51 protein-coding genes and 1 pseudogene (2 of these 52 running past the window's edge) are annotated in these 56,616 nt (G+C 72.0%); 22 read left to right on the top strand and 30 right to left on the bottom strand.

The genetic code is table 11. The features are described 5' to 3' along the window. Nucleotides 1-575, bottom strand: partial view of a VWA domain-containing protein gene (locus tag OG912_RS17745; protein ID WP_327710199.1) — the beginning only. The gene continues 838 nt to the left of window position 1, outside the view; 575 of the gene's 1,413 nt are visible here — the first part of the coding sequence; it begins with the start codon at nucleotides 573-575; its stop codon lies beyond the left edge, outside the window. Nucleotides 576-851: 276 nt separating this feature from the next. Between OG912_RS17745 and OG912_RS17750 the strand changes: the two genes are divergently transcribed. Continuing rightward, the gene (locus OG912_RS17750; protein WP_326737289.1) at nucleotides 852-1,259 is read left to right on the top strand and encodes an RNA-binding S4 domain-containing protein; all 408 of its coding nucleotides are present in this window, start codon (nucleotides 852-854) and stop codon (nucleotides 1,257-1,259) included. 43 nt (nucleotides 1,260-1,302) lie between these two features. Here the strand turns inward: OG912_RS17750 and OG912_RS17755 are convergent, their stop codons facing one another. The 4 genes from OG912_RS17755 to OG912_RS17770 all read right to left on the bottom strand — a co-directional run bounded on the left by OG912_RS17755 (nucleotide 1,303) and on the right by OG912_RS17770 (nucleotide 6,500). Then, nucleotides 1,303-3,219 (bottom strand): FUSC family protein, encoded by a 1,917-nt coding sequence (locus OG912_RS17755; protein ID WP_327713463.1) that lies wholly within the window; start codon nucleotides 3,217-3,219, stop codon nucleotides 1,303-1,305. 263 nt (nucleotides 3,220-3,482) lie between these two features. Then, the gene (locus tag OG912_RS17760; protein WP_327713464.1) at nucleotides 3,483-4,445 is read right to left on the bottom strand and encodes an NADP-dependent oxidoreductase; all 963 of its coding nucleotides are present in this window, start codon (nucleotides 4,443-4,445) and stop codon (nucleotides 3,483-3,485) included. Nucleotides 4,446-4,537: 92 nt separating this feature from the next. Continuing rightward, entirely contained in the window at nucleotides 4,538-5,488 is a 951-nt protein-coding gene (locus OG912_RS17765) for an endonuclease/exonuclease/phosphatase family protein (protein WP_327710200.1), read from the bottom strand. A 118-nt stretch (nucleotides 5,489-5,606) separates the two neighbouring features. Next, nucleotides 5,607-6,500: a hypothetical protein gene (locus OG912_RS17770; RefSeq protein ID WP_327710201.1), complete on the bottom strand. Its 894-nt coding sequence runs from the start codon at nucleotides 6,498-6,500 to the stop codon at nucleotides 5,607-5,609. A 120-nt stretch (nucleotides 6,501-6,620) separates the two neighbouring features. On the opposite strand from OG912_RS17770, the gene OG912_RS17775 reads away from it, so the two are divergent. Further along, a complete protein-coding gene (locus OG912_RS17775; RefSeq protein ID WP_327710202.1) occupies nucleotides 6,621-7,019 on the top strand; it encodes a hypothetical protein in 399 nt (132 codons plus the stop codon). A gap of 99 nt (nucleotides 7,020-7,118) precedes the next feature. On the opposite strand, the gene OG912_RS17780 is transcribed toward OG912_RS17775, so the two are convergent. The 5 genes from OG912_RS17780 to OG912_RS17800 all read right to left on the bottom strand — a co-directional run bounded on the left by OG912_RS17780 (nucleotide 7,119) and on the right by OG912_RS17800 (nucleotide 13,037). Beyond that, nucleotides 7,119-7,541, bottom strand: a complete 423-nt coding sequence (locus tag OG912_RS17780; RefSeq protein ID WP_326737285.1) for a universal stress protein — start codon at nucleotides 7,539-7,541, stop codon at nucleotides 7,119-7,121. Nucleotides 7,542-7,657: 116 nt separating this feature from the next. Further along, complete coding sequence (locus OG912_RS17785; RefSeq protein ID WP_327710204.1) at nucleotides 7,658-8,311, bottom strand: FMN reductase; 654 nt, start codon at nucleotides 8,309-8,311, stop codon at nucleotides 7,658-7,660. Nucleotides 8,312-8,315: 4 nt separating this feature from the next. Continuing rightward, entirely contained in the window at nucleotides 8,316-9,407 is a 1,092-nt protein-coding gene (locus tag OG912_RS17790) for an LLM class flavin-dependent oxidoreductase (protein ID WP_327710205.1), read from the bottom strand. Between the two features lie 103 nt (nucleotides 9,408-9,510). Then, nucleotides 9,511-11,205, bottom strand: a complete 1,695-nt coding sequence (locus tag OG912_RS17795) for a SulP family inorganic anion transporter (RefSeq protein ID WP_327710206.1) — start codon at nucleotides 11,203-11,205, stop codon at nucleotides 9,511-9,513. 8 nt (nucleotides 11,206-11,213) lie between these two features. Next, nucleotides 11,214-13,037 (bottom strand): alkyl/aryl-sulfatase, encoded by a 1,824-nt coding sequence (locus OG912_RS17800; RefSeq protein WP_327710207.1) that lies wholly within the window; start codon nucleotides 13,035-13,037, stop codon nucleotides 11,214-11,216. A gap of 164 nt (nucleotides 13,038-13,201) precedes the next feature. Here OG912_RS17800 and OG912_RS17805 point away from each other — a divergent pair. The 4 genes and pseudogenes from OG912_RS17805 to trpS all read left to right on the top strand — a co-directional run. Continuing rightward, nucleotides 13,202-13,324, top strand: a pseudogene (locus OG912_RS17805) (DUF6126 family protein); the annotation flags it as partial. Between the two features lie 144 nt (nucleotides 13,325-13,468). Further along, nucleotides 13,469-14,671 (top strand): RNA-guided endonuclease InsQ/TnpB family protein, encoded by a 1,203-nt coding sequence (locus OG912_RS17810; protein ID WP_327710208.1) that lies wholly within the window; start codon nucleotides 13,469-13,471, stop codon nucleotides 14,669-14,671. A 168-nt stretch (nucleotides 14,672-14,839) separates the two neighbouring features. After that, nucleotides 14,840-15,979 (top strand): Fic family protein, encoded by a 1,140-nt coding sequence (locus tag OG912_RS17815; protein ID WP_327710209.1) that lies wholly within the window; start codon nucleotides 14,840-14,842, stop codon nucleotides 15,977-15,979. A gap of 223 nt (nucleotides 15,980-16,202) precedes the next feature. Then, on the top strand, nucleotides 16,203-17,240 hold the full coding sequence (gene trpS, locus OG912_RS17820; RefSeq protein WP_327710210.1) for a tryptophan--tRNA ligase: 1,038 nt from the start codon (nucleotides 16,203-16,205) through the stop codon (nucleotides 17,238-17,240). Nucleotides 17,241-17,301: 61 nt separating this feature from the next. Here trpS and OG912_RS17825 read toward each other — a convergent pair whose 3' ends face one another. From OG912_RS17825 to OG912_RS17840, 4 genes are all read right to left on the bottom strand, one after another. Then, the gene (locus OG912_RS17825) at nucleotides 17,302-19,305 is read right to left on the bottom strand and encodes a potassium channel family protein (RefSeq protein ID WP_327710211.1); all 2,004 of its coding nucleotides are present in this window, start codon (nucleotides 19,303-19,305) and stop codon (nucleotides 17,302-17,304) included. 29 nt (nucleotides 19,306-19,334) lie between these two features. Beyond that, complete coding sequence (locus tag OG912_RS17830) at nucleotides 19,335-24,323, bottom strand: DNA repair ATPase (RefSeq protein WP_327710212.1); 4,989 nt, start codon at nucleotides 24,321-24,323, stop codon at nucleotides 19,335-19,337. A 663-nt stretch (nucleotides 24,324-24,986) separates the two neighbouring features. After that, complete coding sequence (locus tag OG912_RS17835; protein ID WP_327710213.1) at nucleotides 24,987-27,113, bottom strand: flotillin family protein; 2,127 nt, start codon at nucleotides 27,111-27,113, stop codon at nucleotides 24,987-24,989. A 131-nt stretch (nucleotides 27,114-27,244) separates the two neighbouring features. After that, entirely contained in the window at nucleotides 27,245-27,928 is a 684-nt protein-coding gene (locus OG912_RS17840) for a hypothetical protein (RefSeq protein ID WP_327710215.1), read from the bottom strand. A 304-nt stretch (nucleotides 27,929-28,232) separates the two neighbouring features. Here OG912_RS17840 and OG912_RS17845 point away from each other — a divergent pair, with 304 nt between their 5' ends. Both OG912_RS17845 and OG912_RS17850 read left to right on the top strand, forming a co-directional pair. Then, complete coding sequence (locus OG912_RS17845; protein ID WP_327710216.1) at nucleotides 28,233-29,318, top strand: PucR family transcriptional regulator; 1,086 nt, start codon at nucleotides 28,233-28,235, stop codon at nucleotides 29,316-29,318. Between the two features lie 437 nt (nucleotides 29,319-29,755). Further along, nucleotides 29,756-31,147: an MFS transporter gene (locus OG912_RS17850; protein WP_443061095.1), complete on the top strand. Its 1,392-nt coding sequence runs from the start codon at nucleotides 29,756-29,758 to the stop codon at nucleotides 31,145-31,147. Between the two features lie 19 nt (nucleotides 31,148-31,166). Here the strand turns inward: OG912_RS17850 and OG912_RS17855 are convergent, their stop codons facing one another. After that, nucleotides 31,167-31,682 carry a nitroreductase family deazaflavin-dependent oxidoreductase gene (locus tag OG912_RS17855; protein WP_327710220.1) on the bottom strand — a complete coding sequence of 172 codons (516 nt, stop codon included), beginning with the start codon at nucleotides 31,680-31,682 and terminating at the stop codon, nucleotides 31,167-31,169. Between the two features lie 133 nt (nucleotides 31,683-31,815). Here OG912_RS17855 and OG912_RS17860 point away from each other — a divergent pair, with 133 nt between their 5' ends. Beyond that, nucleotides 31,816-32,370 (top strand): MarR family winged helix-turn-helix transcriptional regulator, encoded by a 555-nt coding sequence (locus OG912_RS17860; RefSeq protein ID WP_327710221.1) that lies wholly within the window; start codon nucleotides 31,816-31,818, stop codon nucleotides 32,368-32,370. On the opposite strand, the gene OG912_RS17865 is transcribed toward OG912_RS17860, so the two are convergent. The 5 genes from OG912_RS17865 to OG912_RS17885 form a co-directional block, all read right to left on the bottom strand. Further along, nucleotides 32,367-33,629 carry a cation:proton antiporter gene (locus OG912_RS17865; RefSeq protein ID WP_327710222.1) on the bottom strand — a complete coding sequence of 421 codons (1,263 nt, stop codon included), beginning with the start codon at nucleotides 33,627-33,629 and terminating at the stop codon, nucleotides 32,367-32,369. The two genes, OG912_RS17860 and OG912_RS17865, sit on opposite strands and share 4 nt — an antisense overlap. 2 nt (nucleotides 33,630-33,631) lie before the next feature. Next, nucleotides 33,632-34,102: a cation:proton antiporter regulatory subunit gene (locus tag OG912_RS17870; RefSeq protein WP_326737269.1), complete on the bottom strand. Its 471-nt coding sequence runs from the start codon at nucleotides 34,100-34,102 to the stop codon at nucleotides 33,632-33,634. A 176-nt stretch (nucleotides 34,103-34,278) separates the two neighbouring features. Next, the gene (locus OG912_RS17875; RefSeq protein ID WP_327710223.1) at nucleotides 34,279-35,718 is read right to left on the bottom strand and encodes a flotillin family protein; all 1,440 of its coding nucleotides are present in this window, start codon (nucleotides 35,716-35,718) and stop codon (nucleotides 34,279-34,281) included. A 77-nt stretch (nucleotides 35,719-35,795) separates the two neighbouring features. Then, on the bottom strand, nucleotides 35,796-36,305 hold the full coding sequence (locus OG912_RS17880) for a hypothetical protein (protein ID WP_326737267.1): 510 nt from the start codon (nucleotides 36,303-36,305) through the stop codon (nucleotides 35,796-35,798). A 105-nt stretch (nucleotides 36,306-36,410) separates the two neighbouring features. Continuing rightward, a complete protein-coding gene (locus tag OG912_RS17885; protein WP_327710226.1) occupies nucleotides 36,411-36,896 on the bottom strand; it encodes a peroxiredoxin family protein in 486 nt (161 codons plus the stop codon). 96 nt (nucleotides 36,897-36,992) lie between these two features. Between OG912_RS17885 and OG912_RS17890 the strand changes: the two genes are divergently transcribed. After that, nucleotides 36,993-37,721 carry an alpha/beta hydrolase gene (locus OG912_RS17890; RefSeq protein ID WP_327710227.1) on the top strand — a complete coding sequence of 243 codons (729 nt, stop codon included), beginning with the start codon at nucleotides 36,993-36,995 and terminating at the stop codon, nucleotides 37,719-37,721. Here OG912_RS17890 and OG912_RS17895 read toward each other — a convergent pair. After that, complete coding sequence (locus OG912_RS17895) at nucleotides 37,691-38,236, bottom strand: TetR/AcrR family transcriptional regulator (protein ID WP_327710228.1); 546 nt, start codon at nucleotides 38,234-38,236, stop codon at nucleotides 37,691-37,693. The genes OG912_RS17890 and OG912_RS17895 overlap by 31 nt on opposite strands. Here OG912_RS17895 and OG912_RS17900 point away from each other — a divergent pair. Both OG912_RS17900 and OG912_RS17905 read left to right on the top strand, forming a co-directional pair. Further along, nucleotides 38,223-39,272 (top strand): MFS transporter, encoded by a 1,050-nt coding sequence (locus OG912_RS17900; protein WP_327713465.1) that lies wholly within the window; start codon nucleotides 38,223-38,225, stop codon nucleotides 39,270-39,272. The genes OG912_RS17895 and OG912_RS17900 overlap by 14 nt on opposite strands. A gap of 137 nt (nucleotides 39,273-39,409) precedes the next feature. Next, nucleotides 39,410-41,134, top strand: coding sequence for a SpoIIE family protein phosphatase (locus OG912_RS17905; RefSeq protein WP_327710229.1), 1,725 nt, complete (start codon nucleotides 39,410-39,412; stop codon nucleotides 41,132-41,134). A gap of 23 nt (nucleotides 41,135-41,157) precedes the next feature. Here the strand turns inward: OG912_RS17905 and OG912_RS17910 are convergent, their stop codons facing one another. Genes OG912_RS17910 through OG912_RS17930 form a run of 5 tightly spaced genes read right to left on the bottom strand, consistent with a single transcriptional unit; the run spans nucleotide 41,158 to nucleotide 44,989 of the window. Then, complete coding sequence (locus tag OG912_RS17910) at nucleotides 41,158-42,006, bottom strand: GNAT family N-acetyltransferase (RefSeq protein WP_327710230.1); 849 nt, start codon at nucleotides 42,004-42,006, stop codon at nucleotides 41,158-41,160. 51 nt (nucleotides 42,007-42,057) lie between these two features. Further along, complete coding sequence (locus OG912_RS17915) at nucleotides 42,058-42,654, bottom strand: hypothetical protein (RefSeq protein WP_327710231.1); 597 nt, start codon at nucleotides 42,652-42,654, stop codon at nucleotides 42,058-42,060. Next, the gene (locus tag OG912_RS17920) at nucleotides 42,651-43,928 is read right to left on the bottom strand and encodes an MAB_1171c family putative transporter (RefSeq protein ID WP_327710232.1); all 1,278 of its coding nucleotides are present in this window, start codon (nucleotides 43,926-43,928) and stop codon (nucleotides 42,651-42,653) included. The genes OG912_RS17915 and OG912_RS17920 overlap by 4 nt, the downstream gene beginning before the upstream one ends. A gap of 49 nt (nucleotides 43,929-43,977) precedes the next feature. Beyond that, on the bottom strand, nucleotides 43,978-44,538 hold the full coding sequence (locus OG912_RS17925; protein WP_326737259.1) for a toxin: 561 nt from the start codon (nucleotides 44,536-44,538) through the stop codon (nucleotides 43,978-43,980). A gap of 4 nt (nucleotides 44,539-44,542) precedes the next feature. After that, entirely contained in the window at nucleotides 44,543-44,989 is a 447-nt protein-coding gene (locus tag OG912_RS17930) for a hypothetical protein (RefSeq protein ID WP_326737258.1), read from the bottom strand. Between the two features lie 651 nt (nucleotides 44,990-45,640). Here OG912_RS17930 and OG912_RS17935 point away from each other — a divergent pair. From OG912_RS17935 to OG912_RS17950, 4 genes are all read left to right on the top strand, one after another. Beyond that, nucleotides 45,641-45,979, top strand: a complete 339-nt coding sequence (locus OG912_RS17935; protein ID WP_327710233.1) for a MerR family transcriptional regulator — start codon at nucleotides 45,641-45,643, stop codon at nucleotides 45,977-45,979. Between the two features lie 429 nt (nucleotides 45,980-46,408). Further along, nucleotides 46,409-46,612: a cold-shock protein gene (locus OG912_RS17940; protein WP_015609674.1), complete on the top strand. Its 204-nt coding sequence runs from the start codon at nucleotides 46,409-46,411 to the stop codon at nucleotides 46,610-46,612. A gap of 423 nt (nucleotides 46,613-47,035) precedes the next feature. After that, nucleotides 47,036-48,634: a DEAD/DEAH box helicase gene (locus OG912_RS17945; RefSeq protein ID WP_327710234.1), complete on the top strand. Its 1,599-nt coding sequence runs from the start codon at nucleotides 47,036-47,038 to the stop codon at nucleotides 48,632-48,634. A gap of 50 nt (nucleotides 48,635-48,684) precedes the next feature. Beyond that, nucleotides 48,685-48,996, top strand: a complete 312-nt coding sequence (locus tag OG912_RS17950; protein ID WP_326737255.1) for an SCO5918 family protein — start codon at nucleotides 48,685-48,687, stop codon at nucleotides 48,994-48,996. Between the two features lie 92 nt (nucleotides 48,997-49,088). Here the strand turns inward: OG912_RS17950 and crcB (OG912_RS17955) are convergent, their stop codons facing one another. Then, complete coding sequence (gene crcB / locus OG912_RS17955; protein WP_327710235.1) at nucleotides 49,089-49,463, bottom strand: fluoride efflux transporter CrcB; 375 nt, start codon at nucleotides 49,461-49,463, stop codon at nucleotides 49,089-49,091. Continuing rightward, nucleotides 49,460-49,900, bottom strand: coding sequence for a fluoride efflux transporter CrcB (crcB, locus tag OG912_RS17960; RefSeq protein ID WP_326737253.1), 441 nt, complete (start codon nucleotides 49,898-49,900; stop codon nucleotides 49,460-49,462). The genes crcB (OG912_RS17955) and crcB (OG912_RS17960) overlap by 4 nt, the downstream gene beginning before the upstream one ends. Before the next feature lie 216 nt (nucleotides 49,901-50,116). On the opposite strand from crcB (OG912_RS17960), the gene OG912_RS17965 reads away from it, so the two are divergent. The 4 genes from OG912_RS17965 (at nucleotide 50,117) to OG912_RS17980 (ending at nucleotide 53,942) form a co-directional block, all read left to right on the top strand. After that, nucleotides 50,117-51,664, top strand: coding sequence for a hypothetical protein (locus tag OG912_RS17965; RefSeq protein WP_327710236.1), 1,548 nt, complete (start codon nucleotides 50,117-50,119; stop codon nucleotides 51,662-51,664). Between the two features lie 158 nt (nucleotides 51,665-51,822). Next, nucleotides 51,823-52,587 (top strand): peptidoglycan recognition protein family protein, encoded by a 765-nt coding sequence (locus tag OG912_RS17970; RefSeq protein WP_327710238.1) that lies wholly within the window; start codon nucleotides 51,823-51,825, stop codon nucleotides 52,585-52,587. Nucleotides 52,588-52,645: 58 nt separating this feature from the next. Further along, nucleotides 52,646-53,230 carry a GNAT family N-acetyltransferase gene (locus OG912_RS17975; RefSeq protein ID WP_327710240.1) on the top strand — a complete coding sequence of 195 codons (585 nt, stop codon included), beginning with the start codon at nucleotides 52,646-52,648 and terminating at the stop codon, nucleotides 53,228-53,230. Nucleotides 53,231-53,264: 34 nt separating this feature from the next. Next, nucleotides 53,265-53,942, top strand: coding sequence for an SGNH/GDSL hydrolase family protein (locus OG912_RS17980; protein ID WP_327710241.1), 678 nt, complete (start codon nucleotides 53,265-53,267; stop codon nucleotides 53,940-53,942). A gap of 7 nt (nucleotides 53,943-53,949) precedes the next feature. On the opposite strand, the gene OG912_RS17985 is transcribed toward OG912_RS17980, so the two are convergent. Together OG912_RS17985 and OG912_RS17990 are read right to left on the bottom strand one after the other, a co-directional pair. After that, a complete protein-coding gene (locus tag OG912_RS17985) occupies nucleotides 53,950-54,288 on the bottom strand; it encodes a P-II family nitrogen regulator (protein ID WP_327710242.1) in 339 nt (112 codons plus the stop codon). Next, nucleotides 54,285-55,610: an ammonium transporter gene (locus OG912_RS17990; RefSeq protein WP_326737243.1), complete on the bottom strand. Its 1,326-nt coding sequence runs from the start codon at nucleotides 55,608-55,610 to the stop codon at nucleotides 54,285-54,287. The genes OG912_RS17985 and OG912_RS17990 overlap by 4 nt, the downstream gene beginning before the upstream one ends. Before the next feature lie 185 nt (nucleotides 55,611-55,795). Here OG912_RS17990 and OG912_RS17995 point away from each other — a divergent pair, with 185 nt between their 5' ends. Both OG912_RS17995 and OG912_RS18000 read left to right on the top strand, forming a co-directional pair. Continuing rightward, entirely contained in the window at nucleotides 55,796-56,209 is a 414-nt protein-coding gene (locus tag OG912_RS17995) for a PadR family transcriptional regulator (RefSeq protein WP_327710243.1), read from the top strand. Continuing rightward, nucleotides 56,196-56,616, top strand: partial view of an HAAS signaling domain-containing protein gene (locus OG912_RS18000; RefSeq protein ID WP_327710245.1) — the 5' portion only. Its footprint extends 167 nt past the window's final position; the window shows 421 of its 588 coding nt (coding positions 1-421); its start codon is at nucleotides 56,196-56,198; the stop codon falls past the right edge of the window. The genes OG912_RS17995 and OG912_RS18000 overlap by 14 nt, the downstream gene beginning before the upstream one ends.

The following is a 56,616-nucleotide window of genomic DNA, read 5'->3' on the forward strand; positions in this document are numbered from 1 at the left end:
TCCATGTCGATCGTGATCGGCGTGGGCTCGGCGGCGGCTGCGACGGGCTCGGGCTCGGCGGCGGGGGCTTCCGCCTCGACCTCCGGCGCAAGCGCCTCCACCGGCTCCGCGGGTGCCACGGTCTCGGCGACCTCAGCGACCTCAACGGTCTCAGCGACCTCGGCGGGCTTCGCGACCTCGGCGGGCTCCGCGACCTCCGCCGGCTCCACGGCCTCCGCGGGCTTCGTCCGGGACCCCGACCCCTGCGACGGAACCGTGGGAGTGGTCTTGGGGGCGGGTGCGGCGGCCTTGTCGAAGGCCGCGGCCACCAGGTCCGCCGCCGCTCCGCCGTCGTCCGTGCTGGACCGGGACGCGGGGGTCAGGACCGACTCCGAGGAGGCCGGGGCCGGTACCGACGCCTTGACGGCCGGAGCGGGTTCGGCCGCCGGCACGGTCTCGGCGACCGGCTCGTCCACCGCCACCGACTCCGTGGCCAGGGTGCGCTCGCCCTGAGGCGGCACCGTGGCCGTCGTCGGCTCGTCCTGCTCCGTGCGGTCACGGCCGAACACCTTGCGCAGCAAGCTCCGAATGCCCATGGGCGAGGCCTTTCGCATGAGTTGGGTGCGATGAATGTCCGTACTGCGGGAATTGATCCCTGGCCAGGGCGGATACGTAAGGTTAGCGGCCGGATCCGGCCCTTCGGTGGCACGGCCCGCCTGTGGGGCAACTGAGCTGCAACCGATCCCGGACCGAGTCCTGGGCGACTGCTGTGGCGGACCGGTGCCGGTTCCTCACCTGCACCTGTCACCTCTCCCTGCGCGATGACGACTTGTGCCGATCCTGTGCGCGTCCACCGCACTAGAGTCGGACCCATGGTTTCCGGTGAGGCGCCGCAGGCGGCAGGCAGCGTTCGGGTTGATGTCTGGATCTGGTCGGTCCGGCTCACGAAGACCCGTGCGCAGGCGGCTGCCGCCTGCCGCGCGGGTCATGTGAAGGTCGCGGGTGAGCGCGCCAAGCCCGCCCAGGCGTTGCGCGTCGGCGACGAGGTGCGGTTGCGGCACGACGGCCGGGACCGGGTCGTCGTCGTGTCGAAGATCGTGAAGAAGCGGGTCGGGGCACCGGTGGCCGCGGAGTGCTTCGTCGACAACAGCCCGCCCCCGCCGCCGCGCGAGACCGCGATCCAGGTTCCGGTACGGGACCGGGGCGCGGGCCGGCCGACGAAGCGGGACCGGCGCGAGATGGACCGGCTGCGCGGTGCGGGGCCCGAGCCCTCGGAGTGATGGTCGCCGGGCCCTCGGAGTTGACGGGGCGCGGGGCGAGGTCCTACGGCCGGGGTGAGGCGATGGCCCGTGCCGCCGCCACCTCTTGGCGCAGCGGGGCGAGTACGCCCTCGTCGTCGCCCGGAAGTTCGGCGCGCACCTCCACCAGGACCTCGCTGGCCCGCAGCCCATCCGCCAGTTCGACCAGTTGACGCCGCACCACGGCCACTTCCGCCGGTTCCGGTTCCGGGGCCCCGTGGTTGACGCGGACCCGGGCCGCCGTCGTGGCGTCGACGATGCGTTCCACGGCGACGACCAGCGGCCACCAGGCGGCGGCGCGGGTGCCGGTGGGGGGCGGTTCGGTCAGGGCGCGCTGGAACTCGGAGCGTACGGAGGACAGATCGCGGTAGATGCGGCGGCGGACCCGGACCCGCTCCGCCCGGTCGCCGTCGCCGCCCGGCTCGAACGCGTACGCCACATAGTCCGCGATGTCCGTGACCGCGTCGGCCAGCCGGTGGCCGATCCGGGTGTGCCAGCTCTCCGGCCACAGCAGATAACCGGCCACCAGCACGATGGCGCAGCCGATCAGGCTGTCCAGGAAGCGCGGCCAGACCAGGTGCACGCCCTGGTGGTTCAGCAGGTCGGACAGCAGCAGGATGACCGGGGTGACGGCCGCGGTCTGGAAGGCGTACCCCTTCGCCGTGAGCGCCGGGATCAGCGCGGCGAGCAGCACCATCACCGGCACGTCCCACCAGCCGATCGGCACCTCAGCCAGCACCGGCGCCGCGATGACGAGTCCCGCGGCCGTGCCCACGGAACGCAGCACGGCGCGGGAGAACACCGAGCCGAAGTCGGGCTTGAGGACGAAGGTGACGGTCAGCGCCACCCAGTAGGAGCGCGGCACGTCGACCAGTGAGGTCAGCGCCTGGGCCAGCCCGATACAGAGCGCGAGGCGAAGCCCGTACCGCCACGAGGGGCCGGACAGCAGGACGTTGCGGGTGGCGCGGCGGACGCGTACGCCGAGCGCGGCGGGCCGGCCCAGCCGGTCGTCGACGTTGTACGGATCCGGTTCGGCCTTGTGGACGACCGCGAAGGCATGGCGCAGCGCGCTGTCGACCGCCCGGGTGGCGGGCGAGTCCGGGGCGGGCAGGGCGGGTTCGGCGCCGCCGGTGCGGGTCTCGGCCACGTCTGCGGCCAGGTCCCGCACCGCTTCCGGGATCGCGTCGGGCAGCCGGATCCGCCGCACGTGGACGGCGGGCGCGGCCTCGACCAGCGGGATGACGACGTTCAGCTGGGACAGCATCCGCACCATCGCGCCGCTGCGGCCGTGGTAGCGGGCGCGGCGCGCGAGGATCAGGTCGTAGGAGGTGTTGAGGGACTCCGTGACGGCCTGACGCTTCTCCTCGTACGCCTCGGTGCCCGCGGCGGCGAGCAGATCGGCGACCGCGAGATAGGTGCCGGTGACCGCGACCCGTTCCGGCAGTTTCCGCCGCAACGGCCAGGCCAGCAGGGTCAGGGCGAGGACGAACAGACCGCCCAGCGTCAGCAGGAGCGGTGCCACCCACCACGGGTCCGGCATCGGAAGACCGGCGCCGACCACGGAGTTGAGCAGGAGCAGCAGCCCCGAGACGGAGGCGACGGCGCCGATCGTCGACATCATCCCGGAGACGAGGCCGATGAGGGTGAGCACGGCGACGGCCGACCAGCCGGTCCCGTACACGAGCGTGCCGGCCATGATGCCGAGGGCGCCGAACAGCTGCGGCACGGCGATGTTGAGGATGCGCATCCGGTACGCGTCGGCGGTGTCACCGATGACGCCGGAGAGTGCGCCCATGGAGGCCAGCGCCCCGTACACCGGCCGGTCGGCGGCGAATCCGACGGCGAGCGGTGCGGCGAGCGCCACTGAGGCGCGGGCGACGGCGGCCCAGGGGATGGGGGTCGGCTGGGGGCGCAGGCCGTAGCGGAGCCAGACGGGCGGCATGGCCCGCCGCTGGGCCGGGGTGGGGCGGACGGTGGAGCCGGCGGCCGCCACCGCTTCGGTGCCGTCGCCTCCGCCCGCGTGGTCGCCCTTCGCGCCCGCGTCGGATCCGCTGCCTTTCAACGCGCCCCCTTCACCGTTCGGCGGTCAGCTTCGGTACCGGCCGATTCCGGTCTCCACGGTACGCAGTCGCGCCTGCTCATCGGCGGTGAGGCGGGCCTCCCGGTCGGCGGCGGTCGCGCGGCCGTCCGTCACGGCGCGTTCCCTCAACGGTGTCCGTGGTCCCGCAGCACGATGACGGTCTTGCCGCGCGCACCGCCGGTCCGGTTGCGGTCCAGGGCCTGCGGGGCCTTCTCCAGGGGGAGTTCGATGTCGATGGGGACGCGCAGGACGCCTTCCGCGGCGCCCGCGGCCAGCACGTCGAGCAGGACCGGGCTCGGGTCGAGGCGGAAGTCGACACCCCGCACCCGGTCGGGGAGCGGCGCCCCGGCCGCGACGGAGCGGGTGGAGAGCGCGATGCCGCCCGGCCGGAGCGCTTCGGCGTGTGCGGCGAACGCCTCGGGGGTCGCGGAGGCCAGGTCGGCCAGCGCGTCGACGCCGTCCGGGCAGGCGGCCCGTATCGCCTCGGCCGCCGGACCCTCCGTGACGTCGATCGTGGCGGCGGCGCCCAAGGACCCCATCCTGGACCGTTCGTCACCGCGCACCGCCGCGATCACGCGAACGTCCCGGGCCTTGGCGAGCTGCGTCAGACAGCTGCCGACGCCGCCCGCCGCGCCGACGACCAGCAGGCTCTCGTGGCCGCGCAGCGCCACCGCCTCCAGGATCTGGGCGGCGGCCATCCCGGCGGACGGCAGCGCGGCCGCGACCCGGGATTCGAGGCCGCGCGGGACGAGGGCGATGGCGGAGTCCTGCGGTACGCAGACGTAGTCGCAGTACGTCCCCGCACCGGCCGCCGGACCGCCGGACCGGCCGAAGACGTGGTCGCCGACCCGGAAGGGGTTGTCGCCGCTGCCGATCATGTCCACCCGGCCCGCGTAGTCCACGCCGACGACCAGCGGGAAGACCTGGGGGGCGAGGCCGTCAAGGGCGCCGTCCGCGAACTGCCAGTCGTGCGGGTTGACCGAGGCGTACTCGACCCTGACCCGTACCTCGCCCGGTCCCGGATCCGGCTTGGGGACCTCGACCGGGGTGGGATCGGACCGGAACGTGCTGATGGCGATGGCGCGCATACGGAAGACCTCCCAGTAGCCCCCGGCAGTCACCCCCTCCACTCTTCCCCGGCCCGCCGGAGCCCGCACCTCGGCGTGTGCGGGCCGGGATCTCAGCCGCCTCCGTGCAGTTCCAGGGCGACGAGGAGCGCGCGGTGGTCGGTGCCGGCGAGGCCCAGGAAGCGGGCCGAGCGTACCGAGAACTCCTCGCTGACCAGCACATGGTCGATCTGGGTGCGCAGCGGTGTGGTGCGGTCGGCGGGCCAGGAGTACGTACGCGAGGAGCCGGCGAGCCGGGCGCTGTCGTGGAGGCCGCCCGCGTCCAGGACGGCCCGGAAAGCGGCGTGGTCCTGGGAGGCGTTGAAGTCGCCCGCCACGACGGCGGGCCGCGCCCGGACGGTGGCGGCGAGGTCGCGGATCCGGCCGAGTTCGCGGCGCCAGACGGACACCCCGCCGGGGACCGGCGGCATGGGGTGCGCGAGCTGGAGCCTCACGTCCCGGCCCGCGACGACGGCGACCGCTCCCGGCATCGCCATCGCGCCCTCGACCCGGCCCGCCGGCCGCAGCGGGAACCTGCTGAGGATCGCCGAGCCGAGCGAACCGTCGAGCCGGACGACGTCGCGGTACGGGTACGAGGCGGCCGGGACGCGGGCGGCGAGGGCGTCGGCGCACGCGAAGTCGCACTCCTGGACGAAGACCACATCGGGCCCCTCGCGGCGGACCGTCGCGATCAGCGCGTCCGTCGCGTCACCGAACTCCACATTGGAGGTGAGGACGTCCAGCCGGGCCACCACCGGACCGTGGGCGCCCGTGCTGCCGGGGCCGTAAGGGCGCACGAACCACACGGTCAGCGCGAGCGCCACCGCCGCCCACACCAGGCCGCCGCGCCACCGGGCCAGTGCGGCAAGCCCGAGACCGGCGGCGCCGGGCAGCAGGAGCCAGGGGAGGAAGGCCAGGGCCTGCGGGACGGGGGTCGGGCCGTCGGCGCCGGCGGCCCGGAAGCCGGTCACGAGGCTCACGGCGGCGAGGAGGAGCGCGGCCCCGCAGAGCGAGGCGTTCCTCACGACCGCGGCCCCCTCGTGCCCCTGCCGATACCAGTCATGCACCGGACGGAACCGGTCGTGCCCCTGCCGGTGCCGGTCATGCACCGGACGGAACCGGTCGTGCCCCTGCCGGTACCGGTCATGGCCCGGACGGTACCGGCAGCACCCGCTGGGCCCAGATCCGCGCCGCCACCGCGCACACGGCCACCGCGAGCCCCGTACCGAAGACGATCCACACCGTGGTGCGCAACGACCCCGTCAGCGCGTCGTACACCGCCGCCGCTCCGTCGGTGTCGCTGCCGGGCACCTCGGCCAGCACCCGGTTGCGGGCCAGTGCGAGTGCCCCGCGCAGCACCAGGGCGCCGAGGGCGAAGCCGGCCCCGGCGACGGCGGTGGCGGCGAGTGCGGCCAGGGCGGAGCCCCGTCGGCAGGGACCACCGCGCACCCAGGCCAGGACGACGGCCAGCAGCGCGAACACCAGCGTGCCGATCGCCGGCCACACACTGGCGGCCCGCAGCCACCGGAAGCTCTGGCGCATCTGGTCCGCGCGGTCGGCGGAGATGATCTGGATGTCGGTGTGCTGGACGGGGATCTGGTCGGCGAACGGCACCCCGTTGTCCACCAGGTTCTGCTTCACCTTCTCCGTCACGGGCGCCAGATCGATGGTGACGCTCTCGCCGCTGTCGCCGTCCAGCGCCGCCGTGACGGCCTCGTGGGCGGTGCGGTTGGCGGCGTTCCACGCGGCCTGGAAGGCGTCGGTGGTGGTGAAGGACTGCACGGCCTGGTGGAGGAAGTCGCGGACGGTGTCCTGGAGCGGGCCGACGTCGATCTGCTTCATCGCCTCGTCGGTGATCAGGTCGGCCACGGTGTTCTGCACATCGGGGTCGGAGGCGAGCGGCGCCACCGCGGCCACGTAACGGTCCGTGTCGTCGATCTCCAGATCGACCCAGGCGGAGAGCGCGCTCAGCGGCACCAGGACGGCGAGCAGCACCAGGAATGCCACCGAGAGAGCCGCCGAGATGTAGGTCCGCACCTCACCAGGGAATCCCGGATGGCGGCGGTGCGCCCCGGGCGGTAGCCCATCCGAGTTGCCGGGCCGCCCCGCCGGGTGTGCCCTGGAGGAAAGCGGGGGTGACGGAAGGAGCTCGCTGCCATGGCCGCACACGCTTCGGTGCAGGCACGCGGAACACGCGCGCGTGTCCAGCGCCCCTCCACGCTCAGCTGGGCCGTGCCCGTCACGCTCGGCGTGATCCTCGGCTGTTACGCCACATCCATCGCCCGCGACGGCGGAGTGCTCACCGGCACCCGGCTCGCGCTCGGCCTGATCTCCGGCGCGGTGCTCGCGGCGCTCTGCTTCGGTCTGGGCCGGGTGCAGAAGCGCCTGCCGGCCGAGCTCGCGGCGGCCGCGTACGGTGCGCTGTTCGGCGGTTCGATCGGCTTTCTCTACAGCCTGTCCGGCAAGAGCGTGCTGGCCGCGTCGGTGCTGGGCCTGCTGACCGGTACGGGCATGCTGCTGGCCGCGTTCTACGCCTTCTACACCCGGAAGAACTGAGCCCCGCACGGTTCGCGGAGCCACTGAGCCCCGCACATTTCACGCCGGACGGGCCCGCGCCTCAGCTGCGCGGGCCCGTCCGGCGGTTCGGAGCCGTGGTCAGTTGCGGACCACGGTCACCGGGCACGGTGCGTGCTGGGTGACGTGCAGGCTGACGGAGCCGAGCAGGGTGGCCTTGAGGGCGCTGCGCCCGCGCGCTCCGACGACCAGCAGATTTGCGCCCTCGGACCGGTCGAGCAGGGCCTGAGCCGGATTGCCGATCACCACGACCTTGCTGATCTCGGCCGCGCGCGCACCGCCGACGGCCTCCTCCAGCGCCTCGGTGAGCGACACGGTGGCCAGCGCCTGCGGGTCGAAGTCCTCCGGCATGCCCGGCATCATCGACGCCCAGCTGGTCGCGGGGTACTCCCAGCTGTTGACGGCCTCCACCGTGTCACCGGTCAGGTCCGCCTGGCGTACGGCCCAGTGCAGTGCCTTGATCGACGACTCGGAGCCGTCAACGCCCACCACGATCCTGCCCATATCTGCCTCCAGCTCGGTTCCGTTTGGTCATGCGGACGCGTCGTACGGAATGCCGCACGACGCGCCTTCTTCCGCAACTGTAGTCAAACCGGACGAAAGGGAAGTCCCGGGGGTGGTCAGTCCAGGCGGAGATCGGCCAGCTGCCGCTCGAAGGGGACCACCTCGTCGTCCAGGCCGAGGGACCTGGAGGCCCCGGAGACCGCCCGGCCGCCCGTGATCGCCTGCGCCAGCTCGCCGCCCGCACGCCGGATCCGGGCCGGCAGGCCGTCGGTGTACTCGTCGCCCGACGAACCCCAGTCCTCCGACGCCGCGTACACCGATGTCGGCAGGGTGACGGCCCGCAGATAGGCGAAGAGCGGGCGCATCGCGTGCTCCAGCACCAGCGAGTGCCGGGCGGTGCCGCCGGTCGCCGCGACGACGACGGGCTTGCCGGTCAGCGCCGTGTTCTCGACCAGGTCGAAGAACGACTTGAACAGGCCGCTGTACGAGGCGGTGAAGACGGGGGTGACGGCGATCAGTCCGTCGGCCCCCGTCACCGCGCCGATGGCCTCCTCCAGCCCGGCCGACGGGAATCCGGACACCAGGTTGCCCGCGATGTCGACGGCCAGGTCGCGCAGTTCGATCACCCGGACCTCGACCGGGCGGTCCTGCTCGGTCTCCAGCCGTTCCCGGGTGGCCGCGGCCAGCCGGTCGGCCAGCAGCCTGGTCGACGAGGGGCTGCTCAGCCCGGCCGAGACGGCGACGATCCTCAGCGGTTCGGTGGCGAACACGGTGTCAGCTCTCCTTCGCGACAGTGGTGGCGGCGGTGACGGCCGGGTGCAGGGGTGCGGACTCGGGCACCCCGGCGGGCCGCAGCCGGGCGAACTCCTTGCGCAGCACGGGGACGACCTCCTCGCCGAGGATGTCGAGCTGCTCCAGGACCGTCTTGAGCGGCAGTCCCGCGTGGTCCATCAGGAACAGCTGGCGCTGGTAGTCGCCCACGGCGTCCCGGAAGGACAGCGTCCGCTCGATGACCTCCTGCGGGGAGCCGACGGTCAGCGGCGTCTGCTGGGTGAAGTCCTCCATCGAGGGCCCGTGCCCGTAGACCGGCGCGTTGTCGAAGTACGGACGGAACTCCCGTACCGCGTCCTGCGAGTTCTTCCGCATGAACACCTGGCCGCCGAGACCCACGATGGCCTGCTCGGCGGTGCCGTGGCCGTAGTGGGCGTAGCGCTGCCGGTAGAGGTTCACCATCTTCTTCGTGTGCTCGATGGGCCAGAAGATGTTGTTGTGGAAGAAGCCGTCGCCGTAGTACGCGGCCTGCTCGGCGATCTCCGGGGAGCGGATGGACCCGTGCCAGACGAAGGGCGGTACGCCGTCCAGCGGGCGCGGGGTCGCGGTGAAGGACTGCAGCGGCGTACGGAACTTCCCCTCCCAGTCCACGACGTCCTCGCGCCACAGCCGGTGCAGCAGGGCGTAGTTCTCGATGGCGAGCGGGATGCCCTGGCGGATGTCCTTGCCGAACCAGGGGTAGACCGGGCCGGTGTTGCCGCGGCCCATCATCAGGTCGACGCGGCCGTCGGCGAGGTGCTGGAGCGTGGCGTAGTCCTCGGCGATCTTCACCGGGTCGTTGGTGGTGATCAGGGTCGTCGACGTGGACAGGATGATGCGCTCGGTGCGGGCGGCGATGTAGCCGAGGGTGGTCGTCGGGGAGGACGGGACGAACGGCGGGTTGTGGTGCTCGCCGGTCGCGAACACGTCGAGGCCGACCTCCTCGGCCTTCCGCGCGATGGCGACGGTGGCCTTGATCCGCTCGTGCTCGCTCGGCGTCGTGCCGGTCGTCGGGTCGGTGGTGAGGTCCCCGACGGTGAAGATCCCGAACTGCATGGCGCCCGCCTCCAGGTGATCGCTTCAGGTGCTGCTTCAGATATCGCAGGTGGTTGAACATTGAACTAACTGAACACACCCTACAACGGAGCACCCCGTCTCCCTATTCCTTCGCCGCCGCACCCTTCCCGCGCTGCTCCTCCACCCACCGCGTGGCCCGGTCGATCGCCTCGTGCTGGGCCCCGAAGACCTCCTCGCGGGCGGGCACCACCCGGTCGCCGCCGAGCTCCGCGGTGAGACCGGTGCGGTGCAGCACCGCCAGCAGCCTCGGCTGGACCCCGGCCAGATAGAGCCGGCCGCCGTGCGCGTCCAGCTCCGCCGCGTACCGGCTGAGCAGCTTGACCACCGCGGAGGAGGGGACCTCGGGTGTGGTGCGCAGCGCCAGCACCAGGGCCGAGCCGCGCGCCTGCGAGACGTCGGGCCACTGGGCGTCGATCCGGGGCGCCTCGGCGAACAGACTGGTTCCGGCATAGAAGAGGACGGCCACCTCGCCGGGCCCGATCCGCTCCGGCGGCTCGGTGAACCGCCAGCTCCCGGGGTCGGCGCCGCGTTCGAGCCCGCGCAGTCCGCTCTGCCGGGCCGCCTGGACGCAGTACAGCAGCAGCGAGAGCAGCGCCCCGATCACGATGGCCTGCTGGAGGGGCAGCTGGGTGGTGGCGACGAAGGTGACGAGCATCGCGGCGGCGGACAGCCAGGACGTGCGCAGCACCAGCAGGATGTCCTTGCGGCGCCCCCAGATCAGCTCGCAGCCGATCACGATGATCAGTCCGCCGATGACCGGCATCGGGATCTGCTCGGCCAGCGAGCCGAGCGTCAGGATCAGCAGCCCCAGCCACAACCCGGCGAAGATGCCCGTCCACCGGGTGCGCGCGCCCGCGCTGACGGCGATCCCGGTCCGGGACATGGAACCGCCGGCCGGCAGCGCGCCGAACAGCCCGCCGCCGATGTTGCCGATCCCCTGGGCGACGAAGTCGCCGTCGACGGAGGACTTGGAGCCGTCGGGGTTGCGGACGGTCGGGCCGATCGACGCCGCCTGGGCCAGCGCGACCATCGCGACGGCGAAGGCGCCGGGCAGCAGTGAACCGACGGCGGTCAGGTCCGGGGCGGTGAAGTGCGGCAGCGCCGCCGGGATGTGTGCGATGTCCCGGGCCAGCTCCACGTCGACGCCCAGCAGCCCGACACCCAGGCTGACGGCGACCAGGGCGACCAGGATCGACACCGGTTCCAGCCGCTTGACCAGCCGGACGAGTGCCCACACGGCGACCGTGGTGAGCGCGGTCAGGGCGGTCGCGAGCTTCCAGTCGCCGATGTGGACCACCCAGCTCACCAGCTGGGCGAGGCGGTTGTGGCCGTCGGGTTTGTATCCGGTGGCATCGTCGAACGAGCCGGTGATGATCTGGAGGGCGATCCCGGTCGAGAACCCGGTCATCACGGCGTTGGAGACGAAACTCATCACCGCGCCGAGCTTCAGCAGACCGAGCACCACCATGATCAGCCCGGCGAGCACGGCGACCGTGGCGATGTTCCCCGCGTCCTGGGGGTCCAGATGCGCCCCGGACAGCACGCTCTGCGAGGTCAGGGCGATGGCGGAGGTGAGGGTCGTGACCATCAGGACCGTACGGGCGAAGAACGATCCCAGGATGGTGGGGACGACGCCCGCGTAGATGCCCGTGACCGGATTGAAGCCGCCGATCGACGCGTAGGCCATGCCCTCGGGGAGGGAGAAGAGACCGGTCACCAGACCGGCCGACACATCGGAAGGTGTCGGCCGGCCCAGCTTCGGCTTCTTGACGCGCAAGGCGGTGCCTACGGGGTGACGATCGGGAACGAGGTGTCGGCCTCGGCCAGCAGCGAGAACAGCGTGGCGAGCACCTGCGGATCGCCCTTCGTGCCGACGCCGTCGAGCCCGCGCCCGGCGAACACGCCGAGCAGCTGCGGCTTGGTCAGCGTGAGGGTGAGGCCGGCCGGGGTCCGGGGCGGGGAGGCGTCCGTGGTGGCGCGCCGGGTCAGGGCCCCGTTGTGCAGGGTGAGGCGGTGGCGGCTGCGCTCGTCGGTCAGGTCCAGGTCGATGACCAGGTCCTTGTCCCAGGCGCGCGGCCCGTCGACCCGGACGGCGATCGAGTCGACGAGCTGCTCGACGGTGAGGGCCATCGCCACCTCGGGGTTGGCGGGGTCCAGGAGGTTGGTGTCCGGGCCGTTCTCCAGCTCCATCGCGCCCATCAGGTAGAAGTTGCGCCAGGTGCCGTTCTCCGAGCCGTGCCCGAGCCTGCGGTAGACGGCCGCCAGATCGGAGCGGGCCTGCCGGTCGGAGGCGTCGGCGAAGACCACGTGGTTCAGGAGCGTCGCCGCGAACCGCAGATCGCCCTGTTCCGCGTACTTCGCGGCCTTGCCGACCACCTCGTCGGCGCCGCCCATGCACTCCACGTACCGGGTCGCCGCCGCGACCGGCGGGTGCTCCCAGAGGTGGGCCGGGTTGCCGTCGAACCAGCCGAGGTAGCGCTGGTAGATCGCCTTCACGTTGTGGCTGAGCGAGCCGTAGTAACCGCGTGCGTGCCAGGAGTTCTCCAGCGCGGGCGGCAGCTTGATCTCCTCCGCGATCTCGGGACCCGTCAGACCGGCGTTGAGCAGCCGCAGCGTCTGGTCGTGCATGTAGGCGTAGAGATCGCGCTGGACGGCCAGGAACTCCACCACGTTCTCGGCGCCCCAGGTAGGCCAGTGGTGCGAGGCGAAGGCGACGTCCATCGTGTCGCCGAAGAGCTCGATCGCCTCGTCCAGGTAGTGCGACCAGATCCGCGAGTCGCGGACGACCGCGCCGCGCAGCGTCAGGATGTTGTGCATGTTGTGGGTGGCGTTCTCGGCCAGGCACAGCGCGCGGCGGTCCGGGAAGAGGAAGTTCATCTCGGCCGGGGCCTCGGTGCCGGGCGTGATCTGGAAGACGATCCGTACGCCGTCGACCGTCTCCTCCTGGCCCGTACGGGTGATGTCCACGGTCGGCGGGATCAGCGTGATCGTCCCGGTGGAGGTGGTCATGCCGAGCCCGGCGCCGAGCTGCCCGTCCGGCGCCTTGTCGATCCGGTCGCCGTACATGTACACCGCACGCCGGGTCATGGCGTTTCCGGCGTACACGTTCTCGCTGACCGCGTGCTCCAGGAACCCGACGGGCGCCAGGATCGGCACCCCGTCCTCCTCGCCCTCGGCCAGCACCCCGCGCGAGCCGCCGAAGTGGTCGGCGTGCGAGTGCGTGTAGATCAGCCCGGTGACGCGGCGGTCCCCGCGTTCGCGCCGGTACAGGGCGAGTGCCGCGGCGGCGGTCTCGGCGGACAGCAGCGGATCGATGACGATCACACCGGTGTCCCCCTCCACCAGCGTCATGTTCGACAGATCGAGCCCGCGCACCTGGTAGATGCCCTCGGCCACCTCGTACAGCCCTTGACGGGAACAGAGTTGGGCCTGCCGCCAGAGGCTGGGGTGCGCGGTGTCCGGGCAGTCGCCGTCCAGGAACGCGTACGCGTCGTTGTCCCAGACGACGCGGCCGTCGTCGCTCTTCACCACAGCGGGCTGGAGCGCGGCGACGAAGCCGCGGTCGGCGTTCTCGAAATCGGTCGTGTCCTGGAACGGAAGGTCGCTCATGACAACTCAGTAGAACCCAGTCGGGTTATTTATGCACTTCATCCCATTTGTTGGAAATGCCGTGCCGGCCGATGCGTACGCTGAACCGGTACGGAGGCCGCCCGAGCCCCGGGCGGATGGAGGCGGACGTGAGTGGGACCGGAACGGGGAACGGCGGCGGGCCGCTGCCGGAGCACGCGGACGACCCGGAGCGCGGGGGCGGGAGCGAGAGCTGGAAGGAGCGCGGCGTCGCGCTGCGCGTCTTCGTCTACGTCTTCGCCACGCACCTGTTCGCCCCGGTCATCTTTTCCTCCTGTGTGGATACCCCGTGCTTCAGCTCGGGGAGGAAGCGCAGCCCCTGCGGAGCAGGGCTACGAGCTGGGATCCTCCGTCAGGGCGGATCCCGGTGCCGTGACCGCAGGTTTGATCTTAAGTTGCGGCACCGCTAGTTTGTGAGCGTGGCCACGAAGCACGTGAAGCGGGCATTCAAGTACCGCTTCTACCCGACGGATGCGCAGGCAGCGGAGCTGTCGCGCACCTTCGGATGTGTGCGGAAGGTCTACAACCTGGCGCTCGCGGCACGGTCCGAGGCGTGGACGCTCCGTCAGGAGCGGGTCAACTACAACACCACCTCCGCGATGCTCACCTCGTGGAAGAAGACCGAGGAACTGGCCTACCTGTCCGAGGTTTCGTCTGTGCCGTTGCAGCAGACGCTGCGCCACCTGCAGGGCGCTTTCGGGAACTTCTGGCAGAAGCGGGCCAAGTACCCGGCCTTCAAGTCGAAGAAGAAGTCCCGCCGGTCCGCTGAGTACACCACCAGCGGTTTCCGCTTCCGGGACGGCAAGCTCACCCTCGCCAAGATGCGTGAACCGCTGGACATCGTCTGGTCGCGTCCTCTTCCTGAAGGTGCGACGCCCTCCACCGTGACCGTGTCGCAGGACGCGGCCGGGCGCTGGTTCGTGTCGATGCTGTGCGACGACATCCCCGCGCCGATGCCCGATACCACAAACGCGGTCGGGATCGATGCCGGGATCACCAGCCTGGTGACGCTTTCCACTGGAGAGAAGGTCACCAACCCCCGGCATGAACGCAAGGACCGTGTCCGTCTCGCCAGGGCGCAGCGGGTGCTGGCGAAGAAGGCCAGGGGTGACGGGGCGAACCGGGCGAAGGCCCGCCGGAAGGTCGCGAAGGTCCATGCCCGCATTGCCGACCGCAGGCGGGATCACCTGCACAAGCTGACCACTCGTCTCGTTCGTGAAAACCAAACGATCGTGATCGAGGATCTGACCGTACGCAACATGGTCAAGAACCATTGTCTGGCCCGCGCCGTCTCGGACGCTGCCTGGACCACGATGCGCGGCATGCTGGAGTACAAGTGCGCCTGGTACGGAAGGGACCTGGTCGCTGTCGATCGCTGGTTTCCCTCCTCCAGGCTGTGCTCGAACTGCGGCACCTTGCAGAGCAGGTTGCCGTTGAACGTCCGTACCTGGACGTGTACGTGTGGTGTCACTCACGACCGTGACGTGAACGCCGCAAAGAACGTGCTGGCCGAGGGGCTCTCGGTGACAGTCTGTGGAGCTGGTGTAAGACCTCAACGGAGTTCTCCGGGCAGGCAGTCGGTGACGAAGCAGAAAACCCCACGGCGCGAGCCGTAGGAATCCCCCTCCCTTCAGGAGGGGGAGCATGTCAACTGGATTCTCTTCTGCGTGGGCGAGCACGCGAAGAAGTAGGGGAGCCGCCTGGCCTGCCGGTGGGTGGTCCGGCTCCTGGCGGGGTCGAGTCGGCGGGCGGGCGTGTTGATAGGGAGTGGGTATCATTACGTCATGCTGTATGCGATGCCCTCCCTGGAATCGGCCGACCTTCATGTCCTGGAGGAGATCGACGACCTGCGCGAGCAGCTGCGGCATGCTGTGCTGCAGGCGCCGGCCAAATGGTCCCTGGATCTGCGTAAGGCCCTGACGGCCAGCGCGATCGCGGCATCGAACACGATCGAGGGCTACAGCGTCGATGTAGTGGACGTCGCCGACCTGATGGACGGCGAGCGCGAGGTCGATGCCAGTGACGAGAACAAGGCGGAGACGCTGGCCTACCAGCAGGCCATGACGTACATCCAGTCACTGCACGATGTGACCGACTTCCGGTACAGCAAGGAGCTTCTCAACAGCCTTCACTGGATGCTCCAGGGCCACCACCATCCCCGCAGGCTCGCCGGGCAGTGGCGTCGCAACGCCATCCGCATCACCGCGCCGGGTGACGAGCTCGCGACGGACTACGAGGGCCCGGACCAGGAGCGGCTTCCCGGGCTCATGAGCGAGCTCGTGGACTGGCTCAACGAAGGCGACCAGGGCAGTCACGTCCTGCTCCGCGCCGCCATGGCCCATCTGAACCTGGTGAAGGTCCACCCGTGGTCGGACGGCAACGGCCGCATGTCCCGCTCGCTCCAGACACTGCTGATCGCCCGGGGCGGCGTCCTGGCACCCGAGTTCTCCTCGATCGAGGAATGGCTGGGCATGCCGGGCAACACCTGGGACTACTACAAGGTGCTGCGAGAGGTCGGCGGTCCCGTCTGGTCGCCGGAGCGTGACACTCTGCCCTGGATCAGATTCAACCTCCTCGCCTACCACCAGCAGACTCAGCGGGTGCAACGCCGCGTCGACCGTTCCAACGACTGCTGGGTGCAGTTGCTGGAGGAGACCGGGGCACACGGGGTTACCGAGCGCCAGGTCACCGCGTTGCACGAGGTGGCCATGGCCGGTCGCGTACGGCGCAGCCGCTACGAGAGGGCCGAAGCGATCAACACGCAGCAGGCCACACGGGATCTGCAGTCACTGACCAAGGCGCAGTTGCTGACGGCCGTCGGCCGGACGAAAGGGCGCCACTACGTTGCCGGGCCGAAGTTCCCGGAGCGGGTGCTGGCCACAGCGCGCCGGCCGCACACCATCACCAACCCGTACACCGCGTAGCGGCAATCCCGTGCCCGCGCCCCCGTGCTCGGTTACCCTCGACCCATGACCTCCGTACCGTGCCGCAACTGGTGGCGCTCCTCCTAGGAGCGGCCACCTCTTCAGCGCGGGACCAGGGCCGTTCGTTACGGACGGCCCTTTTTCTCTGCCCTCTTCCGGTACGGGCTCCGAGCCCGGCGGGGGCCGTCCTCCACGCACACACCATCGCGAGGAGAGACCAGCCATGACCACGACCTACCCCGCCCCCGCCGCCACACTCGACGAGCGGATCCAGGCGGACCCCGCCGCCTTCCGGGTCCTGTCCGGTGACCGGCCCACCGGGGCGCTGCACCTCGGGCACTACTTCGGCACGCTCCACAACCGGGTGCGGCTCCAGGACCTCGGGGTGGAGACGTTCATCATCATTCCCGATTACCAGGTGCTGACCGACCGGGACGTCGCCGAGCGGCTCGCCGCGACCATGGAGGGGCTGCTGCTGGACTATCTGGCCGTCGGCATCGACCCGGAACGTTCGGTGATCTTCAACCACAGCGCCGTACCCGCGCTCAACCAGCTGCTGCTGCCCTTCCTCAGCCTGGTCTCCGTCGCCGAACTGGGCCGCAACCCCACGGTCAAGGACGAGATCGCGCACTCCCGGCAGGCGGCCGTCAGCGGCCTGATGTTCACCTACCCGGTCCACCAGGCGGCCGACATCCTGTTCTGCAAGGGCAATCTGGTGCCGGTCGGCCAGGACCAGGTGCCTCATCTCGAAGTGACCCGGACCGTCGCCCGGCGGTTCAACGAGCGCTACGGGCCGCTCTTCCCGGAACCCGAGGCGCTGCTCTCCGATGCGCCCCTGCTGCTCGGCACCGACGGCACCAAGATGAGCAAGAGCCGCGCCAACTCCGTTGCGCTGAGCGCCGACGAGGACACGACCGCCCGGCTGATCAAGGGGGCGAAGACGGACACCGAGCGGCACATCACGTACGACCCCGAGGGGCGGCCCGGGGTGTCCGGTCTGGTGCTGCTTGCCGCGCTCTGCCTCGACCGCGACCCGCATGATGTGGCCGAGGAGATCGGGGGCGGGGGCGCGGCCGCGCTGAAGCGGACCGTGACCGACGCGGTCAACGCGCGGATGGCGCCGATGCGGGCCCGACGGGCGGAATTCGTACGGGACATGGGGTACGTGCGGTCCGTGCTGCGGGCCGGCAACGAACGCGCGAACGCCATCGCCGACGCGACGCTGACGGAGGTCCGGGAGGCGATGGGGGGTCTGGTCTAGAGCGCGTGCTCCGACGGCCGCCCGCCGCGGGCCACCAGGTCCAGGACCAGCGCCGCGATGCTCACCGCTGGGTCAACGACGTCCGCCTGCGCAGGAGTTCCGCCAGACCGCGGCGGGTCGCCGCGATCACCACCCGGTCGGTGGACTGAAGGACGTAACCCGGGTGCAGGTTCCAGACCAGTCCGCCCGGCCGGTGCTCGGTGCCGCCGCCCGTTCCCGGCGTGGCCAGGTCCGGCCGGCGGTCGGCGGGCGGGGCCGTGTCCAGGGCGAGGACCCGCCAGGCCCCGGCCCGGAACGCCTGCTCCACCGTCCGGCCCTCCAGCTGCGGGTGCCCGGCCACCTCGACCGCGGCGAACAGCATCACCTTCCGCTCGACCGGCACCGCCCCGAGGATCTGCCGGCCCATCATGGCGACGGCGAACGAGGGCGCCGCCAGATGCGAGACCGACCGGGAGCGGGTCAGCGCCTGCGGATGAGCCGTGCGCAGGGTGCGGTAGACGGCGGTCGCGAACTCGTCGTCGAACAGCCGCAGCGTCACCCGCAGATCCGGCTTGACCGAGCGGGCGTGCAGCGCGGCCTCCAGATTCGTGGTGTCGACGCTGGTCAGGGCGAGCAGCGCGCGGGAGCGCCGGATCTTCGCGGCCTCCAGGACGCCCTCCTGCGTGACGTCACCGATGACCACCGGTACGTGCAGCCGCCGGGCCACCGGGATGCCGCGGGCGTCCGGATCGTCCTCCACGCACACCACGGGGACGCCGAGTTCGCGGAGCTGGACGAGGACGCGCGTACCGATCTTGCCGAGCCCGAGCAGTACCACGTGCCCGGACAGGCCGCGCGGCGGGCGGCGCAGCGAGGAGGCCGTGCGGAGCGAGCCGAAGGCCTCCAGCACTCCGGCGACGAACAGGGGCAGCAGCATCAACCCGGCGATTCCGGTGAGGAGTTGGATGATCTGGCGAGCGGTCGGGTCGCCGATCGCCGGGTCGCCCATCGCCAACAGGTCGAGCAGGGTCAGATAGGTGGCGTGCAGCGGGTCGTCCCCGGTGGTGAAGGAGGACGCCACGGCCAGGCCCAGGACGGCCAGGCCGACGCCCAGCGCGGCCCAGCGCAGCCGGCGCGAGAAGACCTGGCTCAGTGGTGCGCCCCGGCCGCCCATCCGGCGTTCCCTGCCGGCGGGGCCCGATTGGCTGACGGCCTCCAGGACGATGGTTCCGCGCCCGGCGGCCGCGGCCACCTGTGCCTGGTCGGGCAGGAGCCGGGGGCCTTCGTCGCCGCTGCTGTCGGAGCCCTCGGCGCCGGCCGGGTTATGGGTGGTGGAGGAGAGCAGGGCCAGTGTGCACAGCCCGGGGTCGGCGACCTGGCCGTCCCTGGGCGGGGTGCGTTCGGCCGCGCGCAGGAGCAGGCCCTCCGCCTGGATCACCTTGCTCGACCCGGCGAGGGCGGTCGCCGCGAGGGCGGGAGCGGCGGTGTCGGCATCGGAGAGGACCGTGGTGGAGGCGTCCAGGGCGGCGTGGTCCAGCCCCGGCGATGCGACGGCGGCAGCCTGGTCGAGCAGGGCCTCCAGATGCTGGCCGAGCTTGCGGTTGTAGAGCCTGATCACCAGCCGGACACGGGGGTTGAGCCGGCGGGCGGTCAGCGCGGCACGGATGTTGCGCTCGTCGTCGTCGTAGACGAGGGCCAGGGCGGATGCCGTGTCGACGCCGGCCTCCTCGAAGGCCTCGTCGGAGGGTTCCGACGCCTGGAGGATGCGTACCGCCTCCACGCCGGCGTTGGTGTCGCCGTCCCTGCCGCCGGTCCCGCCGTTGCCGATCCCGGGACCGCCGTTGCGGTTCATCGCCGACGACATCCGGCCGAACAGGGCGGCCGCCCGGCCGCGCCCCGTCAGCGGAAGCTCGGGTCCGGCCGTGCCGGGCTCCGGCGGCAGGACCAGGGTGACGCGCTCCCCGTAGACGTAGCGCAGCTCCACGGCGAGCCGCTGGGCGAGGGCGTCGTCGCCGCAGACGACCATGTGTCCGGAGAACGGGGAGCGTTGGGGCTGCTGGGGAAGTGGAGGCACATGTCCCAGCATGCCTTGCCCCCTTCTCGTGATCGGTACGGTCAGCGGTCTTCGTGTGTCCCGGAGTGTGGCTCTGCCCGTGTTCCGGCGTGTCCGCCGGACGGCGGCCGGGTGAGCGGGTGGCGGGGGTCGGCCGCCCGGCTGATCGCCGATTCGACGGCCGCGATCCGGTCCGCGAGCAGGCCGAGTGCGGCCACCGCACGGGTCAGCGGATCGCCGTCGGGTCCGCCGAGCGCCTGGGTGCGTACGTACGAGGCGGTGACGGCCGACCAGCGCTCGGCCTGGGACGGGGTCAGGGTGCCGCGCAGGGCGGCGAGTTTCAGCAGGGCGGCTTCGGCGCCGGTGGTGAGCGTCTGGGCCTCGCCCGCGTAGTGGTCGTCGATGACGGCGGACAGTTCGGCGTCGTTCATCACGGGCACGATGCGCTCGGCGATGCGGTTCATGTTGCGGTACGAGCCCTGCAGGCGGAACGGCGGCTCGGTGCGCGTCGCGTCCGTCTGCGCGGCCGAGGCGATGTAGGCGGCGTTGACCGCGAGGACGGTGTCCCGGGCGTGCAGCAGATGGCGGAGCACGGCGGTGATGCGGTCCACCTCGGCCGGTGCGTAGGGGTGTTGGAGCCGGTCCGCGCGGGCGGTGGCGTCGGTGCCGGAGGCGAGCCGCAGGAGCAGGGCGAGGTCCTCGCGGGACCGGCCGGCGAGCGGGGCCAGGACCGGGTTCGCGGTCAGCGCGTTCTCGACGAAGCTCAGCGCGAAGACGTCCTCGCGCCCGCTCAGCACCTCGCCCAGGTTCCAGACGTCGGCCCGGTTGGCCAGCATGTCGGGAACCTGGAACCGCTCCCCGGACTCGGTGTACGGGTTGCCCGTCATGCACACCGCGAACCGCTTGCCCCGCAGGTCGTAGCTGCGCGGTCCGCCGTCCCGCACGCCCTCGATCCTGCGGGTGGCGTCGCAGAGCGGGATGAACTTCTGGAGCAGTTCCGGTGAGGTGTGCTGGATGTCGTCGATGTGGAGCAGGGTGTTGTTGCCCGCCTCCAGCGCGAAGTTGATCTTCTCGATCTCCTGGCGCGCGGTGGCGCTGCGTGCCTGCGCGGGGTCCAGCGAGGTCACGTCGTGGCCGAGGTTCGGCCCGCTGACCTTGACGAGGACCAGCCCGAGCCGGTCGGCGACGTACTCCATGAGCGTCGTCTTGCCGTAGCCGGGCGGCGACACGAGCAGCAGCAGGCCCTGCGCATCGGTACGCCGGTCGGCGTCCGCGGTGCCGAGCTGCTTGGCGAGGCTGTCGCCGATCAGCGGCAGGTACACCTCGTCGAGCAGCCGGTTGCGGACGAAGGCGGACATGACCCGGGGCCGGTGGTCGTCCAGTCGCAGCCGGGTGCGCTCGGCGGCGACCAGGGCGGTGCGCCGGTGCTGGTAGGTGCGGAAGCCGGGGACGACGGTGGTACGGAACTCCTCGGTACGGGAAAGCAGTTCATCGATCCGTACGGTCAGCCGGCCCCGCTCGATGCGCGGGTGGACGCCCAGGAGGCCGTCCACGGTCGTGGTGAGGGGCGCGTCGCCCTCGTAGCGTGCCAGGACCGGCTCGGGGCACAGCTCGACGGCGACGGCCTCCGCGAGATCGCCCGCGTCCAGGTTTGTCCCGCTCGCCCCGGCGTACGAGGTGAGCCAGCCCTCGACGAGCTGGCGGCGGGCCGGCAGATCGTCCGCGAGAGCGGCCAGATCCTCGTCGTACGCCGAAGTGCCGGTCGTGTGGCGGAACTTGTCCAGGAAGGTGCGGACGGATGCGGCGGTGACGAAGCCGTCCGGGCCGCTCGTCAGCTCCTCGAAGAGGTAGGCGGCCACGGTGGGGGCGCCGTCCCCCGGGACGGCCGCGGCCCACTCCGCCTGAAGGGCGGCGACGGCCGGGGTGAGGCCGAACGTCTCGCGGGCGCGCGCCAGCGAACGCGCCCGGCGCGTCCAGGACGTCCGGCGGGCGTCGTCCGTCCCGTACGCCCAGAAGAGCTGGGCGGCGGCCCGCACGGCGGGCGGGAAGCGCAGCAGTCCCGCGGCTGAGTGCAACCGCAGCAGGGCGGCCAGGATCGCCGTGGCGTCCTCGTCGTGGACGCCGCGCTGGTACCCCTCGTCGTACGCGGTGGCAGCCGATTCCCTTACGAGTGCGGCCAGTTCATCCGATTCCAGGGACCTCAGCGGGTCCGCGCCCTGCTCGGACAGGAGCCGGGCGGCCAGGTGCTCGCCCCGGTAGACGGACGGGGACTCGGAGGGCAGCAGCTGGTCCCAGTACGGGCGGGTGGACCGGAAGTCCGGGTCGGTGACCGGGGCGCGGTAGTCGGTTCCGGTGACGGCGAAGGCGAGCCCGTCCCCCTGGGGCACCAGCGTCAGCTCGAACGGCTGGGTGTTCACCGCGAAGCGGTGCCGGCCCAGCCGGATCGTCGCCCCGCCGTCCGCGTACAGCTCGCTGCGGTCGCGCAGCGCCCGCCCCGCCTCCTGGCGGGCGGCGAGCAGGTGCCCGTCCAGCTCCTCGGCCCGCACCGCGTCACCGAGTGCCCGCAGTTCGCCGGCCGTGCGGCGGACCTTGGCGACCATCGGGTCGGAGGCGAAGTAGGTGTGCACGGCGTCCGCGTCGGGCAGCGCGGAGCTGCGGCGCGCGACGGTCTCCAGCACACGGACGGCGGAGGCCGCGAGGCGTTCCGTACGGCGGGCGAGGGCGTCCTGAAGGGTCTGCCGGCGGGCCGAGAACGCCTCGTACACCTCCGTCCGCCGCTCGCCCAGCTCGGCCAGGAAGTCGTCGAACTCGGCGAACCGGGCCTCCAGGTTCTCCAGTTGCAGCAGCAGCCGTGCGAGCTGGTCGTCGCAGGAGTCCGGGGTGTCCGCGGCGGCCAGCGCGCCCGTGACGGCCTGTCCCAGCAGCGCGAACTCGGCGGTGAACTCCGCCCGGCCCTCCTGGTCGAGCAGCGTGCGGCGGCGGGCGTCGAGCGTGGCGCGGGCCCGGTTCACCCCGCCGAGCACCTCCGCGATCCGCTCCAGGATCGAGGTGCGGACCACGCCGTCACCGATGTCGAGCCCGGCGACGACGTCCGTCACCGTGCTCAGCCCGTCCGTCATCCCCGCCAGCCGCTCGCCGAGCGCGGAGGCGTCGGTGACGGTGGCGAGGCCCGCGGCCTCCTCGGTGAGCCGGGCGACATCCTCGTGATATCCGGCGAACGCGTCGTCCCCGGACAGGAACGCGACCGCACGCCGGCCCGCGGCGCTGATGTCGTCGGCCGTGGCGGCGGCGAGTTCGGCGATCCGCCCGGTGTCCGCGTACCGCATCTCTTCCAGCGATGCCAAGTGGCCGTGGGCGGCCCGTAGTTCGGTCAGCCGGTCGACCCATTCGGCGGCCGACCGGGGGGCCTCGCCGCGGACCCGGCGGACGAGGCCGGTGATCCGGTCCGCCGTTTCGGCGAGTGCGTCGGCGGCCCGTCGGGTCTGCTCCTGCACGGCGTCGAACTCGGCGAGCACCTGCTGTGCGGTGTCACGGAGCGCCGCCAACGGCGCGCCGAGGGCGCCGAGTTCGCCCTCCTCCAGCCAGTGGTACCGGTCGGTGGCGCGGGAGCAGTCGGCCACCAGCTGCGCGTACCCGGCAGCGGTGGGGGTGGTCCCGTCGGCGCTGTGCGCGAGCGCGAGGCAGTCGGAGATGCCGCGCACGAGATCGGCGTTGCCGACCCGGGCGAGCGGGCCCGTCCCGACGGGGCGGGAGGCGGCGTAGGTGTCGGAGACGTACGGCGTCTGCCAGCGCTGCACCGGATGAACCCGGGCCGCACCGCTGTCCCGGCCCTCCACCGGGTCGCGCAGAAGCACGAGCGTGCCGTCGTCGAGCAGCGCGTGGCCGCGGCCCTGGAGCGGGGTGGCGACCTCTTGCCGGATCACGTTGTACGGGAGCAGCAGGCCGCGCCCGTCCTCCCGCGAACGGAACGCGTACAGGACGTCCTCGCCGTTGGGGGAGCGGACGGCCCCCTCGAAGACGGGGTCGGTGAGCGGCCGGGCGATGTCGAAGGTCTTGGCGGTGCCGGCGGTCAGGTAGTAGCCGCCGGGGAAGATGATTCCCTGGTCCTCGGGGAGCCGGTGACAGGCCGGACCGATCCCGTCCAGCCGCTGCACGGTGCCGAGAAGCCGGTTGAAGACGAGATGGCGCCAGGCCTCCTCCTTGTACGGACGGATGCGCAGCAGTACGAGCGGGCCGGTCTGCGCGTACTCGACCTCGGCGTCGGCGAGCGACTGGAGGGGTTCGGTGACCGGCTCCCGGTAGATCCCGTCGGGGGTCTCCGTGTCGTCGACGGTCTTGAGCGTGAGGTGTCCGCCGAGCGTGGAGACGAAGAGCGGGGCGCGGTCCGGGTCCCGGTCCCCGGTGCCGCTTCTGCCGCCTGTGCCGACGGCGATGTGCGGGTGGCGCCCGGCGATGTGCGCCTCGCGGCCCGCGAGGGTCCAGGTGAAGTCGTGCGACGGTGGGAACACGTGGTCGCGCTCGCCGCGGGCGTCGAGGAAGGCGCCGGGTGAGCCGTCGGCGTCGAGCGCCCAGCGCAGGACGCGGATGTCCTCGGCGGTGTCGCCGGTACGGAAGACGGCGAGGAGCCGGCCGTCGGTACGGCGCAGGCGGAGCAGCCGGGCGTCGCGGTAGTAGCGGTGCAGGCCGCGGAACTCGCGTACGAAGTCCTCGTCGGCGAGGAGCGGGTGGGTGCCGTTGCTGAGGTCTGCGCCGTACAGGGCGAGTACGTCGGCGACGGCGGGGTCGTCGGTCCGGCCCGCGCCCCGCTCGAAGCCGAACAGGAGCTGTCCGCCGATCGCGACGAGGTCGCGGGGGGTGGACGGCTGCGCCGTCCGGATCTGCTCGCTGCCGAGCAGCCGCAGTCCGGTGGAGCCGAACTCCTCGGTCCGGCGTGCGTTGAGCGTTTCGGCGCGGTGGGCGAGCTCGGCGGCCTGGGCGCGGAGCCGCCGCCGCAGCACGTCGTAGGCCCCGTCCGCGGGGCCGTCCGGGGGCGGCGGGGTGGCGGTGTCCATGCGGTACGGCTCCTTACGGTGCGGGTGAATCCGTGGCCTGCGGGCGGCCGCGGGTTGTTGTGCGCGCCGGCTGTCCTCAATCGCCGGACGGGCTTGGTGTGGGCCGGGCCCGAGTGGGGCGCGGGTCGCTGTTCGGACGGTCCGTCCTCAATCGCCGGACGGGCTTGAAGTGGGCCGGGCCCGAGTGGCGTGCGGGTCGCTGTTCGGACCGTCTGTCCTCAATCGCCGGACGGGCTTGGTGTGGGCCCGGCCCGAGTGGCGTGCGGGTCGCTGTTCGGACGGTCCGTCCTCAAACGCCGGACGGGCTTGAAGTGGGCCCGGCCCGAGTGGCGTGCGGGTCGCTGTTCGGACGGTCCGTCCTCAATCGCCGGACGGGCTTGGATTGCCCGCTGTTGTCTTGCACCCGCGGCGAGCGATCCCGGCCGGCCCCTTCCCGAGGGGGCGGCCACCTCCCGGGGAGCCCGGCCACCTCCCAGGAGCACGGCCACCTCCAGCCCGTCCGGCGTTTGAGGACGGACGGTGCTTCGGGGGGCTTCGAGTGGGCTGGTCCGGCCACCTCCAGCCCGTCCGGCGTTTGAGGACGGACGGTGCTGCGAGGGGCTTCGAGTGGACAGGTCCGGCCACCTCCAGCCCGTCCGGCGATTGAGGACAAAGGGGCCCCGGCTACCCCACCGGCGTACCGTTCCGGGCCGGGGCAGGGGCCGGGCCCGGGGACGGGTTCGGTACCGTGCCGACCGGTACATCCGCCAGGCCCAGGGACCTCGCGTGGTCCAGGAGCTCGCGGACCTGGTCCGCACCCGCACCCACACCCCCCGGCGCAGCCATCATCCGCATCAGCAGCGCCGACACCGTCAGGTTCTGCACGTCACCCGACGACACCGAACCCAGCACCCGCGTCACATCGTCCGTGAACGACGACGTGCCGTTCAGCCACGCCCCGCCCAGCGCCTTCGCCGTCTCCGAGTTCTCGACGAATCCGTCGAGGCTCTTGCCCATCGAGATGGACGAGACCAGCCGGTCGAAGAAGACCGACTCCCCGCCGACGATGTCGATGTCGGCGTTCTCCAGGCCCGTCGCCAGCACCGTCGCCTGCGCCTCGGCGACCTGGCGCTGGACCTCCAGGCCCGCGAGCCGGATCTCCTTCTCCGCGGCCAGCCGCAGCCGGTACTCCTCGTGCCCGCGCGACGCGTCGTCCAGCGCCGCCATCGCGGCCGCCTTGTCCGTGAGCCCCGCCGCCTCGGCCTTCAGCTTCTCGCCGATCATCGCCGCGTCGGCCGTCGCCTGGGCCTGGGTGCCCTCCGCCGCCGCGAGCGCCTTGAGCCGGGAGCCCTCCGCCTCGGCCCTGAGCCGGGCGGACGTCGCCTCGGCCTCGGCCAGGCCGGTCTTCTCGATGACCTCGGCCGCCGCGTCCCGTACCTGCACATCCGCGAGTCCCGGCGCCGCCGACTCCGCCTGGACCCCCTCGGCCAGCCGCAGCTTCGCCCGTGCGTCCAGGTCCGCGGTCTTCAGCCGGGCCTCGGCCAGGGTCAGCTGCTCCGCTGCCCGGTGGGTGGCCGCGGCCTCCGCGGCCTCAGCCGCCTTGATGTCCTTGACCAGCTTCTCCTGGGCCTCCGCCTCGGCGGCGATGATGACGGACTTCCGGGTGCGCTCGGACTCCTCGACGGTGCGCAGGGTCTTGATGGACTCCTCCTGCTCGGCCACCGTACGGTCCACCGCGATGCGCTCGCGGATCACGTCGGCGACCTCGCGGCGCTCCGCCTCGACCTCCTTCGTCGCGGCGATGCGGTTGAGTTCGGTCTGCCGCTCGCGCCCGATGACCTCGATCAGGCGGTCCTTCTCGATGCGCTCGTTCTCCACGGCGATGACCCGTTCGCGGTTCTTCTGCGCGACCGCGATCTCCCGTGCCTGGTTCTCCCGCTGGATGCCGAGCTGCTCCTCGGTCCGGATGAACGCGGTCTGGGCGCCCAGGCGTTCCTCCTCCTGGACCCGGGCGGTGGCCGCCTCCTCGCGGGCGCGCAGCGTCTCCACCTCGCGGCGCTGCTTGATCTCGGCCTCGGCCTGCCGGCGCTCCAGCTCCAGGATGGTCTCCCGGGCGTCCACGTCCTGCCGGGTGATCTCCTTCTGCTCGGTGCGCTGGAACTCGTTCGTCCGTACGTGCTCGATCGCGGTCAGCTCCGTGATCTTGCGGATGCCCTGCGCGTCGAGGATGTTGGCGCCGTCGAGCTGCGCCATCGGCGTCTGCTCAAGGAAGTCGATCGCCGCGTCGTCGAGGTGGTAGCCGTTGAGGTCGGTGCCGATGACCCGGATGATGCGGTCCCGGAACTCCTCGCGCTTGGTGTACAGGTCGACGAAGTCCAGCTGCTTGCCGACGGTCTTGAGCGCCTCGGAGAACTTCGCGGCGAAGAACTCCTGGATCGCCACCTTGTCGCTGGCCCGCTCGGTACCGATGGCCTGGGCGACCTTGATGACGTCCTCGACGGTCTTGTTGACCCGGACGAAGAAGTTGATGTGGATGTCGGCGCGGATGTTGTCCTGGCAGATCAGGCCCTCGCGCCCGGTGCGCCGGATCTCGATGGTCTTCACCGAGATGTCCATGTACTCGGCCTGGTGCAGCACCGGCAGGACGACGGCACCGGTGAAGGTGACGTCGACCTTCTTGGTCTTGGAGATGATCAGGGCCTTGCCCTGTTCCACCTTGCGGAAGAGCCGGCTGACGATCATCAGCAGGGCGATCGCGATGAGCAGGACCACGGCGATGAGCAGGCCGAGGCCCAAGGAGATGGCTTCCATGACAGTCCTTGGCGGCTGGTGGTACGGAAACGGAAAGGGAGAGATGACGCGTGGGTGCGCGCGGCGCACCGGCCGGGCCGCACGGGGCGGCACGGCGAGGCGGTCGGTGCGGGTTCGGGCGGGCGCCCGGATCAGGCGGTGCGGCGGCCGGGCGGTGTGCGCCGGTGCGGACGTTCCGGGGCCGGTGGCGGTCCCGGGTCGAGCGCACGGTCGTACGGCGAGACCCAGAAGAACTCGCCCGCCTCGTCGTACGCGTACAGCAGCCCCGAACTCCCCGCCGTGAACGCCGTGAACGCGGTGAACGCGGTGTCGGCCGGTGTCAGCTGACGTACCTGGACGATGGCCGTGGATCCGTCTGCGGCGGCGACCTCGGCCTGGCCGAAGTCCGTGCCGACCGAGCCGGTACGGATCGTGCAGACCCGGCCCACGAAGTCCTGGCGCGATGGAGGAGGCTCGTCGGCGAAGAAGCGGCGGAAGTGGCGCACCAGCAGCCGCACCACGGCCCAGGCGGCCAGCAGCGCGACGGCGAGGATGCCGGCGGCGAGCGCGGCCCGGACGGTTCCGGTGGCGTCGCTGCGGTGCAGCAGGACCGAACCGGTCAGGGCGGTGAACCAGCCGACGGCCACCATCATGGAGACCGAGACGGTGACGGGCACGCCGCCGATCCCGGCGAGGTCGGTGTCCAGGTCCGCGTCGAAGGTGTGGTGGTCCGCCGCGCCGGCCAGGACGAGCAGCCAGAAGGCGATGACGACGACCAGCGCCGCGGAGAAGAGCATGGCCGGGAAGGACAGCGCCGCGGTCAGAAACTCCTGCATCGGTACACCCCCTGCCCGCTGCACCGGCGGTTTCGCCAGCGCGTGTCGCGGGGTCCGGCGCTGACCCAGGAGCCGCGGCGCCGCCCCAACGGCACCGCGACATCCGGGTCTTCCCCCGTCCCCCTGCACCCCCGAGTTTCCCCCGTGGTCCCCCGGCTGGTGCTGACAGGATCGTGTCATTCACGGCCGGTCGGCCGCACTGCCGGATTCCGGCAATCTTTCTCCGCGCTCGATGCCGGGCACCGGCATGCGCGCGTATGCGTTGTGTAAATATCAGTGACGCATCAGAAGTGGAGGCGGGGGCGTGGTGGAACCGGTGATTTCCGACAGTTTTCTGGAGGGCTACGCCCGGATCCTGGGCGAAGTAGCCGTCTCCGGCCGTCGGCTCACCCGGGAGGAGCTCGACACCCGCCGCGCCCTCGGCAGGCAGGCCGCCGAGGCCGGACACCAGCTGCGGGCGCTGGTCCGCATGCATCTGGCCGAGACCCGCACCACCTGGCCGGCCGCCGTCCCCGGAGCGACGGCGGCCGTCACCGCCGCGTCCACCGAGAGTGTGCTGGCCGCGGTGGAGCAGTCGGTCGACGCGTTCGCCGAGGGTTTCGAGCGGGCCCAGCGCCTCACCATCCGGCGGGAGGAGGCCGCCCGCCGGGAGTTCATCGACGACCTTCTGTACGGACGCAGCGACCTGGGCCGGCTCGCCGAGCGCGCCACCCGGTTCGGGCTGCGGCTCTCCCGCGCCCATGCCGTCGCTGCGGCGTCGGGCCCGGAGGCGTACACCGAGACCGATGCCGCGCCGCGGCAGGTGGAGTCGGCGCTGCTGGCCCGGTTCAGCGGCCGCAAGATCCTCCTCACGACGAAGGACGGCCGGCTGATCTGCATCGCGCCCGGCAACCAGCCCGATGTCCTGCGGTACTTCGCCAAGCAGGCGCACGCGGCGACGGACGGCGGCCGGGTGGCCGTCGGCCGTCCCCACCGGGGGCCCGGCGGTGTGGTCCAGTCGTACGACGAGGCGCTGGACGCGCTCGACCTGGCCGACAGGATGGGTCTGGACGACCCCGTGCTGTACGCGGCGGATCTGCTCGTCTACCCCGTGCTGACCCGTGACCGGCAGGCGATGGCCGATCTGGTGCGCAGCGAGCTCGGCCCGCTCCAGCAGGCGAGGGGCGGTGCGGAACCGCTCCTGAAGACGCTCTCCGTGTACTTCGACGCGGGCTGTGTCGCGGCCGAGACGGCCCGGCGGCTGGCGCTGAGCGTCCGGGCGCTCACGTACCGGCTGGAGCGGATCCATCAGCTCACCGGCTCCGACCCGTCCGACCCGATGCACCGCTACACCCTGCAGACCGCGGTGATCGGGGCCCGGCTGCTGGACTGGCCGGCCAAGGAGGTTTGAGCCCGGAGACTGGCCGGCCAAGGAGGTCTGAGCCCGGAGACCGGCCGGCCAAGGAGGTCTGAGCCCGGAGACCGGCCGGCCAAGGAGGTCTGAGCCCGGAGACCGGCCGGCCGGGGAGGTCAGAGCCCCCGGAGGCCGCCCGGCCGCGCTCCCCGCTGCCGGGTTCCGGAAGCGTTGCCCGTCGACGGGGCTCCCCGCATGCGGGGACGCCGACCTCCGCCTAGCGTGATCAGTCGGGGGATTCCGGTGCCGCGAGGGAGAACCGCACCATGGCCCGTCATGCACGTCAGCCGGGGGAACCGGACAGGGACGGACAGGACAAGGACGGACAGCGGGGGCGCGTGACCACCGCGCCGGCATCCGGGGCGGCACCCGCCCGGGAGCGCGGGCCCTCCCACCGGTGGTGGGTGTTGGGCGTGATCGGGCTGGCCCAGCTGATGGTGGTCCTCGACGCGACGATCGTGAACATCGCGTTGCCCTCCGCCCAGCAGGACCTCGGCTTCAGCGACGGAAACCGTCAGTGGATCGTGACGGCCTACGCCCTCGCCTTCGGCTCGCTGCTGCTGCTCGGCGGACGCATCGCCGACCTGGTCGGCCGCCGGGTGGTGTTCCTGACCGGGCTGGTCGGCTTCGCCGTCGCCTCGGCCATCGGCGGCGCCGCCCCGAGCTTCGAGGTCCTGGTGCTGGCCCGCGCCCTGCAGGGCGTGTTCGGCGCACTCCTCGCCCCGGCCGCGCTCTCGCTCCTCACCACGACGTTCACCGTGCCCAAGGAGCGGGCGAAGGCCTTCGGGATCTACGGCGCCATCGCGGGTGCGGGCGGTGCGGTGGGGCTGCTGCTCGGCGGGGTCCTCACCGAGTACCTGGACTGGCGCTGGTGCCTGTACGTGAACCTGCTGTTCGCGGCCCTCGCCTTCATCGGCGGCTCGCGCCTGCTCACCGCGGGCGCGCCCGCGAACCGGCCGAAGCTCGACATCCCGGGGACCCTGCTGGTCTCCGCCGGGCTCTTCTGTATCGTGTTCGGCTTCTCCAAGGCCGAGACGAATCCCTGGAGTTCACCCCAGACCTGGGGGTTCCTGCTGGCCGGGGCGGTGCTCGTGTCCGCGTTCGCGTGGTGGCAGACCAGGGCCGTGCATCCGCTGCTGCCGATGCGCGTGGTGCTGGACCGGGACCGTGCGGCGTCGTTCCTCGCGATGTTCATCTCCGGCGCAGGCATGTTCGGCGTGTTCCTGTTCCTCACCTACTACCTCCAGAAGAGCCTGCTGTACTCGCCGGTCTCCACGGGCGCGGCCTTCCTGCCCATGGTCGCCGTCATGATCGTGACGTCCGTGACGACGACCAACACACTGGTGCCACGGTTCGGGGCCAAGCCGATCGTGCCCCTCGGCATGGGCATCTCGGCGGCTGCCATGGCGTGGCTGACCACCCTGGACCTGAGCAGCAGTTACCTCGCCCATGTGCTGCCCCCGCTGATCTGTCTGGGCCTGGGCCTCGGCATGATCTTCGCCACGGCGATGAACCTGGCGACCGCCGGAGTGGGGGCGAGGGATGCCGGGGTGGCCTCCGCGATGGTCAACACGAGCCAGCAGGTCGGCGGCTCCATCGGTACGGCGCTGCTCAACACCCTGGCCACCAGCGCCGCCGCCGACTACCTGGTGGGCCGCAAACCCACCCCGGACGCGGTCGCCCAGGCCCAGCTGGAGAGCTACTCCACGGCGTACTGGTGGTCGGCGGGCTTCTTCGCCGTCGGGCTGCTGGTCACGGTGATCCTCTACCGCCGGGGCGCACCGCGTCCCCACCTGGTGGAGGAACCCGAGGCGGCACGGGTCTGACGCACCCGGCCGCGCGGGCTCAGCGGCCGGGCCCGGCGCTCTCCACCAGCTGGACGAACGGGATCGACTCGCCGACCCGCCGGTAGTCCTGTGTGCTGCCGTCGACCGTGAACCCCATGAACGCGGCGAGCCGTCGGGCGGTCCGGGGGTGGCGGGGCGCGTACCGCATCATCACCTCGCCGCCCTGCGCGACCGGCAGGGCGTGCGCCGTCACGGCGTGGAACCTGCGCCCGGCCTGCACGGTGGCGTGCGGCGTACGGAGCAGATTGCGGTACCAGTCGGCACCGGGGCCGAAGCCGGAGGCGACCGTCCAGCTCCGCCGGCCGTCCGCGGTCGTGGACTCGACGACCTCGATGACCGTCCGCCGGGAGAGACCCGTGGTGCGCCCGGTGTGGACGAGGAGCAGCAGGCGGCCCCGGAACAACGGTCCGAGGCCCGCGCGGAACATATGGACGGGCAGCCGGGCGGCGGTGCGCCGCAGTCCGGTCGGCAGCGGCGGGCGCTGCGGGCCGGGCGAGGGTGCGGGTTCAGACATCACTGTGCAAACGTTGCACAGTCCAATGGTGGTGTCGTGGTGGTGCGCGATGGATTCGGTACCGGTTCGACACCGGTTCGGCCTCGGCGCGGCCCGGATTCGAGTACGGCCGTCCCGCACGGTACAAAGAGGCATGGCCGCGCACGAACAGTCATCTGAGGAACGACCGTCCGCCCCGGGCAGGGACGACGTCGACGCGGTGACGCGGGCGGTGCTCACGGCGTCGCGGCTGCTGGTGGCGGTGTCCGCCCGTTCGCTGGCGACGGTCGAGGACCGGGTGACGCTGCCCCAGTTCCGGCTGCTCGTGGTGCTGGCCACGCACGGGGACGCCAAGCTCGTCTCGCTCGCCGAGCGGCTCGGCGTGAACCCGTCGACCGCGATGCGCATGGTGGACCGGCTGATCGCCGCCGGTCTGGCGGAACGGCAGGTCAACCCGGCCAACCGCCGGGAGACCTCGCTGCGGGTGACGCCCGAGGGGTGCCGGCTGGTGGAGGACGTCACGTCCGCCCGCCGCCGGGAGGTCGCCGCCATCGTCGAACGCCTCGCGCCGGAGCAGTGCACCGCGCTGATCGACGCGCTGACGGCGTTCACCGCGGCGGGCGGTGAGCCGACCGTGCCCGGGGGCGGCGCGGACGCCTTCCCCCTGGGCTGGGCGCCCGACCTCACCGCCCCCGAGGAGACCCCTTAGGGAGTGTCCGCGGACGTGGCCAGCTCCGGCTCCGGCTCCTCCTTCGGGGCGGGCACCCGTGCGTCCGGGCCCGCGCCGGTCGTGGCGGCCGGGCCGTCGTCCTTGCCGCGCCACTTCCGGATCTGCTCGACCGCCGGCTGGGTCCAGCGCGCGGTGAGCGGGCCGACGATGACGAGGATGAGGACGTACGCGGTGGCGATGGGCCCGATCCGGGGCTCGGTCGCCACGGCCAGTCCGGCGATGACGATGGAGAACTCGCCACGGGCGACGAGCGTGCCGCCCGCCCGCCAGCGCCCGCGCGATCCGATGCCGGCCCGACGGGCCGCGTACCAGCCGGTGGCGATCTTGGTGAAGACGGTGACGACGGCCAGCAGCGCGGCCGGCAGCAGCACCGGCGGAATCTCCGCGGGATCGGTGGAGAGCCCGAAGAACACGAAGAAGACGGCGGCGAAGAGGTCCCGCAGCGGGGTCAGCAGCTTGCGCGCGCCCTCCGCGACCTCACCGGAGAGCGCGATGCCGACGAGGAACGCGCCGACGGCCGCCGACACCTGCAGCTGCTGGGCCACCCCGGCGACCAGGACGGTCAGCCCGAGCACGACGAGCAGCAGCATCTCCGGATTGTCGGAGGACACGGCCCGGCTGATCAGCCTGCCGTGCCGCAGCGCGAGGTAGAGCACGAACCCGACGGTGCCGAGCGCGATGAGCAGCGCGATGCTGCCCCCGGCGAAGCCGACGCCCGCGAGCATCGCGGTGAGGAGCGGCAGATAGACGGCCATCGACAGGTCCTCGATGACCAGCACCCCGAGGATGACCGGCGTCTCCCGGTTGCCGAGCCGGCCCAGGTCCGCGAGGACCTTGGCGATCACCCCGGACGAGGAGATCCAGGTGACCCCGGCCAGGGCCACGGCCCCCACCGGACCCCAGCCGAGCAGCAGGGCGGCGACGGCGCCCGGGGTCGCGTTGAGCACGAAGTCCACGGCCCCGGACGGGTACTGGGTCTTCAGACTGGTGACGAGCTCGGAGGCGCTGTATTCGAGCCCCAGCAGGAGCAGCAACAGGATGACGCCGATCTCGGCGCCCACGGCGGTGAACTCCTCGCTCGCCCCCAGCGGCAGCAGCCCGCCCTCGCCGAAGGCGAGCCCGGCCAGCAGATACAGCGGGATGGGCGAGAGTCCTACGCGGCCGGCGAACCGGCCGATGATGCCGAGTCCCAGGATGACGGAGCCGAGCTCCACCAGCAGTGCGGTCGTGTCGTGCACGGTCAGCCCTCCGCAATGATCTCGGAGAGCGTGTCGACGCCCTCCCTCGTACCGACGGCGACGAGCGTGTCCCCGATGGCGAGCCGGAAGTCCGGCCCGGGTGACGGATGCGCGCTGTGGGTCCGCAGCACCGCCACGATCGAGGCCCCGGTCCGGGTCCGGGCCCGGGTGTCCCCGAGCAGCCGGCCGCCGTACGGGGAACGCGTCCCGAGCGGGATGTGCTCGGTGACCAGGTCGATGCCCTCGGTCCGCACGGCGTCGATCGGCGCCGCGTCGATGAGGTGGGCGAGGCCGGTGGCCTCCTGTGGAGTCAGGGGTACGGAGAGTTTGCAGGAATCGGGGTCGTCCTGGTCGTAGAAGCCGATGAACCGCCGGCCGTCGTGGTGGACGACGACCGAGATGTGCTGTCCCGACTCGGTGGTGTAGTCGTACTGCACGCCGACTCCGGGCAGCGTGGTGCGGTGGGTTCCCATGGCTTCCTCCCGGGGAGCGCGGTGTGCGTCTCTGACGTTCTTGGCGATCTCTTTAGCTGCCCATGACCTTATCCGGAGGGTCCCGCCGCCTTCGTGGCCGGTTCCGTACCCGCCCGGACGCACGCGTGCCCGGCCGGTGCGCAGCCGGCCGGGCACGCGGTGGTCGACGCGAGGCGTCAGTCGGCGATCTCGATCCTGCCGTTCTGTGCGGTGGCGGTGTCCTGCTGGGCCGGGACCTGTGCCTTCGGGCCCGCGCCCTTGAGGTTCTGGAGCAGCGCGGCGAGGTCGACTCCCGTGGTGGAGCTGAGGAGTTCCATGCCCTGGGCGACGTTGTCCGTGACCGTGCGCGACAGCTGGCTGGCGCCGTCCGTCGAGATCACCGTCAGCTTGTCGATGGCGCTCAGCGGCTCGGACGCTTTGGCGACGACCTGCGGGAGCACCTCGACGAGCATCTGGAGGACGGCCGCGTCGCCGTACTGCGCGAAGGCGTCGGCCTTCTTCTGCATGGCCTCGGCCTCGGCCGAACCCCGGGCGGCGATGGCGGCGGCCTCGGCCTCACCCTCGATGCGCACGGCGTCGGCGAGCGCCGAACGGTGCAGCTTCTCGCCCTGACCGGTCAGCCGGGAGCGCTCCGCGTCCGCCTCGGCCTCCTTGACCTGGGCGATGCGGCGGGCCTCCGCCTCCTGCTCGGCCTGGTAGCGCGCGGCGTCGGCGGGCTTGCGGACCTTGGTGTCGAGCTCGCGGTCGGTCAGGGCGGCCTGGCGCTCGGCGACCTTCTCCTGCTCCTGGAGGACCTCCTGCTGACGGGCGGCCTCGGCGAGCGGACCGGCGGCGTTCGCCTTCGCGGCGGCCGCCTCCGTCTCGGCCTTGATCTCGGCCTGCTTCAGGTTGAACGTCCGCTCGGCGATGGCGATCTCCTCGGCGGCCTTCAGCCGGGCCTGCTCCGAGGCGCGGCGGGCGTTCGCCTCGGCGATGTCCGCCTCCTGCTTGGCGCGGGCGGCCTCGGGGCGGCCGAGGTCCTCCAGGTAGGAGCCCTCGGTGGTGATGTCCTGGATCTGGAAGGCGTCCAGGATCAGGCCCTGACCGGACAGGCTGGCCTCGGCCTCCTCCGCCACCTGGCCGGCGAACGCGGCGCGGTCGCGGATGATGTCCTCGACCGACATCCGGCCGACGATGGCGCGCAGCGCACCGGAGAGCACTTCCTGGGTGAAGCCGACGATGCCGTCCTGCTGCTGGAGGAAGCGCTGGGCGGCGGCCCGGATGGCGTCCTCGCTGCCGCCGACCTTGACGATCGCGACGCCTTCCAGATGGGACTTGACCCCGCGCAGGGTGACGGCGCCGCGCACGGCGACGGGGATGTGCCGGCTGGAGAGGTCCAGGGTGAACTTCTGCTGGACGAAGGGCACGACGAAGACGCCGCCGCCGACGACGACCTTCTGGCCGCTGTTGTCGATGCTGGACCGGCCGGTCACCGGGTCCACGGACTTCTTGCCGCGGCGTCCGGTGATGATGAACGCCTGGCTGGGGCCCGCGACCTTGTAGCGCGTGATGACGGCGAGGGCGAGCAGGAAGAGGAGTACGACGACTCCGACGATGGCGATCAGGACTGGACTCATAAGGATGTCCCCCTCTGCCTCCCGACAGGGGACGGCAGTTCTGTGGCGAGCGGTGGCGTGCGGGCCGGCGGGCCGGCTCAGCGTTCGACGGGACGGACCGAGACCGAGGTGGTCGAGAGGGTGGCCTCGACCCAGATCTCGGTGCCGCGTGCGACCGGTACCGGGCTCTTCGCCGAGAGCTTCACGGGCTGCCCCCCGAGTCGCAGCAGCACCTCCCCGTAGCCGTCGGCCGGAATGGCCGTGACCACGGAACCCGACGTGCCGACGAGGTCCTCGTCCCGTGGCGTGGCATGGGTCTGATCCCGCATCAGGGCTCGGCTGAACTTCCAGGTCAACCAGGCCGCGACCAGCCCGGCGAGCACCCCGGCGGCGGTGGCGGCGATCGTGCCGGCACCGGTCGTGCCGAGCACGATGGCGCCGCCGAATCCGAGCATCGAGACGAAACCGGCGATCACCGGAAGGGAGACCAGCCCGCTGAAGAGACCTTCCAGCAAGCCCCCGAAGAGTCCTTCGAGGATTCCGTCGAAGACCAGGGACAGGGCGAGCAGCGCGACTCCCGCAATGCCGAGACCGAGGAACAAGGTCACGTGATCACCCCTCCCGGCTGCGGAATCCCCCGAACATTTCCGTCGAACTGGCTGGATGTTCCCATACATCCCCGACCGCCGACACTGCTGTATCCCGGCAGTGTTCTACCTGTTACGGATGCCGGACAGATGCTCCGCCAGCGTGTCCAGCGACTGGAACGTGGCGCCGAGCAGTGCCACGTGCTTCCAGCGCAGCACCCCGTCGGCGTCGATCAGGAACACCGCACGCCGCACCCCGATCCCGGGCGCCGCCACCCCGAACGCCCGCGCGGTCTCCCGGCCCGGGTCCGCCAGGAGCGGCATGCGCAGCTGGTGGGTGCGGGCGAACGACTCGTGGCTGTCCACACCCTGTGGACTGATTCCCCAGACCTCCGCGTCCAGCCCTTCGAAGGTCTCCATGCCCGAGGAGTACGAGCAGAGCTGCTTGGTGCACACCGTCGTGTTGTCGCCCGGGTAGAAGGCGAGGACCACGGCCCGGCCGCGTGCGGCGGAGAGCGTGTAGTCGTGGCGCTCGAAGGCGTCCCCGTCGAGGGCACCTCCCGCGAGGGTGAAGTCCTGGACCTGTGAGCCGATTTGAGGTGACGATCCCATGCGATGTCCTTCGCTGTCCGGCGCTGCCTGAGGGTGCTGCCCGTGCTCCGTACAGCATGCTCGGTACGGCTTCGCTCACCGCACCCGGAGGTACGTATGACGCAACCACGCCCGCCGGCCGCCGCGGTACTGGTCCTGCACGGCGGCCGGGAGACCGGTCTCACGGCGCCGCGGCCCGGCCCGCTGAACCTGCCCGGGGTGCGGATGCGCCCGTTCGCGCGCGGCCTGCGGGGCGCGCTGCCCGGGGACGTACTGGTACGGGCCGTCCGGTACGGGCACCGGGGCTGGAACGGCGACCGGGCGGATCCGCTGCACGACGCCGTACGCGCCCTGGACGAGCTGCGGCGTACGGCGGGGGAGGTCCCGGTCGTGCTGCTCGGGCACTCGATGGGCGGCCGGGCCGCGCTGGCCGCCGCGGGGCATCCGCTGGTACGGGGCGTGGTCGGCCTCGCCCCGTGGTGCCCCCGGGGCGAGCCGGTCGCCCAGCTCGCCGGCCGGGACGTCGTCCTGGTGCACGGCACCCGTGACCGCGTCACGAACCCGGCCGACTCCCGCGCGCTCACCGAACGGGCCCGGAAGGAAGGCGCCCGGACCTGCCTGGTCACCGTGGAGGGCGGCGACCACGCGATGCTCCGACGCGCCCCCGCCTGGCACCGTCTGACGACCGCTCTGGTCGCCGGGCTGCTGGACCGGGCGCCGCTGCCGGGACCCGTGGCCGAGGCGCTGCGGCTGCCGCCGGGGGCCACGGGTGACGAGGGGGCGGTGGACCTGGACCGGCTGCTGCCGCCCGGGTCCTATGCGTCGGGCGGTACGGGCGGGGCGTAGTAGGCCAGGAACATGTCCACGCCGTTGGTGATCAGCCGGTCGGTGGCGTCGTCGTCGATCGTCGTGCCGTACGAGCCGAAGACCAGGTGCGGGAAGACCAGCAGCGCGTACAGCTGGATGATCGCCGTCTCCAGGTCGGGGACGACCAGCCGGCCGAGGCCTGCCAGCTCGCGCAGGGCGTCGGCGACGGCGGGGTGGTGGCCCTCGGGGCCGTGGCCCTGCCAGGCCTGCGCGATCTCCGGGAAGCGGTGCAGCTCGGCGGCCACCAGATTGCGCAGGGCGATCACATCGGCGTTGCCGCGGACGGCCGCCACCCAGGTGCGGGCCGCGTCGACGAACGCGGCCCGCAGGTCGGGGGCTTCGGCGAGGGCGGCGAGCGCCGTCGCCGACGCGCCGCCGAGCGGTTCGTCCAGCGCGCCCGCGATGACCGCGGTGAACAGCGCTTCCTTGCTGCCGAAGTGGTTGTAGACCGTCACCTCCGAGGCGCCCGCCCCGGCGGCGCTGTCGCTCGTCACCACCTCGTTCCACGGCCCCGCACGCAACAAGGCGCTCGGGGTGTGGGCCGCGATCGGCGGCACCGGATCGGCGATCGGGGTGGTGGTGGGCGGCGCGCTGGCCGGCGGGCCCGGCTGGAGCTGGGTCTTCTACGTCAACGTGCCCGTCGGCCTGGCCCTGCTGGCCGCCCTCCCCGTCTTCGTACCGGCGCGCGCACCGCGACCCTCGGCCGGCACGGCCCGGCTCGACGTGCCCGGGGCGGTGCTCGTCACGGCCGGTACCGGCGCGCTGATCTACGGACTGGTCAAGGCCGGGGACGGCGGCTGGGGCGCGCCCGCCACGCTGCTGCCGCTCGTGGCCGCCGTGGCGCTGTACGCCGGGTTCGCGGCGGTCGAGCGGGTGGCCTGGGAGCCGCTGATGGACCTGCGGATGTTCACCCGAAGGCCGGTGCTTGCCGGGGCGTTCCTGATGCTGATCGCCACCGGACTGCTGATCGCGTTCTTCTTCCTCGGCTCGGTCTACCTCCAGCACGGCCGCGGCTTCGGGGCGCTGCGGACCGGCCTCGTCTTCCTGCCGGTGGCGGTGGCCGTCGGCGCCGGCGCGCATCTGGGCTCGCGGCTCGTCACGTCGGTGGGCAGCCGGGCCACCGCGGTCGGCGGGATGGCGATCGCCACCGCCGGCTGCGTACCGCTGACCGGGGTCGACGCGGACAGCAGTGTGTACGGGGCGCTGCTGCCGGGTCTCGCGGTGGCCGCCTTCGGTCTCGGCGCGGTGTTCGTCACCGCCACCACGACGGCGCTGGGCATGGTCGCGCACGAGGAGGCGGGGCTCGCGTCCGGGGTGGTCAACACCTTCCACGAGGTGGGCGGGTCGATCGGTGTCGCCGTCGTGTCCACGGTGGCCGCCGCGGGAGTCGGCGGTGCGGCGGGCACGGTGACCGGCTTCGCGGACGCGTTCCTCGTGTGCGCGGTGGCCGCGGGCGGCTGCGCGGCGGTGTCCGCGGTGCTGGTGCCCCGGGGGAAGCCGGAGACCGGGGGTGCGATGCCGGTGCACTGAGACCGGCCGGTGCACGGGGGCGGCCGGTCCGGAACGAGCGGTGCGGCGGGCGGTCTGCGGATGCGGGCGGGGTGCGGCCGTCTGACGATGAAGGGCCGGGCAGTCGGGTGGCCCGCGCCCTGCCCCAGGAGGTTGCCTTGCTGGCCGATGCGCACGCGGACATCCCGTCGCCGCTCGACATCGTGGCGCTCGCGGCCCTGATCGACGGCACCACGGCCGGGGTGGGCGTCCTCGACACCCGGCTGCGCTATCTGTACGTGAACCCGGCCCTCGAACGGCTCAACGGCGTCCCGGCCGCCGCACATCTGGGCCGTACGGTCTCCGAGGTGCTTCCCGAGGTCGACGCCCGCGAGGACCTCATGCGCGCGGTCCTCACCGACGGCCGGGCGCGCGAGATCACCTCCAGCGGCCGGACCCCCGCCGCGTCCGGCACCGCCACGCGCTACTGGCACGGGGCCTACCACCGGCTGGAGGTGGCCGGCCAGGTCGTGGGCGTCGCCGGGATCGTGCTGGAGGTCAAGGCGTCCGACGAGGACCAGCGCCTGCTCGCCCAGGCACAGCGCCACCTGAATCTCCTGGATGCCGCGACCACCCGGATCGGCACCACCCTCGACATGGACACCACCTGCGCGGAACTCGTCGACCTCGTCGTCCCGGGGCTCGCCGACCTCGCCACCGTCGAGGTGTTCCCGCGGGACGTCGCACCGCCGGTGCGCCCCGCACCGCCCGGGGTGCTCCGGCTGCGGCGGGCGGCGCTGACGGCGGTTCCGTGGCTGCGCGAGGCGGTCGCGCAGTTCGGCGTCGCCGGTGACTACGTCGACTACCAGGAGGACGCGGCCGTACCGCGCTGCCTGGCCACCAACCAGCCCGTCGTCGAGAACCTCACCGGCGACGAACAACTCGGCCGCTCCGCGCCCGCCCCCGAACGGGTGGCCACCTACCGGGCCCTCGGCATGCACTCGGCCGTCATCGTGCCGGTCACCGTGCGCAACGGGCCGATCGGCGTCCTCGGCCTGGTCAGGGCCGGGGACTCACCCGTCTTCACGGACGAGGACGTGGTGGTCGCCCGGGAGCTCGCCGGGCGGGCCGCCGTCGACCTCGACCACGCGCGCCGCTTCACCCATGAGCACACCATCGCCCTGGAACTCCAGCGCTCCCTGCTCTCCGAGCCGCGTCCGCCGCACCCGCACATCGAGATCGCCACCCGCTACCTGCCGGCCGACCGGAGCGTGCTGGTCGGCGGCGACTGGTTCGACGTCATCCCGCTGCCCGACGGACGCCACCTCAAGGCGATGGGCGATGTGATGGGGCACGGCGTCGAGGCGGCCGTCGCGATGAGCCACTACCGCTCCCTGCTGCGACTGCTGGCCGACGAGGAACTGCCGCCGCACCGCATCCTGGAGCAGCTCGACCGGATGGTCGAGCGGTCCGGGCTCGACCGGGCGGCGACCTGCCTCGTCGCCGTCGTCGACCGGACCGGCGGGGTGTGCGAGGTGTCGAGCGCCGGCCATCTGCCACCGGTGTTCATCGACCCCGGACCGGCCGGCACCTGGCTGGGCGACGTGCCCGCGGGCCCGCCGCTCGGCACCGGGTTCGGCGGCTACCGGACGACACGGGTGGAGTGCGGACCGGGAACCGTGCTGTTCATGTACACCGACGGACTGGTGGAGCGGCGCGGCGAGGACATCGACGTGTCCGTCGGCCGGCTCAAGGAGCTGACCCTGCCGGGGAGCGGCGATCTGGAGGAACTGCTGGACGCGGTGCTCGACCGCTTCGGCCCGGGAGCCGAGGACGACATCGCCGTGATGGCCTCACGGGCGAGGCCGCCGGTGGCCCCGGACGACGGCTGCGCGACGGACTGAGCCCCGCGGGGCCGCCCGGCGGATCACCCCAGTTCGAGGCTGGTGATGCCGAACAGCCCGGTGTGATCGACGTCCGGCGTCGGCCCGGTGTACATGCGGGCCGTCTCGAACGACGGGGTGAGCCCCAGCTGTTCGGCCAGCCGCACCGCCGCCGGATTCACGTCGGGCACGTCCACGGCGACGGGAGCGGACGGATCGGTGGCCGCGAGCGCGCTCACCAGGGCGCGGGCGATCTCCGGCGTGGCCGCGTACAGCGGGCCGATGCGCGAGGACGTCCGGCAGGCGCGCAGCACGGCGAGCCCCCGCACCTCGCCCCCGGACAGCGCGACCAGCGCGGTGCGTCCGGGCGTGGTCGTCCAGGCGGCGAGGAAGCTGTCCCGCTCCGCCGGGAAGAACAGCCGGTCGTACGCGGTGACCTGGCCGAAGGGCAGCGTGCGGGCGTCCACCAGGGTGACGCCGGGCGGCGGTGCGATGTCGACCGGGACGAGCCCCTCGTACCGCAGGTTCGTCCAGACCGGACGGAAGCCGGACTTACGGTAGTTGGGCTGCTGCGCGACCACTCCGTCGAGACCGGTGTTCCGCCCGGCCAGCCGCGCCGTCCCGGCCGCCCAGGTCCGGCTCCCGTAGCCCTGTCCGCGCAGTTCCGGACGGGTCAGATAGAAGCCCAGGAAGCCGAAGCCGGTTCCGTAGCGGACCACGGAGACACAGGAGGCGGGCACCCCGTCGAGGCGGCCGATCAGGAAGCCGCACGGATCGGCGGCGAAGAACGCCTGGCCGTCCGTCAGTCCCGGGTTCCAGCCCTCGGAATGGGCCCAGTCCGCCATCATCCTGATGTCGTCCGCGCTGGCTGTGGTGATCTCGAATGTCGGCACGGATCCACCATGGACCTCGCGCGCGGCCGGTTCAACGACGCCTCGCCCCGCTCACCCGAACAGGAACGCACCCGCGGTCACCGCGCCCAGCGCCGTCCCGGCCGTCACCTGGCCCACCGTGTGGTAGCCGAGCGCGACCCGCGACCAGCACACCGCGGCCGTCATCACATAGCCGAACAGCCACCACGGCGAGTGCACCGCGGCGAGCAGCGCGACCACGGCCGAGGCGACCGAGGCGTCGACCGAGATCTTCCAGACCGTGTTGACGGCCAGCAGCACGACGGTCATCACCCAGAGCCCGAGCATCGCGGTCAGGATGCCCGAGGGGGCGCCGCCCAGCACCATGACCGCCGAACCGACGCCGATGGAGCCGAGGATGACGAGGAAGATCGGGGCCCGCTTGGTCCGGTCGACGACATGGCGGTCGCCCCAGGTGCCGCGCCCGCGCTCCCACTCGATGTAGCCGGCCGGCACGAGCCCGGCGCACAGGGCGCCGAGAAGCCCCCACAGCAGCCCGGTCCAGTGACCCGCCGCCGCCAGGCCGATGGCGAGCATGCCGCCCAGCAGGAGGTTGCGCGGCTGGAAGACGTCGGTCACGGTGCGCGCGGTGGACGTGCCGGACGTGTCGTGGGTGGTGCTCGTGCTCATGCCTGCTGCTCCTGCTCCTTGACCGCTGCGGACGATACGAGGACCTGCCGGGCCCGCTCCGGCGTGACCGTGCGGTACGCCGCCGCCACCCGGACCAGCCAGGCGACCTCGCCGTCCTGGTCGGTGGCGTGCTGGGTGCCGACGGCGGCCGCCTCGCCCGCCGGTGCACCGGCGCTCCTGGCCGAGAGCGCCGCCTTGATCCAGTAGGCGTCGGCCAGCGGCCCGGCCTGCTCCCGGTCCGCGCTGCCGCCGGCGCTGCCGTCCGCGGCGGCGGCCTCGGCGGCCGGCAGCAGCGCGTCGGGCACGTAGTGGCGCAGCTTCTCCACCGCGTCGGCGATGTCCGCGGCCCACCGGTCGACCCGCAGGTCGGCCGGGGTGCCGAAGCGCGTCAGCTCGCGCAGCAGCGGGGCCGGGGGGTCGAAGGGCTGGTCGGGGAAGGCCGCCATCAGCTCGTACCAGAGCGCGTGCAGCTTCACCTGGGCGTGCCAGAGCTTCGCCCGGCGGCGCACGTTGCTGAACGCCGGGATGGACGCGCCGATCGCGAAGAAGGCGAACAGCGCCACCTGCGAGGCCTCGGTGACCTGGTCGAACTTCAGCGCGAAGGCCTCGCCGGGCTGGTCGATGACGCTGACCCAGAGGAACAGCGTCCGGCTGACGGTGTAGCCGACGCCGATGACCATGGCGAACGTCATCATCCCCAGGCCCACCCGCAGATGGCGCTGGGCCGCGCCCGCGGTGGCGAGCGCCCACTGGTAGGCGCAGACGGCGGAGGCGGCGCCGAGGTAGAGGTAGAACACGCTCATGTAGAGCGTCGCGCCCCCCTGTCCGGCGTGGTCGGCGACGAAGCGGTCCGACGGTGTGGACCGGTCGACGACGGTGAAGAACAGCACCGTCAGCAGCACCAGCGTGGCGACGGAGGCCTTCGCCGCGACCTGCTGGACGATCCGCGCGAACCGTACGTGGCGCGGGACGGCCCCGGCATCGGCGTACTGGCCGTAGATCGCCACGATGTAGCTGAGAATGGCCAGAATCGCGACCGTCGCCGTGTAGTGCTTGATCAGCACCGAAAGGTCGGTCACCGGACTGTCGTTGAGCCCGATGCGCACCGCACGGGTCTTGGTCCACAGCGCGGCGGCGAACCCCGCGTAACACCCCCACAGGGCCCGGCGGCGCCGGTCCTCCTCGTCGCCCCACAGGGCGGCCGGCATGCGCCACAGGGCGACGGCTGTCATCAGGCCGGCTATCAGATAGCCGGCGACATCGAGCGGGGTCACGGCGGAAGTCCTTGTGGTGTGGGGGACGGGGACGGAGTGGGGGGCGGTGCTAGGTGCGGCGGAACAGGCCGCGGCGGCGGTGGGCGACCGGGCGCGACAGCGAGTTGGCGAGCCGCCCCACCATGTCATCGCTCGTCACGTCCCTCGCCATACGGGGGATGAGCGAGGCACCCAGTTCGGCCATGCGCTCGTCATGGGTGTCGTACTGGGCGCGGGCCTGCACGGCCTCCGGGCTGCCCAGCGCGTCCGGGCCGACGACCCGGGCGATCAGGGAGGTGTCGAAGACGGGCAGCAGCCGCCGCAGCTGCTCCGCGTCCAGCGAGGTGCCGTGGTCGAACCACTCGTGGCACAGCTCGTGCAGGATGACGTGCTGGGTCTGGTAGGCGGTGGGGCGCCGGCGGTAGAGCACGACGCTGGTCCCGCCGGCCTTCAGCCGCAGCCCGCAGGCGGTGTTGACGCGGGCCAGCCGGTCGGGCATCTCGTGCAGCACGATGGTGCGGCCGCCGGCCGCCTCCATGTTCGCCACCAGCCCCTCGACCGTGAAGGGGGAGGGGAGCGGGAGCGCGGCCAGCCCGGCCTCGCACTCCTTCCGCAGTTCGCGCATGGACACCGGCCTAGCCCCGTGGTTCGCCGTCGGCCGGTGGCTGCCGGTCCTGCGCGTCCTTCAGCAGGGCGAGCGCGAACTGCAGCAGCTCCGGGGGCAGTCCGTCCTCGTCCAGCCCGCGCCCGGCCAGCCCGCTGATCTCGCCGGTACGCCGCTTCGCCAGGAACTGCAGTCCCGCGACGACGTCGTCGACGACCTCGGACTCCTCCTTGAAGAAGCGCCAGTCCACGCCGAAGCCGAGGCCGAGCGCCTTGAGGATGTCCTCGGACGGCTGGGTCACCTTGCCGGCGAGGATGTTGGAGAAGTAGCTGTGGGAGAGGGACCCGCCGCGCTCCTTGACCAGGTCGGCGAAGACCCGTCCCGAGATCTTGCGGCCGGGGAAGGTCTTCTCGACCATGTACTCGACCTTCTGCCGCAGCGTTCGCAGCTCCGGCGCGCGTTCTTCGCCGTTGTCCATCCGGCCCCCACGTTCACGTCCACCGCCCGGGCGTCTGTCCGGCTCCGTGCGGTGCTCGATTCGGTCAACGGGCTCGTACTGTAACCAACCCCGAGGCGCCGTCCGCTGCCCGGGAGCCCTGACGGGACACCGTAAAGGGATGAAGTGGAGCATCCTGCTCCGGTGTCCGGAACGGGCTTGCGCAAACACTCTACGTCACTGTTAACTCGAAAAAACATGGGCAGGGGACCACGAGGGGAGTCCCTTGCCCGTGAAAACGCCTGCGCGAACCCGCCTGCGTGAGCCCGCCCGTGCGCGGGGTCCGGTACGGGTGATCGGTGCGCACATGGGTGTAGCCCTTCACGACGGGGGATGCGTGAAGGGCTACGTCTGCATTATGACCTCTGGCCAGGCAGTCATCAACTGACCAGTCGGTCAGTGTTCTTGGCGGACCCCCGGCCGGTCCTCGTGGAACGTGCGGCGACGGCGGTTCCGGGGCGTGCCCGGGGGGCGGGGTCCGGAGGCGGGTCCGGGAGCGCCGGGACCGGGTCGGATCAGACTATTTCCCCCGTCCGGCCCCGGAAATCTCTCGCGGCTATGCTAGAGACGATGGCTCGCACAATGAGAGTTTCTCGTTCGGTCAACGAAGTCAGCGATACGCGGCAGGTGCACATGCCCCCCGAAACCCCTCCGCATGCCACTGACCGTCTCGACGACGACGACTACCCCGCCTACACCATGGGCCGTGCCGCGGAGATGATCGGCGCCACGCCCGGATTCCTCCGTGCGATCGGTGAGGCCCGGCTGATCACCCCCCTGCGGTCGGAGGGCGGCCACCGCCGCTACTCCCGCTACCAGTTGCGCATCGCGGCCCGCGCCCGTGAACTCGTCGACGGCGGAGCGCCGATCGAGGCCGCGTGCCGCATCGTGATCCTGGAGGACCAGCTCGAAGAGGCGCTCCGGCTGAACGAGGAGCTGCGCCGGCCTACCCCGGACCGCGGCACGTCCTGAGCGGGCGCGTGGTGCGGGGTGCGCGTTCGGGCGTGATGTGCCGGTCGGTTCCGCTTCGTCCCCGCCGGTCCCGGCCCGGCGTGTTTCGCCCTCTCGCCCGGCAGTGAGGCGCCTGCTGTGTGGCGCTGTAGCACGGAGCGACGAATATCTATAGCCGCAAGCACAGAATTTTACGCAATGTCCGGTGAAGGTTTATGACGCGCCGGACGGAGTGTAATTACTTGCCGCGCCTGCTCGCATTCATTGTGCTACTGTAGATCCCAGTTGCAGTTGTGGTTCCCAAAGACTCCAAGTGCTCTCCTCGGCTAAATGGGCCGGTGGGTGCGCTTTTGTATTTTCCGGTTCATTATCCGGATGGGGTAATCATCGCGGCGACGCGGGACTGGCACAGTGCCAGCCCCCGGGCTCTGCCCCAGAAGGAGATAAAACATGGCTACTGGCACCGTCAAGTGGTTCAACGCGGAAAAGGGCTTCGGCTTCATCGAGCAGGATGGTGGCGGCGCTGACGTCTTCGCCCACTACTCGAACATCGCCGCCAGCGGCTTCCGTGAGCTGCAGGAGGGCCAGAAGGTGAACTTCGACGTCACGCAGGGCCAGAAGGGCCCGCAGGCGGAGAACATCACCCCCGCGTGAATCCGATGACACCGGCGCTCACGCGCTGAGTGCGCATCCACAGCTGGGGCCCGCACCTTGGGTGCGGGCCCCAGCTCGTTGCTTTTCCCGGGTCCGCCCCCGTGCACGCCGTGCCGGTATCACCGCCACGAGCCGCCGGGGAAGCGCACAGGACCCACGCTCTTCACCGTGCGGCGGACGATCCGCCATGGCTCCCGGACCACCGGTCCGCAGGAGCCCCGTGACGAGACCCGCAGGCCCGTGTTCCGGGCCGGCTCGTCCGTCATTGCGAAGCGCCGGACCCGGTTCTGCCGGGCCCGTATCGGCTCAAGACCGGCCGCCGGGCTTCGTTCACGTATGCCAACGGCCCGTTCTTGCGATTCTTGTGCCGCTCGTCGCCGCAATGAATTCCTCGATACGCGCCATATCGAGGAAAGGTTCTGTATGAACCGCGATCGCACAGCTCGTTCCAATGACCGCTTTTCCCGCACCACCCGCGGCGGTGGAGCCACCGGTTCCGGCGGCTCCCGTTCGGGTGGCGGCGGCTTCCGCTCGCAGGCCCCGGGCCGCCAGGGCGGCGGCCAGGGACGCTTCGGCGCCCCGGCCCAGCGCTCCGGCGGTGGCTACGGCCGCCGTCCCGCCGCCAAGCAGGGCGAGTTCGCCCTGCCGAAGACCATCACCCCGGGACTGCCCGCGGTCGAGGCCTTCGCCGACCTCGACATGCCCGCGCCGCTGCTGTCGGCGCTCGCCAACGAGGGCGTCTCCGTGCCCTTCCCGATCCAGGCGGCGACGCTGCCGAACTCGCTCGCCGGCCGTGACGTGCTCGGCCGCGGCCGCACCGGCTCCGGCAAGACGCTCGCCTTCGGTCTGGCCCTGCTGGCCCGTATCGAGGGACGGCGCGCCGAGGCCCGCCGCCCGCTGGCCCTGGTCCTCGTCCCCACCCGGGAACTGGCCCAGCAGGTCACCGACGCGCTCACCCCGTACGCCCGCTCGCTCAAGCTGCGGATGGCCACCGTCGTCGGCGGCATGTCGATCGGCCGGCAGTCCGCGGCGCTGCGCGGCGGCTCCGAGGTCGTCGTCGCCACGCCCGGCCGGCTCAAGGACCTGATCGAGCGCGGCGACTGCAACCTGGACCGGGTCTCCATCACCGTCCTGGACGAGGCCGACCAGATGGCCGACATGGGCTTCATGCCGCAGGTCACCGAGCTGCTCGACCAGGTGCAGCCGGAGGGCCAGCGGATGCTGTTCTCGGCCACCCTGGACCGTAACGTCGACCTGCTGGTCCGCCGCTACCTGCACGACCCGGTCGTCCACTCGGTCGACCCGGCCGCCGGTGCGGTGACGACGATGGAGCACCACGTGCTCTACGTCCGCGGCGCCGACAAGTACGCCACCACGACGGAGATCGCCGCCCGCGACGGCCGGGTGATCATGTTCCTGGACACCAAGCACGCCGTGGACAAGCTCACCGACCACCTGCTCAGCAGCGGGGTACGGGCGGCGGCGCTGCACGGCGGGAAGTCCCAGCCGCAGCGCACCCGGACCCTGACGCGCTTCAAGACCGGACACGTCACGGTGCTGGTCGCCACGAACGTCGCGGCGCGCGGCATCCACGTCGACAACCTCGACCTGGTCGTCAACGTCGACCCGCCGAGCGACCACAAGGACTACCTGCACCGCGGCGGCCGTACCGCCCGCGCCGGCGAGTCCGGCAGCGTCGTCACGCTGGTGCTGCCCAACCAGCGCCGCGAGATGACCCGCCTGATGTCCGACGCCGGGATCACCCCGCAGATCGCCGAGGTCCGCTCCGGCGAGGCCGAGCTGAGCCGGATCACCGGTGCGCAGGCGCCCTCGGGCATCCCCGTCACCATCACCTCGCCGCCGTCCGAGCGCCCCAAGGGCGGCTCCTCCTCCCGCGGCCGGCGCAGCCGGCCGTCCCAGGCGCGCCGCTCCTCGTCGTCCTCGTCGTCGGCGTCGTCGTCCTCCTCCCAGTCGCGGGGCGGTGGCGCGCCGCGCCGCTCCTCCGGCGACCGTGCCGCCTGACCGAAACCCGCGTTCCCGCCCGGTTCCGTCCCCGACCCCGTTGAGGCACTATGCGCTGCGTCATCGCCCGCTTCCCGTTCGACCTGTTCAAGCACGAGGTCGAGGAATCGATGAAGGGCATCAAGCCCGAACCCGTCACCGGGGAATCGGTGATCATCAGCCGTCGTGTGTACCCCGTCAAGCAGGTGGGCGAGGTCATCACCCGGCAGGACCGCCGCGACTTCTCGGCCGGTGAGGTGACCAGGGCGCTCTCGCGTCTCGGCTTCACCTGCCGGTCCGTCCCGGCCCCCGCCGCACCCGTGGTGCTCAGCCCCCTGGAAGCGGCTTCCGCCGCCCTGGGGACGCCCGGCCCGGACGCCTGAGCCGCCGCACTGTCACACACCGAGGCCCGGTCCCCCGAAAGGGAGGCCGGGCCTCGGCGCGTGCGGTTTCGGGTCCGGTGCCAGGTCCGGTGTCAGCTCCAGAGCGCCTCGGCGAGCGCGACGCCGGCGAACGCCGCGCCCAGACCCGCGACCACACTCGCCACCGCGTTGGCAGCCGCGTAGAACCGTGCCCCGCCCTCGGCCAGCCGCAGCGTCTCGTAACTGAACGTCGAGTACGTGGTCAGCGCACCGCAGAGCCCCGTCCCCAGCAGCAACTGCAGGTGCGAGGACGCGGCGCCTGCCGCCACCGCGCCGGTCAGCAGGCCCAGCACCAGACAGCCGCTCACGTTGACCGTGAAGGTTCCCCACGGGAAGACGCTGTCGTGCCTGGCCTGCACCGCCCGGTCGGTGAGATACCGCAGCGGGGCACCGACCGCGGCGCCGATGATCACCAGCAGCCAGTTCACCGGCGTTCTCCCGATTCCCGCCCCGGGCGGGCGGTCTCCAGTGCGCGGCGGGTCAGCCACACCGCGCTCCACACCGCCGCGAGGGCTGCGAGCAGTGTCAGTGCCAGATAGACCAGACCGGTACGGGCCCGGCCGCCGGCGACGAGGCGCTCGATGTCCACGGCGTACGTGGAGAAGGTGGTGAACCCGCCCAGCACCCCGGTGCCGAAGAACGGCCGCACCAGGCGGTGGGCCGTCCAGGCCTCGGTGATCACCACCATGAACACACCGATCACCGCGCAGCCGACGACGTTGACCACGAGGGTCGTCCACGGGAACGTGCCGGTCGCGGTGGGCCACAGGAGCCCGGCCCCGTAGCGGGCGGACGCTCCCACCGCGCCGCCGAGCGCGACCACCGCGACGACGGCGGTCTGTGGGTGGCGGGACTTCGTGGTCACAGGTCTCCTACGTGCCGGGGCACCGGTCCCCGCTCGCCTCAGATTAGCGCCCGTGTCCTGCGGGGCGAGAGGCCCTAGGGTTGCCGGGTGTATGCAAACGGGGAGCTGCGGACAGCAGTAGGGGATATCCAGCGGGGTCGCATCCCCCGCCAGCGGGACGGGGCGCGGGGGGACCGGGGGCCGGAAGCCGGGAAGTCGTGGTGGCGCCGGCACCGTGTGCCGGTCGTCTCCGTGGCCGTCGTGATTCCGCTCTACGCCGTGTGGGCGGCGGTCCTGGCCACCGGCGGCGGTGACCTCGCCGCGCAGTTCGCCTGGTCGGGATTTACCGCCCGCCACCCGGGCGCGGCCTACAACCTCTCCTGGTACGGGGGGACCCACACGGCCAACTACAGCGTCTTCTCCTCGTACTTGATGGCCTTCTTCGGCGTCCGGGCGGTGTCCGTGGCCGCCGGGATCGCGGGCACCTGGCTCATGGCCCTCCTCTTGGTACGCAGAGGTGTGCCGCACGCCCTCGTTCCCGCGCTTCTCGCCGCGCTCACCCTGTGGTGCAACGTCGCGTCCGGGCGTACGACCTTCGCGCTCGGTGTCGCCATCGGGCTCGTCGCCTGCCTGTACGTCCACCGCTCGGTGACCGCCCTCGTGGCCGGGGCGCTGGCGACGATGGCGAGTCCGGTCGCGGGGCTGTTCCTCGTGGTGGCGGGGGCCGCCTATCTGCTGGACCGGCAGTGGCGGAAGGGTGCGGTGCTGATGGTGCCGTTCTTCGCCGTCGTGGGCGCGACCACGGTGCTCTTCCCGTTCGAGGGCGAACAGCCCATGGCCGCCAACAGACTGTGGATGCCGGTCGTCGTCTGCGCCGTCCTCGCGGTCGCGGCGCCGGTGCGGCGGGAATGGCTTCTGCTGCGGTACGGCGCCGTGGTGTACGCCGTCGGCGTGCTCCTCACCTATCTCATCGCCTCCCCGATCGGTACGAACGTGGAGCGGCTGCTCGGTCTCGTCGCCGTGCCCGTGCTGGTCATGGCGGTCCTCGTCCTCGTCCGGGAGAGGGCGTGGGTGCGGACGGCCGTGGTGGCGGTGGCCCTCGTGCTGTCGGCCAACTGGCTTGTCACCAAGACCGTGGACGACCTCCGGGTGTCCACCGATGTGCCGTCCTGGGCGTCGCGTACCGAGGGGGTGGTCGGTGAACTCCACCGGCTCGGCGCCGATCTCGGCCGCGTGGAGGTCGTCCCGGCCCGAAACCACCGCGAGGCGGCGGCACTTGCCCCGCACGTGAACATGGCGCGCGGCTGGAACCGCCAGCTCGATGTCGAACGCGGGCGGCTGTTCTACGACGGGATGCTGTCCCCCGCCGGGTACCGGTCCTGGCTGGACCGGTGGGCCGTGGGCTATGTGGTGCTGCACCACGGGCAGCCGGACGGCCCCGCCGAGGCCGAGGCGGCGCTGATCAGGGCCGGGCAGCCCTGGCTGAAGCGGGTGTGGCAGGACTCCGGGTGGACGATCTACCGGGTGCGGGGCGCGAGGCCGCTGGTGGACGCGCCCGCCGAGGTCGTACGCGGCGACGACGCCGAGCTGGTGGTGCGGATGCCCGAGGCGGGATCGGTGACCGTCCGCGTCGCGCATTCGCCGTGGCTGCGGGTGCGCGGCGTGGACGGCGGCACCGGGGGCTGCCTGCGGCAGCACGGCGAGTGGACGAGGCTGACCGTGCCGAAGGGCGGGACGTACCGGTTGGACTCGGCGTACCGGCTGTCGCGTGGGGGCGGCTGCTGAGCGGGGGGCCGGCTGTTGCGGCGGCGCGCTGCTGAGCCAGGGTTCCAGCCGCCCCGCCAACGGCTGCCGGCCCTGCGCGGCGCGCGGTCCGGACCAGCGGTTTCACCCGATCGGCCACCGCATCTGCGCATCGGGCAAAGAGGCCGCAGGGTGGTCCCATGTGGCTCCGTCACCGACTCTGGCCGGCCGCCGCGGTCCTCCCGCTCACTCTTCTGATGCTGCGGGACGCCCCGGTGCGCCTCGTGCTGCCCCCGCCGGCGGCCCCGGTGCACGAGCGGGCGCGCGGGGTGCCGCAGCCGGCGATCGTCACCCGGGCGGGCTGGCACGCGGACGAGAGCATGGTGCGGGAGCACGCGGTCTACACGGGCGCCGTGCGGGCGGTCTTCATCCATCACACGGGGGAGAACAACACCTACGACTGCGCGGACGTTCCCCGCATGCTGCAAGCCGTCGAGGAGTCCCACATCAAGGGCAACGGCTGGGACGACATCGGCTACAACTTCCTCGTCGACCGGTGCGGGACGATCTACGAGGGCCGGGCCGGCGGCATCACGCGGCAGGTCCGCGGGGCGCACACCACGGGCTTCAACGCCGACAGCGTGGGGATAGCGGTGCTGGGCAACTACGGACGCGGGGCCGAGGTGCCGCGGGCCGTCGTCCGGGCTCTCGCCGAGGTGGCCGCGTGGAAGCTGCGGCCCGGGTCCGATCCGCGCGGCACGGTGCGGCTGGTCTCGACGAACGACGCGAGCAGATACCCGAAGGGCAAGGCGGCCGTGCTGCACGTCATCTCGGGCCACCGCGACGCGTATCAGACCAACTGTCCCGGCGAGGCGCTGTACGCGGAACTGCCCGCGATCCGGGCCGCGGCGGCGGCCCTGCGCCAGGCGCGGACGGGCACGGCGGACGCGGAGAGCCCTCACTGAGTTTCGCACTAGTGCATATACCTGTTCTGCCTAGTTCGAAATGGGTTAGCATTCCGGCATGCCTGCCACGACCCCGCTTCCCGTGACCCTGACCGGCCGCCATGTCCGCGTCGAGCCGCTCTCCCCGGACCACCTCGACGATCTCTTCGCCGCCGGCGGCGGTGACGACGAGGTCTGGCGCTGGCAGGGCGGACCGACCCCGCACACCCCGGAGGAGCTCGGCGAGAAGCTCACGGCGCTGCTCGCGAACGGGGCGTACGTCCCGTTCGCCGTCATCCACCGCGCGAGCGGCCGGGCGGTCGGCTGGACCACGTACCTGGACATCGACGTGGCCAACGAACGCCTGGAGATCGGCTGGACGTGGTACGGCCGCGCCCACTGGCGCTCTGCGGTCAACACCGAGACGAAGCTGCTCCTGATCGGCCACGCCTTCGACGAACTGGGCATGGGGCGTGTGCAGTTGAAGACCGACCATCTCAACGTCCGTTCCCAGAAAGCGATAGCCCGGCTGGGCGCCCACCGCGAAGGGGTACTGCGGCGCCACCGCCGCCGCCCCGACGGCACCTGGCGCGACACGGTCTACTTCTCGCTGCTCGCCGACGAATGGCCCGAGGCGAGGGCCCGCCTGGAAGCGCGTATCTGATCCCTCGCTGATCCGTACGCGGCCCGTTGCGGACGTGCGTACGGTCCGTGTCCACCGACCGGCCATCACGGACGGTGCGAACACCGAGCCGGGCGCCGACCACCGCCGGCCCGACTTCCTGGCCCAGCGCCTTCGTACCGCCTACGGGCCGTACGCGCGGGGCGTGCTCAACGAGGAGATCAGCGGCAACCGCCTTCCGCACGAGCCGAATCCGCCCGCCGGGTCGGACGCGGAGAACTTCGCGGCGTACTTCGGCCAGGCCGCTCTGCGCCGCTTCGACCGCGACGTCGCCGCCCAGTCGGGGGCGGGCCACCTCATCGTGCTCCTCGGCGTGAACGACCTCGGCCACCCCGGCACGGTGGCCCCGGAGCCGGAGCGGGTCTCGGCGGCCGACCTGATCGCCGCCCACCGGCAGTTGATCGCCCGTGCCCATGAGCGCGGGCTGACGGCGTACGGCGGCACGATCCTGCCGTTCAAGGGCGACACGCTCGGCTTCTACTCCCCGGCGAACGAGGCCGCCCGCACGGCCTTCAACCACTGGCTGAGGACGAGCGGCGAGTACGACGGGGTCATCGACTTCGACAGGGCCCTGCGCGATCCGTCCGACCCGCAGCGCCTGCCGGCCCGGTACGACAGCGGTGATCACCTCCACCCGAACGACGCGGGCGCCGAGGCGATGGCGGAGGCGGTGCCGTTGAAGTACCTGAGCTGAGGGCCGCCTACAGGGCGTCCGGTCCCCGCTCGCCCGTGCGGACCCGGACCACCGTTTCGACCGGCTGCATCCACACCTTGCCGTCGCCGATCCGGTCGGTGCGGGCGGCGCGGACGATCGCGTCGATCACCGCGTCCGCTTCCGGGTCGGCGACGAGGACCTCGATCCGGACCTTGGGGACCAGATCGACCCGGTACTCGGCGCCCCGGTATACCTCGGTGTGGCCGTGCTGCCGTCCGTAGCCGCTGGCCTCGGTGACGGTGAGCCCCTGGACACCGAGTTCCCGCAGCGCGGTCTTCACCTCGTCGAGGCGGTGCGGTCTGATGACGGCCGTGATGAGCTTCATGGGGCGGAGTTCCTGTCCTTGGGGAGCGGCGTCGGCCGGGTGGTCACGGCCTGCGGAGCGCCGTGACCCAGGGCGCCGTGATCGTAGGCGCTCTCCGCGTGCAGTGTCTGGTCGAGGCCGGTGAGCTCCTCGTCCGCGGAGGCCCGCAGGCCCATGAACCGGTCGACGGCCTTGCCGATCCCGTACGTCATGAGGAAGGTGTAGGCCGCCACGGCCAGTACGGCGACGGCCTGCCGGGCGAGCTGGCCGAAGCCGCCTCCGTACAGCAGCCCTTCCGCGCCACCGGTCATCGTGGCCGTCGCGAACAGGCCGATGAGCAGGGTGCCGACGATGCCGCCGACGAAGTGCACGCCGACGACGTCCAGCGAGTCGTCGTAGCCGAAGCGGAACTTCCAGGCGACCGCATACGAGCAGATGACGCCCGCCGCGAGGCCCACCGCGGCGCCGCCGAGGATGCCCACGGTGCCGCAGGCGGGGGTGATCGCGACCAGCCCGGCGACCGCGCCCGAGGCGGCGCCGAAGGTGGTGGGGTGGCCGTCGCGCTTCTGCTCGACGAAGAGCCAGCCGAGCAGCCCGGTGCAGCCGGCGACCAGGGTGTTGAGGACCGAGGCGGCCGCCAGTCCATTGGCGCCGAGCGCGGAACCGCCGTTGAAGCCGAGCCAGCCGAACCAGAGCAGCCCGGCACCGAGCATCACCATGGGCAGGTTGTGCGGGCGCATCGCGTCCTTCTTGAAGCCGATGCGCGGCCCCACGACGAGCGCGAGCGCCAGCCCGGACGCCCCGGACGCGATCTCCACGACCAGCCCGCCGGCGAAGTCGAGCGCGCCCAGCGAGTCCTTGATCCAGCCGCCGGGGCCCCACACCCAGTGGGCGACGGGGGCGTAGACGAGCAGCGTCCACACCGGCACGAGGACCAGCCAGGCGGCGAACTTCGTACGGTCGGCGATCGCACCGCTGATCAGCGCCGCGGTGACGATCGCGAACGTCAGCTGGAACGTGGTGAACAGCAGGGTCGGCACGCTTCCGGTCACGGAGTCGGGCCCGATGCCGGCCATGCCGACGTGCCGCAGGTCCCCGACGAGCCCGCCGACCGCGTCGTCGCCGAAGGCCAGCGAGTACCCGGCGAGCAGCCAGACGACGGTGACGAGAGCGATCGAGACGAAGCTCATCATCAGCATGTTGAGTACGTTCTTCGTGCGGACCATGCCGCCGTAGAAGAGCGCGAGCCCGGGTGTCATCAGCAGAACGAGTGCGGTGGCGGCGAGCAGCCAGGCGGTGTCACCTGTGTCGATGCCGGCCGCGGCCACGGTCACGGGGGTCACGGGGAATCCCTCCTCGGGGCGCGTGCGGTGCGGGCGACTGCGAGCGTGACGGGCGCGCGTTTCGTAACGGGGGCCCGAATGTTTCCGTCGCATTTCATTGCGCGGAGGTTGCCGACATCTCACCGGTGCGGGGGAGGTGTGAAGGACCCGTGAGCGCACCACGCCCGTCTGCTACCTTGCTATGCATGGAACCCGGTAAGGCAAGTGGGCAGGCGGACGGTCCGGCCGCGGGCAGGATCGAAAGCCAGCTGCTCAAAGGGGTCTTGGAGTACTGCGTGCTCGCGCTGATGCGGGACGAGCCGAAGTACGGGGTCCAGCTGCTCGGCGAACTGCAGGCGACCGGCGCGCTGGCGACCGGCCAGGGCACGGTCTATCCCCTGCTGTCACGGCTGCGGCGGGAGGAGCTGGTCGTCACCACCTGGCAGGAGTCGGCTTCGGGGCCGCCGCGGCGCTACTACGCACTCTCCGAGGCCGGTCATGCCGCGCTCGCCCGGTTCGCCGCCGTCTGGCCGGGATTCCGCAACGCCGTCGACGACCTCGTCATGCCGGGCCAGGAGCTCGGTGCGCAGAGCGAAGGGCACCACCTTGAAGACCGATGAAACGCTGACGCGCGAGTACCTCGCGGCAGTCGAGCGCGAGACGTCGACGTTGCCGGCCGCGGCCCGCCAGGAGCTCATCGCCGACCTCGGTGAGCACATAGAGGTGGCACTCGCCGAACGCCCCGGCAGCGTGCACGAGATCCTGCGGGAGGTGGGTGACCCGCGCGCCATCGCCGCGACGGCCCTCCAGGAGCTCGGCGGGACCGCGGGCGTACCGGTCCGCAAGCCCGGCCGCCGCCGCTCCCCGGTCTGGCTGCCGCTCGTGCTCCTGGTGGTGGGTGACGTGCTGCCGTACCTCGGGGGGATCGCCCTCACCTGGATCGGCTTCGCGGCCAGGGTCGCCGCCGTCGTGATCGTGTGCCGGGCCCGCTGCTGGACGGTGGCCCAGAAGTGGACCGGCCTGACCC

It is taken from the genome of Streptomyces sp. NBC_00464, assembly GCF_036013915.1.
Taxonomy (GTDB): domain Bacteria; phylum Actinomycetota; class Actinomycetes; order Streptomycetales; family Streptomycetaceae; genus Streptomyces.

Bases quoted from the DNA above. Each gene is read 5' to 3' on its own strand.
- OG912_RS17840 (WP_327710215.1), bottom strand. From the start codon at position 27,928: ATGCAGGAGTTTCTGACCGCGGCGCTGTCCTTCCCGGCCATGCTCTTC.
- OG912_RS17940 (WP_015609674.1), top strand. From the start codon at position 46,409: ATGGCTACTGGCACCGTCAAGTGGTTCAACGCGGAAAAGGGCTTCGGC.
- OG912_RS17950 (WP_326737255.1), top strand. From the start codon at position 48,685: ATGCGCTGCGTCATCGCCCGCTTCCCGTTCGACCTGTTCAAGCACGAG.
- OG912_RS17815 (WP_327710209.1), top strand. From the start codon at position 14,840: ATGCTGTATGCGATGCCCTCCCTGGAATCGGCCGACCTTCATGTCCTG.
- OG912_RS17970 (WP_327710238.1), top strand. From the start codon at position 51,823: ATGTGGCTCCGTCACCGACTCTGGCCGGCCGCCGCGGTCCTCCCGCTC.
- OG912_RS17855 (WP_327710220.1), bottom strand. From the start codon at position 31,682: ATGTCTGAACCCGCACCCTCGCCCGGCCCGCAGCGCCCGCCGCTGCCG.
- OG912_RS17850 (WP_443061095.1), top strand. From the start codon at position 29,756: ATGGTGGTCCTCGACGCGACGATCGTGAACATCGCGTTGCCCTCCGCC.
- OG912_RS17775 (WP_327710202.1), top strand. From the start codon at position 6,621: ATGGCCGCACACGCTTCGGTGCAGGCACGCGGAACACGCGCGCGTGTC.
- OG912_RS17915 (WP_327710231.1), bottom strand. From the start codon at position 42,654: ATGAGCACGAGCACCACCCACGACACGTCCGGCACGTCCACCGCGCGC.
- OG912_RS17780 (WP_326737285.1), bottom strand. From the start codon at position 7,541: ATGGGCAGGATCGTGGTGGGCGTTGACGGCTCCGAGTCGTCGATCAAG.
- OG912_RS17860 (WP_327710221.1), top strand. From the start codon at position 31,816: ATGGCCGCGCACGAACAGTCATCTGAGGAACGACCGTCCGCCCCGGGC.
- OG912_RS17755 (WP_327713463.1), bottom strand. From the start codon at position 3,219: ATGCCGCCCGTCTGGCTCCGCTACGGCCTGCGCCCCCAGCCGACCCCC.
- OG912_RS17800 (WP_327710207.1), bottom strand. From the start codon at position 13,037: ATGAGCGACCTTCCGTTCCAGGACACGACCGATTTCGAGAACGCCGAC.
- OG912_RS17835 (WP_327710213.1), bottom strand. From the start codon at position 27,113: ATGGAAGCCATCTCCTTGGGCCTCGGCCTGCTCATCGCCGTGGTCCTG.
- OG912_RS17750 (WP_326737289.1), top strand. From the start codon at position 852: ATGGTTTCCGGTGAGGCGCCGCAGGCGGCAGGCAGCGTTCGGGTTGAT.
- trpS (WP_327710210.1), top strand. From the start codon at position 16,203: ATGACCACGACCTACCCCGCCCCCGCCGCCACACTCGACGAGCGGATC.
- OG912_RS17985 (WP_327710242.1), bottom strand. From the start codon at position 54,288: ATGAAGCTCATCACGGCCGTCATCAGACCGCACCGCCTCGACGAGGTG.
- OG912_RS17760 (WP_327713464.1), bottom strand. From the start codon at position 4,445: ATGCGCGCCATCGCCATCAGCACGTTCCGGTCCGATCCCACCCCGGTC.
- OG912_RS17825 (WP_327710211.1), bottom strand. From the start codon at position 19,305: ATGCTGGGACATGTGCCTCCACTTCCCCAGCAGCCCCAACGCTCCCCG.
- OG912_RS17890 (WP_327710227.1), top strand. From the start codon at position 36,993: ATGACGCAACCACGCCCGCCGGCCGCCGCGGTACTGGTCCTGCACGGC.
- OG912_RS17885 (WP_327710226.1), bottom strand. From the start codon at position 36,896: ATGGGATCGTCACCTCAAATCGGCTCACAGGTCCAGGACTTCACCCTC.
- OG912_RS17870 (WP_326737269.1), bottom strand. From the start codon at position 34,102: ATGGGAACCCACCGCACCACGCTGCCCGGAGTCGGCGTGCAGTACGAC.
- OG912_RS17995 (WP_327710243.1), top strand. From the start codon at position 55,796: ATGGAACCCGGTAAGGCAAGTGGGCAGGCGGACGGTCCGGCCGCGGGC.
- OG912_RS17790 (WP_327710205.1), bottom strand. From the start codon at position 9,407: ATGCAGTTCGGGATCTTCACCGTCGGGGACCTCACCACCGACCCGACG.
- OG912_RS17945 (WP_327710234.1), top strand. From the start codon at position 47,036: ATGAACCGCGATCGCACAGCTCGTTCCAATGACCGCTTTTCCCGCACC.
- OG912_RS17875 (WP_327710223.1), bottom strand. From the start codon at position 35,718: ATGAGTCCAGTCCTGATCGCCATCGTCGGAGTCGTCGTACTCCTCTTC.
- OG912_RS17830 (WP_327710212.1), bottom strand. From the start codon at position 24,323: ATGGACACCGCCACCCCGCCGCCCCCGGACGGCCCCGCGGACGGGGCC.
- OG912_RS17935 (WP_327710233.1), top strand. From the start codon at position 45,641: ATGCCCCCCGAAACCCCTCCGCATGCCACTGACCGTCTCGACGACGAC.
- OG912_RS17975 (WP_327710240.1), top strand. From the start codon at position 52,646: ATGCCTGCCACGACCCCGCTTCCCGTGACCCTGACCGGCCGCCATGTC.
- OG912_RS17930 (WP_326737258.1), bottom strand. From the start codon at position 44,989: ATGGACAACGGCGAAGAACGCGCGCCGGAGCTGCGAACGCTGCGGCAG.